Raw genomic sequence first — 54207 nt, 5'->3', positions numbered from 1 at the left:
GCCGACCAGGCCAGCCCCCAGCCGGCCGACTCGAGCGGCACCGGATAGATCAGGCGTTCCACGCCGGCCCAGATGATCGCCACCGCAGCGCCGAGAATCAGGATGCCCTCGAAGCCGCTCGAAAAGTACTCCGCCTTGCCGTGCCCGAAGGGATGCCGCCGGTCCGGCGGATCCCGTGTGACGAGGATCATCCACAGCGCGAACGTGGCACCCGCCAGATTGACGAAGGATTCCAGCGCATCGGACAGCAGGCCGACCGAGCCGGTCAGCCACCAGGCCAGCGTCTTCAGGCCGATCGTCGCCACCGCCGCGGCGATCGACAGCCACGCGAAGTGATGCCGCTCGAAGCGGCTGCCGTCGATCACCCCTCAGCCACGCTCCACGTCGGTGACACCTTTGACCTCCCGGATCAGGGTGACGGCCCGCTGGATCTGGTGCACGCCCTGCACCTCCAGCGTGAAGCGCATGCGCGCTGCACCCTTGCGGCTGAGGGTATTCACGGCGATCACATTGAGTTTTTCCCGCGACAGGACTTCGGAGATGTCGCGCAGCAGCCCCTGCCGGTCCATCGCATGGACCAGCACGTCCACCGGGAAGACCGCCACTTCCTTGGAAACATTGGCCGCCTCACCCCACTGGGCGCTGATCAGGCGCTCCGGATGCTGGCGCACCAACTCCTGGAAGTCCCGGCACTCGACGCGGTGGATGGACACACCACGCCCGCGGGTCACGTAGCCCTGGATCGCATCCGGCGGCGCGGGCTTGCAGCACCGCCCGAGGGACGTCATCAGCTTGCCGACGCCGACGATCAGGATGGTGTCGCTGGCATCGCCGGAATGGCTCTGGCCGATGATCACCTCCGGTGTCTCCGGCGACGCCTCCAGGGAATCCGCACCACGCAGCGCCACCTGGATGGCCCGCGGCCCGACCTCCCCGCGCCCGGCTGCGATGAACAAGGCTTCCGGATTCTTGAAGCCGAGGCGCGTCGCCAGCACCTCGAGATTGACCTGTCCGTGCCCTTCCCGCTGGATTTCCTTGGTCAGCACGCTGCGGCCACGGACCAGCAGCTCCTCCTCTTCGAGGGCGCTGAAGTACTGCTTGATCTTCTGGCGCGCCCGCGACGTCGCCACGTAGTTCTGCTGCGCATTGAGCCAGTCACGGGACGGCCCACCCTCCTTGGTGGACATGATCTCCACCGTTTGGCCGTTTTCCAGCGGCGTGTTGAGGGTGACCAGCTGGCCATTGACCTTGGCACCACGGCAGCGGTGGCCAAGGTCGGTATGTACACGGTAGGCGAAGTCGATCGGCGTCGCCCCGCGCGGCAGGTCGATGACCCGCCCCTGCGGCGTCAGCGCGTAGATCGTGTCGTCCAGCGAAGCCCGCTTGAACTGCTCCAGCCAGTCCGCCGAATCCGTCACCTCATCGCGCCACGACAGCAGGCTGCGCAGCAGCGCGATCTTCTCGTCGTACTCGCCGGTCGACGCGCCGGAACCTTCCTTGTAGCGCCAGTGGGCGGCCACGCCGAGCTCGGCATGGTTGTGCATCGCGTGGGTACGGATCTGCACCTCCAGCGCGCGCCCGTCGCCGGCGTACACGGCGGTATGCAGGGACTGGTAGTTGTTGCCCTTGGGCATCGAGATGTAGTCGTCGAACTCCTTGGGGATCGGCGTCCAGATCTGGTGCACGATGCCCAGCACCGCGTAGCAGTCCTTCACCTCGTCCACCAGCACGCGCAGCGCGCGCACGTCGTAGATCTGCGAGAAGTCCAGGCGCTTGGCGCGCATCTTGTTGTAGATGCTGTAGATGTGCTTGGGCCGGCCATACACCTCGGCCTTGACGCCGATGGCCTCCACCTCGCTCTTCAGGCGGGCGACCGCATCGACGATGAACTGCTCGCGCTCCACGCGCCGCTCATCGAGCATGCGCGCGATACGCTTGTAGGTTTCGGGCTCCAGAAAGCGGAAGGACAAATCCTCCAGTTCCCACTTGAGCTGCCAGATGCCCAGCCGGTTGGCCAGCGGCGCGTAGATGTCGAGACTCTCGCGGGCGATGGATTCGCGGATCTTGCCCGGGTGGTCGGTGAAGTAGCGCAGCGTCTGCGTGCGCGACGACACCCGCAACAGCACCACGCGGATGTCCTCCACCATGGCCAGCAGCATCTTGCGCAGCACCTCGCTCTGGGCGCGGATCTCGGGGGCGCTGGCGGTGGACGTCATGCGCGTGATGACACGCAGCCCGTTGAGCCTGCGCAGGCCATCCACCAGCCTCGCGACGCTGTCGCCGAAGCGGGCGGCAATCTGCTCGCCCGAATGGTCCAGCACGTCGCCGAGCGCAAAACACAGTGCCGCCGTGCGCGTATCCGCGTCGAGACGCAGGGACGCGACGATCAGCGCGGAGCCGAGGGCGTGCTGCCAGATGGGTTCGTTGGTGCCGAGGGTACGCTCCCCATAGAGCGGCTGGACCCACTCGAGGGCGGCACCCACGCGGGCGGCATCATCCGGGCCGAGCCCCTCGCACAATAATTCGACCGCGGAAAACGCGGACACGGATTGGGAAATCGAATGTGTAACGGCAACCATGCCGACATTATCCTATAGGCTGATGACGCAAAGCTTGATCTTCATCGTATTCGAGTGACCGACGACACGCCGGTACGGCCTTGCCACGATACCGGCCCCCTTCGACAGACATCGACCCGCCATGTTCTCCGCCTTCCGCCGCTGGCGCCGCCAGCGCGCTGCCGACCGCATGCAGGTGGCTCCCGCACAATGGGAGCGCATCGAGCAGAGCCTGCCCTTCCTCGGTTTCCTGCCTGCGCCAGACCGCCCGCGCCTGCGCAGGCTGGCCCTCGAATTCCTGGCCGACAAGCAGATCCACGGCGCCGAGGGCGTGAACGTCACCGACGACATGTTGCTGTCCATCGCACTGCAGGCCTGCCTGCCGATCCTCCATATCGGCCTCGATGCCTACGCTGACTGGGTCGGCATCGTGGTCTATCCCGGCGATTTCATCATCCCGCGCACTGTCATCGACGAGGACGGCATCGTCCATGAATACGATGACGAGGTGCTCGGCGAAGCCTGGGAAGGCGGGCCGGTGCTGCTCTCGTGGTTCGACGGCGAAGCGCAGCCCGAAGGCATCAACGTGGTGATCCACGAATTTGCCCACAAACTGGACATGGGCAACGGCGAAGTGGACGGCTACCCGGCCCTGCCCACCGACATGTCCGCCACCGACTGGGCGGCTGCTTTCCAGCCCGCTTTCGATGATTTCTGCCGGCGCGTGGATGGCGGTGAGGACACCCTGCTGGACCCCTACGGCGCCGAGCATCCGGCCGAGTTTTTCGCGGTCATGAGTGAGGCCTTCTTCGAGACGCCGGGGCTCCTGAAATCCGAATACACCGCTGTTTACAGGCAGCTTTCCCTGTTCTACCGGCAGGATCCGGTGGCCCGCGAAACGCCTTCGCAATAAAACCGACAGCATTCCTGAAACAAAACTTTGAAGTCCCCGACTCCGCTGTCTACAGTGGGTAAGCCGCCTCGGCATTCCTTACCAAGTGTGGAGAGCAATTCATGGCTATTACCTGGATTCTGGTCGCCAATGCGAGTCTTGCCCGCCTGTATGCCAACCTTGGACCCAAGCAGGGCCTGCAGCTCGTGAAGGAAATCGCACACCCCGCCAGCCGCATGAAGAATTCCGACCTGTCATCCGACCGTGCCGGGCAGATGCAGGCCTCCATCAGCGGACATGGCGCCCGGGAACAGCAGACGCCACCAAAAGAGAACGCCGCCCGCAGTTTTGCCCAGAAGCTCGCCAAGGAACTCTATCTCGGGCGCAGCCGCAACCTGTTCGGCCGCGCCATCGTCATCGCACCACCGTCATTCATGGGCATGCTCAATTCCGTTCTCGACCGACCAACCGCGCAGCTGATCACCGACCGCTTCGAGAAGGACTACACCAAGACGCCGGAACCGGCACTCCGCGATCATCTGGAAGGATGCCTGTTCGTCTGAACCACGATTCGAGTTGTACCGCTCCTCTGACCTCCCGGCGCGCCCATTCGGGTTAGCGCACTTTCAGGCGGCCGCGATGCCCATCGTTGCCGCCTGATTTTTGTCCAGCCGAAGCAAGCCCCTCAGTCCAGTGCCCACGCGGCCACCCGCTGATAGTCTGCGCCATGCGGTGCCAGGCAAGACTCCATCAGCGCCCACTCTGCAACGTCCCACTCCAGCGGCTCGAAAACCGCCGGCACATAAGGCGTGCGCGCCTTGCGCAACAAGGTCATATGCGGCACGAAGGCCGGCCCACTGACGGGCAGGCCGATCGCCGCCACTTCCCGGCGGATGTCGGCCGCCAGCTGCAGCAAGGCCGGCGGCACCTCCGTACACCCTGCCCACAGGATATGGTTGTGGGCCCAGTGGCCGACGGTATCCAGCCGAATATGGAAACGCGGCACGCGGACCCGGCCCAGCACCATCAGGAGCTCGGGCAAGCGGTCCTCCACCACCGCGCCGATGAAGGCCAGCGTGAGATGCAGGGTCTCCTGCTGCATGATCCGCCCACCGCAGTCCCGGTGAGCCTGGCCCGCCAGTTGGTGCAGGCGCTCGGCCAGTGCCGGCTCCGGCCACAGGGCCAGGAAGAGCCGGCGGCTTTGTTCAGCCATCCACGCGGGCCAACAGCGCCACCGCCTGGGCGGCGATACCCTCGCCACGGCCGGTGAAGCCGAGCTTCTCGGTGGTCTTGCCCTTGACGTTGATGACGGCCGGCTCCACGCCCAGGTCTGCCGCGATGTTGGCGATCATCGCCGGCACGTGGGGCAGGATCTTCGGCGCGCGGGCGATCACGGTCGCATCCACGTTGATGGTCTGCCAACCGGCGGCTCGCGCGGCGGCGGCAGCCTCACGCAGCAGCACGCGGGAATCCGCTCCCTCGAAACGGGGATCGGTGTCGGGAAAATGGCGGCCGATGTCGCCCAGGCCGGCCGCGCCGAGGATGGCATCGGTGATCGTGTGCAGCAGCACGTCGGCATCCGAATGGCCGAGCAGGCCACGGGCGAAGGGAATCGTCACGCCGCCGATGATCAGCGGACGGCCGGGAACCAGGGCGTGGACGTCGAAGCCCTGGCCAATGCGGAACGGAACATTCATCTCTATGACTCCCGGTGTTGCAGGATCCATTCGGCCAGGTGCAGGTCGAGCGGGAAGGTCACCTTCAGATTGGTCGGATCGCCGCGCACCAGGCGCGGCTTGAGGCCCATCGCCTCGATGGCGCTGGCCTCGTCGGTGACGTGGCGGGCATTTTCCAGCGCACGCTTGAGCATCACGTAACGGAACATCTGCGGCGTCTGGGCCTGCCACAGGCCATCCCGCGGCACGGTGGCGGCGATGCGGTGCAGGCTGTCCTCGCGCTTCAGGGTGTCTGCCACCGGCACCGCCAGGATGCCACCCACCTCGTCGTGGATCAGCTCACGCACCAGGTTCTCGATATGCCAGGGCGCCAGGCACGGCCGCGCCGCGTCATGGACGAGAACCCAGTCGGATTCGGACGTATCATCGGCAATGGCGCGCAAGCCATTGAGCACGCTGTCCGCCCGGGACGCCCCGCCGCAGAACAGGGGCACCAAGCGGTCGCCGAAGGGGCTCCAGTCATGACGGTCCCATTCCTGATCACCCACCGAAAGGACTACATAGACCCGATCGATCACCGGCGATGCGCACAGCACCGCCAGGGTGTGTCGGATCAGAGGCTCGCCGAGCAGGGAAAGATATTGTTTGGGCTGTTCGCCGCCCATCCGGCTGCCGCTTCCGGCCGCCGGCACCATCGCATAACAACGGGTCGTAGGATTTCGCATCGCGCGATTCTACTCAATGTCACCCACGATCCTGCCGCTGATTAAGCCGTACGACTTTTCGGAGAACCCTCATGCTGTTCTCACAAGCCTTCGACCCCCGCGAACTGGAAGCCCTGGCCCTCGCTACCGCGATCGGCCTGCTGATGGGCCTCGAGCGGGAACGTCGCCCGTCCGCCCTTGCCGGCGTACGCACCTTCGGCCTTACCGGTCTGCTAGGCGCGCTGGCCGGGCTCCTCACCGAACAACTCGCCGAGCCCGCGCTGCTGGTCGGCGGCTTCGTGCTGGTCGCTGCCACGATCATCGCCGCCAACTACCGCCAGCCCGAACCCAACGACCCGGGCACCACCTCCGTCGTAGCCCTGCTGGTGTGTTACTGCCTCGGCGCGATGGTCTGGCTGGGGCACGGGCGGCTGGCCGTCATGGCGGCGGTCGGCTCGACGATGCTGCTCTATTTCAAGTCCGAACTGCGCGGCGTCGCCGCCCGCCTGACCAGCCAGGACTGGCGCTCGATCCTGCAGTTCTCGGTGCTGTCGCTGATCGTGCTGCCCATCCTGCCGGACCGGGGCTTCGGGCCCTACGAGGCGATCAACCCCCATCAGGTATGGCTGATGATCGTGCTGATCTCAGGCGTCAGCCTCACCGGCTATGCCGCACTGCGCCTGGTGGGCGCCCGTTATGGCGCACCACTGCTCGGCCTGCTCGGCGGCCTCGTCTCCAGCACCGCCACGACGATGGTGTTCTCCCGCCATGCCCGCGAGAACCCGGCCATGGCACCGACGGCCAAGCTGGTCATCCTGCTCGCCAACCTGATCATGGTCGTGCGGGTGCTGGCGATCGCCGGGGCGCTGTCGCCGGACATCACCCCACTGCTGCTGACCGGCTGCGTACTGGCGGTGCTCGTCGGCAGTGTGGTCATCGCCTTCGACTGGCACAAGCTGGCCAGCAAGGACACACTCCCTGTGCCTGAAACACGCAACCCGACCGAGCTGCGCGCGGCCATGGGCTTCGGCCTGCTGTACGCCATCGTGCTGCTGTGCGCCGCCTGGCTGTCGGACATCGCCGGCCAGGGCGGTCTCTACCTGCTGGCCTTCGCCTCGGGCCTGACCGATGTGGACGCCATCACCCTGTCGACGCTGCGTCTATTGAATCTGGGCAAACTCGAATTGATGCCATCTGCGATCGCCATCCTGCTGGCGATGCTCGCCAACCTGACGTTCAAGTCGGGGCTGGCCTTCGCCCTCGGCGGCCGGGACCTCGGCCGGCGCGTCGTCGGTGGCATGCTGGTCGTCGGCGCCGGGCTGGGCGCCGGTATCGGCTGGTTGCTGCACACCTCCCTATAATGGAATCAGGCAAGCCTGTCGGATTGAAGGAAATCATGGCTCACGCATCCCACCGTCTGCCGGCTGTCGCCGGCATGTTCTACCCTGCGGATCCCCACAGCCTGCATGCGCAGGTCGCGGGTTTCCTGTCGTCGGCGATCCCCGCCGAAGTCGTCGAAGCCCCGAAGGCGCTGGTCGTCCCCCACGCCGGCTACATCTATTCAGGCGCGGTGGCTGCGAGTGCCTACAGCGAGCTCGTCCAGCGCCGCGACGTGATCCGCCGCGTACTGATCCTCTGCCCAACGCACCGCGTGGCAGTACGCGGCATGGCCATTCCGGCGGCCCAGACCTTCCTCACGCCCCTCGGCGCCGTATCGGTGGACCGGGAAGCCTGGCTGCAGGCCCGGGAGCTGCCCGGCGTGGTCGTGGATGACCGCCCCCACGCGGATGAGCACGCGATCGAAGTCCAGCTGCCCTTTCTGCAGAGCACGCTGGATCATTTCGAGATCCTGCCCATCGCCGTCGGCGACATCGAACCGCAGCGGGTGGCGAGCCTGCTGGAAACCCTGTGGGGTGGCCCGGAAACCCTGATCGTCATCAGCTCCGACCTGTCCCACTACCACCCCTATCGCCAAGCACAGCTGCGCGACAAGGCCACCATCGCCCAGATCCGCCAACTCGATGCCCGCCTGGAAGGCGAACAGGCCTGCGGTGCCGACGCCATCAACGGCCTGCTCCTTGCCGCCATCCGCCACCACCTGACGCCCCACGTGCTCGACTTGCGCAACTCGGGCGACACCGCCGGCGACCGCGACCACGTGGTCGGCTACGCATCGATCGCCTTCTCCGAGGACCGCCAGCATGCCCACCACTGACACCCTCGGCCCAGTGCTGCTGGCCCAGGCCCGCAAGGCTATTGCCAACGCGCTCGGCCAATCCGCCCCGCAGCCGCCCGATCATCCGCAACTGAAGGAACGCGGCGCCAGCTTCGTCACTCTGACTATTGATGGAGAGTTGCGCGGCTGCATCGGCAGCCTCAACGCCCACCGCGCCCTTGGCGAGGACGTACGTGAGAATGCAGTGGCCGCCGCGCTGCGTGATCCACGTTTTCCGCCGCTGTCAGCAGCGGAATTCGCGCGGGTCAGCATCGAGGTCTCCCTGCTCAGCGAACCGGACTTCATGGAGTTCCGTGACGAGGCCGACGCTCTCGCCCAGTTGGTACCCGGCCGTGATGGGGTGATCTTTTTCAACGGCTGCCAGAAAGCCACTTTCCTGCCCCAGGTGTGGGATCAACTGCCCGATCCCCGCGATTTCATGGCGGCGCTCAAGCGTAAAGCCCGCCTGCCCGCCGACTTCTGGGGCCCCAACGTAATGCTGGCCCGTTACGAGGTCCGCAAATGGCACGAGGGCAGCGAACTGGAGTAGATCATGTCCGACCATCCCGCCCGTTACTGGCATTCCATCGACGGCGGCCGCATCCAGTGCGACCTGTGCCCGAGGGACTGCCGCCTGCACGAAGGCCAGCGTGGAGCCTGCTTCGTGCGCCAGATGGTGGACGGCAAGATGGTCCTGACCACCTACGGACGCAGTTCGGGCTTCTGTATCGACCCCATCGAGAAGAAGCCACTGAACCACTTCTACCCAGGTTCCAGCGTGTTCTCCTTTGGCACCGCGGGGTGCAACCTGGCCTGCAAGTTCTGCCAGAACTGGGATATCTCCAAGAGCCGCGACATGGACCGGCTGATGGATGCCGCTTCACCGGATGACATCGCCGTCACCGCCGCCAGCCACGGCTGCCGCAGCGTGGCCTTCACCTACAACGACCCGGTGATCTTCGCCGAATATGCGATGGACACCGCCGAGGCCTGCCACGCCCGCGGCCTGGCCACCGTCGCAGTGACGGCCGGCTACATCAGCCCTGACGCCCGCCGCGACTTCTATGCGGTGATGGACGCGGCCAACGTGGACCTGAAGGGCTTCACCGAAGACTTCTATGTGCATCAGACCGGCGCCCATCTGGCCCCCGTGCTCGACACCCTGCTCTACCTGCACCACGAGACGCAGGTTTGGGTGGAGATCACGACGCTGCTGATCCCCGGTCTCAACGACAGCGACGCGGAAATCACCGCCCTGTCGAAATGGATCGCCACGGAACTCGGCCCAGATGTGCCGCTGCACTTCACCGCTTTCCACCCGGACTACAAACTGGACCAGCTTCCACCGACGCCGCCGACCACCCTCCGCCACGCGCGCCAGATAGCCCGGGATGCCGGCCTGCACTACGTCTACACCGGCAATGTGCACGATCCGGAAGGCGGAACCACCTACTGTCCGGGCTGCGGGCAGGCCGTCATCGAACGGGACTGGTATGCGATCCTCTCCTACCGGCTCGACGCCCAGGGGGCCTGCACGGCCTGCGGACACCGACTGGCCGGTCGTTTTGGCGAATTCCGCGGTGCTTTCGGCCCGCGCCGTGTCCCAGTGCACATTCACGCTCAATAGGGCATGCCGCGCCCTTGCCCGGCACCCACCGGCGTGCCATCGTTGAGCGAAAAACCCGCGCTGCGCCGCCATGATGAAACTGCGTCAAACCCCGCTGAGCATCGCTGCCGGCCCGATCTGGCTCGAAGCCCTGCTCGCCCATTCCCCCGACGCCGAGGGGCTGATCCTCATCGCCCAGAACTCGGTCGGCAATCACCGCGAGTCCCGTGAAGCCCACTTCGCCAAACGCCTGCAAGAGGCCGGATTCGCCACGCTGATCTTCGACCTGCTGACCCATTACGAGGAAACCCGCGACCCGGACACCCGCTACAACTCGCCGCTCCTCGGACAACGCATCAACCAGATATTCGAATGGCTACGCCACCAGCCGCCGCTCGCCATGCTTCCGGTCGGCCTGGTCGCCAGCGGTACGGGCAGCGCCGCCGCGGTACGCGCGGTCTCCAAGGAACCCATGGTCGTCGATGCGCTGGTGCTGCGCGGTGGCCGCCCTGGGCTGGCGGGGATATCCCCACTGCGCCAGATCGTTTGCCCGACGCGTTTCGTGGTTGGCGAAAAAGACACAGGCCTGTCGGCCTTGCGTCAGGCTTTCGACCTGCTCACTTGCACCAAGGACTGGCGGGCTCTGGCAGGCACCGATGAGGATTTCCGCCAACCCGGTGCGCTGGATGACGCGGCGACGACGGCCGCGGACTGGTTCCACCATCACCTCATCCAGCCGCCCGCCGCAGCGGACGCCCCCAAGCCAGACGCTGGTTAGCGCTGGCGCAACATGGCCTGGTGCGGCAGGCCCGCCTCCTCGTAAACCTCGCCTTCGGGCACGAAACCGAAACGGGCGTAGAAGCCCCGCGCATGGGTCTGCGCGCTGAGCACCAGCCGGCGCATGCCACGCCGTTCGGCCTCATCGATCAAGGCCTGCAACAGGGCCGCGCCCACACCGTGCCCGCGCCAGTCGGCCAGCACTGCCATGCGCCCGATGTGACCGTCAGGCAACAGCCGACCTGTGCCCGCCGGCTCATCGCCGGCCAAAGCCAGCGCATGGCAGGACACGGCATCGAACTCGTCGAGCTCCATGTCCGCCGGCACCTGCTGCTCGTCCACGAAAACCCGGAAGCGGATCGGTGTCGCCTGGGCGGCGAGTTCAGACCACTCGCCGAGCCGGACGGTGATGACGGGACGGGTATTCATTCGCGGATGTCCACCTGCGTGCCAGCCGGAACCAGATCGAACAGCTCCGCCACATCGCGGTTACGCATGCGGACGCAGCCGATGGACAGCGGCACGCCCATCGGTTCGGTATCCGGCGTGCCGTGGATGTAGATGTAGCGCTGCATCGAATCCACGGTGCCGAGGCGGTTCCGCCCCGGCTCCAGGCCAGACAGCCACAGGATCCGGGTGAGGATCCAGTCCCGCTCCGGCGACGCCTCCGCCAGCGCCGGTGACCACACTTCGCCGGTCGGGCGGCGCCCGCGAAAGGCCGCACCCAGCGGCGCACCGGCGCCGATGCGCGCGCGGATCACATGGCGCCCCCTCGGCGTGCGGTAGCTGCCCTTCTCCTCACCGGCGCCGTTCTTCGCGGTGGATACCGAATAGCGGCGGATGCACGCCCCGTCGTCACCGAACAGAGATAGGGTCTGGCTGGAAATATCGACACGAATCCGCATGGGCTCACCCTGCCACGGCACGCTTGCGCCGGGCCGCAAAGAAACTCGACAACAGGCCACCGCACTCCTCCGCCAGCACGCCACCCTCGATCGCAGCGTGATGGTTTAGGCGTGTCTCCGCAAACAGATCGATTACGCTACCGGCAACCCCGGTCTTCGGATCCCGTGCGCCGAAAACCACCCGGCCGATGCGCGCATGCATGATCGCACCAGCGCACATGGCGCAAGGCTCCAGCGTGACGTACAACGTACAGCCCGGCAGACGGTAGTTGCCGAGACGCGCGGCGGCGTCCCGCAGGGCCATCACCTCGGCGTGGGACGTGGGGTCGTGGCGGAGGATGGGCTGATTGAAGCCGCGTCCGACCACCTGCCCGTCCGGGCCGACGATCAACGCGCCAACCGGGACTTCGCCGCAACGGCCGGCATCCTCGGCCAGTTCGATCGCCATGCGCATGAAAGCGCTGTCCTGCTCGGAAAGGATGAGAGGCATGTTCAAGAAACCAGAGACTCGATCGGACCTAAAGCCGGGATTTTAAAACAGCATCGTGGAAAGCCTCAGCGAAACCGCACATCGCCCCCGTTCTGGAGGTCCGCCATGAGGACGGCCACCAGGGCGCCGCCCTCCTCGCGCGCTTCCATGCCTTGCTGGGCGGCCTGGTGGTTTTCGGCAACCCGTCCGGGACGCTGCAGCCCTGGGCCATTGGAGTACTTCTCCCGCGGTCTCATCGACAGCCTGCCGCCCCCTTCTTCCTGTTCAACGAAACCGGCCGCCTCGTCCTGTGGAACAGCTTCGTCTGCGACCTGACCGGTCTGGACGTGAGCCAGCTGATTCATCGGGAAGCTCGGCGACTTGCGCACCCCGCTGCGGGCGATCGAGGGCTACAGCACCATCATCGGCACCGATTATCCCGACAGACTCGACGACGGGACCCGAGAACTGCTGCGCCGTGTCCGTGCTGCGGCCCACCGCATGAGCCAGTTGATCGATGACCTGCTGACTCTCTCGCAGGTCAGTCGCAAGCCGCTGGAACGACGTCAGGTTGACCTGTCCCGGCTGGCCCGGGCCATCTGTCAATGAAATTCGCCCTTCGGTCGAGCTCCCATCAACATGGCCACGATCCTGTTCGGCAAGCTTCCTATTTCTGCGTTATATGCCTTGACCGCTTCTACGTACCGAAGCTCAGCGGTGTCGATCCGCCCACCGGCCTCTTCCATCTGCGCTTGAAGGTCTCGGAAATTAGCATCGGCCTTGAGAGCGGGGTAGTTTTCGGACACGACCAACAATCTGTCGACGGCCCGCGACAACTCCAGATTTCCCCTGGCGAAGTCAATCAGCACATCCTGGTCCCCCAGGGATTCAGGTGTCGCAGGCATATGCTCAGCCGTTGAGTCACGCGCTTGCGACACACGGCTCAACGTCTCCCGCTCGCTGGGGGCGTGGGTCTGTACCACCTGAATCAGATTCGGCACCTGATCCAGGCGTCGCCTGCTGAGTTCGATGAACTCGGAGGCCGTCACCAGCACCTGCTCATCTTCGGCCTGAATCTGGTGATATCCGCAACCGCTTACCAGACTTGCTGCCAGCAGCAGAAATACAGCCCGTCGGGTCTGCATCAAGAACACCTTCTGAAAATGCTGCGAGTGGCGCCATTATGCCTACCCTCGCACACAGCCCACGGACACCGATTGTTAAATCGGTCGCGCTACTCCGTCGGCCGCCTTCAAACCGATCATGGTCCGCCGTGCAAAGCACAGATCCTCCCAGGCCTTTGCCTTGTCGGCGAGATTCCTCAGCAGATAGGCCGGGTGATAAGTCACGATCACCGGTATGGAGCCATAGGAGAACAGTTTGCCGCGCGCCGCGCCGATCTTGATTTCCTGATTGAGCAGCGCCTGCGCCGCTGGACGGCCGAGGGCCACGATCAGGCGCGGGCGAATCAGTTCGATCTGGCGTTGCAGATATGGGAAACACGCCGACAGCTCGGCGGTGTCCGGCGTCCGGTTATGGGGCGGCCGGCATTTCACCGCATTGCCGATGTAGACGTCCTCCCCCCGCTTTAGATCGATCGAAGCGAGCATGTTGTCGAGCAGGCGCCCAGCCTGGCCAACGAAAGGCTCGCCGCGCTCATCCTCTTCGGCTCCCGGCCCTTCACCGACGAACAACCAGTCCGCCTTCCGATCACCGACGCCAGGCACAGCCTGCTTGCGTTAACGGCACAAGCCGCAGGCATCGCAACTGCGGATGCGTGCCTCCAGTTCGTCCCAGTCCAGATCGCCGACACGCACGGGTGCTGCTGGCGCATCGGCTGGCGGCCTGCGCTCCTGCTCTGGCGCCTTCATTGCGGCAGACAGCATGCTGCGGATGGGCTGGGGCTGGGGCTGGGGCTGGGGCTGGGGCTGGGCCTGGGCCTGGGCCTGGGCCGGCATCATGGCAGGCAGACTCTCCAGCACGGCAGGCTGCAACACCGGCGCCGTGCCGGCTTCCTCGTGCTCATCGGACGCGCTGCGGAGCCGCCACAGGGGAGCCAACCCCATCTCCCGCAGGATGCCGTTTCTACGCAAGTTCATCGCGGCGCGCTCACAGGCGGGACCTCATCACCAACGCATCCTCGCGCCCGGACGCAGCCGGGTAATAACCCTTGCGGCGACCGATGGTTTCGAAGCCGGCACGTTGATAAAGGGCCAGCGCCGCAGTATTGGATGGACGCACCTCGAGGAACATCTGACGGGCGCCGTCCTGGCGGGCCACGTCGCCGAGATGCTCCAGCAAGCGGCGCCCCAGGCCCTGGCCCTGGCGTTCGGCCTGGACACTGATATTGAGGATGTGGGCTTCGTCGAGCACCATCATCAGCACCGCATAACCCACGCGTTCCAGACCGTCGCGCATGGTCCAGCAACTGTAACCGGAACGCATGGAGTCGGAAAAATTACCGACCGTCCACGGATAGGGATACAGGCGCACATCCTGCATCGCGACCCATTCCAGGTCGGAATCCTGCATCGGTGCAAAATTCAGTCCAACCAGCGTCACGCCCGCCCTCCGCTGGCGAGACGCTCGGCGGTGGTCATGGCCACCTTGTCGCGCACGTACAAGGGAACTGCCAAGGCAGGATCGATCGCCTCCCCTTTGGCAAAGCGCACCGCAGCCAGGCGCGCCACGCTGGCCGCCCTGGGGATCGGCGACGGGTCGAAGCCGGCGAGGCGCTCACCGAGGGCCGGGATCAGCGCCGCTCCATATGCGCCGAAAGCGGAGCCGAAACCGAACCAGTCGCCCTCCGCCGGCAACGCCACCGCGGCGGGAACCGCGCAGGCCGGCGCGGTCTGTTCGACTAGCACACCATCGATACGCCGATAGGCGGCGAAGTAGACCTCGGACATCCGCGCATCCGCGGCAACGAAAATGGCCGTTTGATCACACTGATCCGCCAAGACCTCCAGGGTACACACCGGCACTACCGGCTTTCCGGCTCCGAGTGCCAGCCCCTGCGCCACACCACAAGCGAGGCGCAAACCCGTGAAAGCGCCGGGCCCCGCGCCGAAGGCGATCGCATCGAGATCCGCCAAGCCGACGGCGGCTTCCTTCAGGAGCTCCCGCACTTCGGGAAGAATGGTCTCCGAATGACCGGGACGGCCGGCCACGGGGCGTTCGATGAGGCGTTCTCCGTCGAGCAGTGCGACAGAGCCATATTCGGTGGAGGTTTCGAGGGCGAGGATCTTCATAGGAGGCGCATTCTACCGCCCTCCGCCTCCGGAAGCGGTGTTGAAGACGCGGGCCGTCGCTCGCAGTCAGTCCGGACGACGATGCCGGTCGCCGTAGACATCCCGGCCCGCATCGTGAACATCGCGGCGCAACTGGCGTCGCTCCTCGGGAGACCAGCGGCGGGGATTACGATTCTCGTCGACGTCCTGACGCCGCACGGGCTCCGCAGAAAAGGCCGGCATTTCCCTCCCCTGACGGTCTTGCGGAGCCGCATACTGGCGCAGGAAAGGTCCCAGACGCTCGTTACCCTGGGCTGCGGCGGCCCCCGTGGCCAGCAGTCCCACCAGCAACAACCCCAGCGTCAAGCGCGGGCCGCGACCAGACTTGTTCTGCAAAGTGGTTTCATTGCACATGGCGCTTATCCTAACCCGGCCGCAATCATTCAGGCATCTCCGGGAAGCGGGCCGATTTGATTCTGGCAGGCCAGGCCACCCGAGGTGCGACGCTTTGTAAGGGAATGTTAGGCCTGTCACTCCACTTACGTTTCTTTACCCACGTCTTTCACTGTCCCGCTAGCCGACCTGCACACGAGCGGCTAGCATTCGACCCATGGAAAAAGAGAGCTTTCGCATCCTCGTCGTCGACGACGACCTTCGCCTGCGCGACCTGCTGAAACGTTACCTTGGCGAACAGGGCTTCAACGTCAAGACAGTGGCCGACGCAGCGCAGATGGATCGCGCGCTGCTGCGCGAACACTTCGATCTGATGGTGCTCGACCTCATGCTGCCGGGAGAGGACGGCCTGTCCATCTGTCGGCGCCTGCGCGGCACCAACAACGGCATTCCGATCGTGATGCTCACCGCCAAGGGCGATGACGTGGACCGCATCGTCGGCCTGGAAATGGGTGCCGACGACTATCTGCCCAAGCCCTTCAACCCGCGCGAACTGGTGGCCCGCATCAACGCTGTGCTGCGCCGCCAGCCGCAGACGCCCCCCGGCGCACCAGCAGCCGACGATGAGGACGTGCGTTTCGGCCAGATCGTCGTTCAGCTCGGCACCCGCATGCTGATCCGCAACGGCGAGGAAACCCTGCTCACCACCGGTGAATTCGCACTGCTCAAGGTGCTGCTGCAACATCCCCGCCAGCCGCTCTCGCGGGATCGCTTGATGGAACTGGCCCGCGGCCGCGAATACGATGTGTTCGACCGCTCCATCGACGTGCAGATCTCCCGCCTGCGCAAGCTTATCGAGGAAGACCCCGGCAAGCCCCGCTACATCCAGACCGTGTGGGGTTTCGGCTACGTCTTCGTACCGGACGGCAACAAGCATTCCCAGTGACGCAAGGAGCGCACGCTCCTGCCCGTCCGTCGCACCATGGCACCCGCCCGCTACCGCACCCTGCTCCACGCCGCGCCCCGCACCTTGCTGTGGCGCATCTTTCTGGTGGTGGCGGCGCTGATGCTGGCCTCCGTGGCGGTGTGGTCGGCGATCTTCAGCCACTTCGACCAGGCCAGCCGAGCACGTCAAACCGCCCAGACGGTCATCAGCATCATCAACCTGACCCGTACCGCCCTCCTCAACGCCGACCCGGCACGGCGCAAAGACCTGCTGCTCGACCTCGCCACCCTGGAAGGCATCCGCATCTACCCCGCAGAAGCCCAGGACAAGGTACAGCCGCTGGAAGACACGGCGATCATGCGGATGGTCATCACCGACGTCCGCAAACAACTCGGTGTGGAAACCCGCTTCGCGTCTGCCTGGGAAGGTCTGACGGGATTCTGGGTCAGCTTCAAACTGGACGACGACCCTCCATCCGAAAGCATGGAGTTCTGGGTCATGCTGCCCAGCGAACGGATCATCCGCCCCCACGCACTGGAGTGGATGTGGTGGGGCGCCGCAGCCCTATGCCTCGCCACGCTGGGGGCCTACGTAATTGTCTCGCGCCTAAGCCTGCCTCTCAAAGCCATGGCGGCCGCGGCACGTACCGTCGGCCGTGGCGAGGTTCCACCGCAACTCAGCGAAAGCGGCCCTACCGAGTTGTCGGATCTGGCCCACGCCTTCAACCAGATGTCCCATGACCTGCAACAGCTCGATGCAGACCGGGCCCTCATCCTGGCCGGCGTGTCCCACGACCTGCGTACGCCACTGGCCCGCCTGCGCCTGGGCATCGAAATGTGCGGTGCCGACCCGGCTGATATCGATGCAATGGTCTCCGATATCGAGGATATGGACCGCATCATCGGCCAGTTCCTGGAGTTCTCGAAACTGGACGGCGGTGAAGCGCTAACCATGCTCGATCTTTCCGAACTGGCTGCCGAACTAGTCACCCTGTATGCCCGCCGCGGTTACACGCTGGAACTCCGCAGCATCGGGCACGTCACCGCGGCGGCGCGGCCGCAGGCCCTGCGGCGGGCAATAACGAACCTGATCGAGAACGCACTGCGCTACGCCGGCTCTCCCCCCGAATTGGAAATCGGTTCGGACCAGGGTCGGCCGACGATCCGCGTGCTCGATCGCGGCCCGGGCATTCCGGAAGCCGATATCGAACGCGTCAAACGCCCATTCACACGCCTCGAATCCGCCCGTAGCAACACCAAGGGATCGGGACTCGGCCTGGCCATCGTCGACCGCATCGTCCGTGGCCAGAACGGTGAATTCCGCCTTGCGCCTCGACAGGGCGGCGGGCTGACGGCCAGCATTCACCTGCGAGCCACAACAAAAGCCTGAGTTGAAGCTAGAATCGATGCTATCCCGTTTTGTCGGCGCCACACCCATGATCCTGTTCCGCCAGTTCTTCGATCCGAGCAGTTGCACGCTCAGCTATCTCCTGGCCGACCCAGTGACCGGCGATGCGGTCATCATCGACTCGGTCAAGGAGCACGTCGGGGCCTACATCAGTTTTCTGCAGGAGCAGGAACTCCGGCTGGTCTGGGTCATGGAAACCCATGTGCATGCCGACCACATCACCGGTTCGGCCGGCCTGCGGGAAGTAACCGGCGCCCGCAGCGTCATCAGCACCGGCGGCGGCGTTGGCTGTGCCGATCGCACTGTGGGCGACGGCGACACCATCGTCTTCGGCAACGAAGTCATCCGAGTCATTCCCACACCGGGGCACACGCCGGGCTGTGTCACCTACCACTGGCGCGACCGCCTTTTCACGGGTGATGCCTTGATGATCGGCGGCTGCGGCCGCACCGACTTTCAGGGCGGTGACGCGGGCCAGCTGTACGACAGCATCACCGAACGCCTGTTCACCTTCCCGGAAGAAACCCTGGTTTATCCCGGCCACGATTACCGCGGCGCACGGGTCTCCAGCATCAGCCAAGAAAAGGGCAGCAATCCGCGCCTGGCCGGGCGCAATCGACAAGAATTCATCGATCTGATGGCCAGTCTTGGCCTGCCCCCGCCACGCATGATGGATGAAGCCTTACCTGCCAATCTGCGTTGCGGTCGTCCTGGAGAGTTGGATGTCCATGGAGCTTGAACCTCTGACCCCCTACACCGAACTCGGCGGCGAAGAAACCATCCGCCGCCTCGTCCATCGTTTCTACGAACTCATGGACACCCTGCCTGAAGCATGGGATGTCCGCCAGATGCACCCCGAGGATCTGTCCGGTTCGGAAGAAAAGCTGTTCAAGTACCTCACCGGCTGGCTCGGCGGACCGCCGCTCTACGAGCGGGAATTCGGCCATCCCCGCCTGCGTGCGCGCCACCTTCCGTTTGCAATCGCGAGCCGGGAACGTGATCAGTGGCTGATGTGCATGGAAACCGCCTTCGACGAATGCCTCCCCCAAGGTCCGTTGAGAGACAAACTGTGGGCAGCCATCCTCGGCCTCGCCGATCACATGCGCAACCGCGTCGACCTCGGCTGACGAACAAGCCAACGAAAGCCTTTCCCGCCTTGCTTCCCTGATTTCTGCGCTGATGAAATTTCTTTTCGACCTGTTTCCGATCATCCTCTTCTTCATTGCCTACAAGTTTGCCGGCATCTTTGCTGCAACGGCAGTCGCCATCGCCGCCACCGTGGCGCAGATCGGATGGGTCTGGTTCCGCCACCGTAAGGTAGACACCATGCTGTGGGTCAGCCTCGTGATCGTCACCCTCTTCGGGGGCGCCACGCTGTTCTTCCAGAACCCGACCTTCATCAAGTGGAAACCTACCGTGCTGTACTGGTTCTTTGCCGGCTCCCTGCTGTTCTCCGCACAATTTCTTGGCAAGAACCTGATTCGCAGCCTGCTCGAGGCCCAGATGAAACTGCCCGACCGGCTGTGGGGCCGGCTCAACCTGGCCTGGGCCGCATTTTTTGGCGTGATGGGTGTCATCAATCTGTTCGTCGCCTACAACTATTCCGAAGACACCTGGGTCAACTTCAAGCTTTTCGGCGGCATGGGCCTGATGCTCGTGTTCGTGCTGGCCCAGGGAATGCTGCTGTCCCGTTACATCGAAGAGGAACCCAAATAATGCTGTATGCCCTGATCGGCGAAGACGCCCCCAACTCCCTCGACAAGCGCATGGCCGTGCGCGCCGAGCATCTGGCACGCCTTCAGGCCCTGCAGGCGGAAGGCCGCCTCGTACTGGCCGGCCCCTGTCCGGCAGTTGACTCTCCCGACCCCGGCCCGGCCGGCTTCACCGGCAGCGTCATCGTTGCCGAATTCCCCTCGCTGGCCGACGCCGAAGCCTGGGCCGCCGCCGACCCCTACGCCACCACCGGCGTCTTCGTGCGGTGCACCGTCAAGCCCTTCAAGAAGGTCCTGCCGTGAGCGTCATGGACGACATCCGCCAGCGGCTTGCCGTGCTGGCACCGTCCGCCATCGAACTGATCGATGACAGCCACCTGCACGCAGGTCATGCTGGCGCCCGTTCCGGTGGCGGCCATTACCGGCTCACCATCGTATCTGCAGCGTTCAGCGGCAAGAATACGGTCGCCCGCCACCGCTTGGTATACGACACCCTCGGCGACCTCATGCGCCGGGAGATCCATGCCCTGGCCATTCAGGCCAGGACACCCGACGAGAGTTGAATTTCAACCCGCTCCACCAGCAAGGAAAACTGATGAAGATCATCCCGAGCCGCCTGGCTCTGTCCCTCCTCGCAGCCACCATCGCGATTCCCGCCTTTGCCCAGAACGTGGCAACGGTCAACGGCACGGCCATTCCCCAGGCCCGCGCTGACGTGATGATCTCCGAGCAGAAGTCCCAGGGCGCTCCCGACTCCGAGCAGCTTCGCAACGCCGTGAAGGAAGAACTCGTGCGTCGCGAAGTGCTCGCCCAGGAAGCCCGCAAGAAGGGTTTCGAAAAATCCGCCGCCGTTCAGGCCCAAGTCGAGCTAGCCCGTCAGGCCGTGCTGATCCGCGCCTACCTGCAAGACTTCGTGAAGAGCCATCCGGTCACCGACGCCGAAGTGAAGGCCGAATACGACAAGATCAAGTCCCAGCTGGGTGACAAGGAATACAAGGCACGCCACATCCTCGTCGAGAAGGAAGACGAAGCCAAGGCCATCATCGCCAAGCTCGAAAAGGGTGAGAAGTTCGAAGAGCTCGCCAAGCAGTCCAAGGACCCCGGCTCCAAGGACAAGGGCGGCGATCTCGGCTGGGCCAATCCGGCAGGCTTCGTCAAGCCCTTCGCCGACGCGCTGACCAAGCTCGAAAAGGGCAAGATCACCACCACCCCGGTGAAGACCGATTTCGGCTATCACGTCATCAAGCTCGAGGACAGCCGGGCCCTGAAGGCACCGAGCTTCGACGAGGTGAAGGGGCAGATCAAGCAACGCCTCGAGCAGCAGCGCGTGGAACGTCACATCGCCGAGCTGCGCAGCAAGGCGGCGATCAAGTAACAAACGCTGCCACGCAGATGACAAAAAGCCGACGGAAACCGTCGGCTTTTTGTTTGCCTTTCGTCCTGCGGCCCCGGCTCAACAAAGGCAATTGGCCCGGATGACACCGTCCACCAGAGACGACACCATCCGGGCCAAGCCGGAAGCCGGAAACGTCGATCAGGCGCCGAAGGGGTGGCGCTTCAGGATCGTCTCGTCACGCTCGGGACCGGTGGAGATCACGTCGATGGAGATTTCGCAGATCTCCTCGATGCGGTGCAGATAGGCGCGCGCTTCGGGCGGCAGCGCATCCCAGGTGCGCGCACCAAAGGTCGTGCCGCTCCAACCGGGCAGCGTTTCGAGGATGGGTTCGCAACGAACCACCTCCTCAGCCCCCATCGGCAGCAGATCCACGCGCTTGCCGTCGAGCATGTAGCCGGTGCACAGCTTGAGTTCCGTCAGGCCGTCCAGCACGTCCAGCTTGGTGATGCACAGGCCGGAAACGCCGTTGATGATGATGGAACGCTTCAGCGCAGCCAGATCCAGCCAGCCGCACCGACGCTTGCGCCCAGTCACGGTACCGAATTCGCGGCCCACGGTGGACATCTGGTAACCCGGCGTGCCGGCGGTTTCGAAGTCCAGCTCAGTCGGGAACGGACCGCCCCCCACACGCGTACAGTAGGCCTTGGTAATGCCCAGCACGTAATGCAGACGGCCAGGGCCAACGCCGCTGCCCGCCGCCGCCTGACCGGCCACGCAGTTGCTGGAGGTCACGAAGGGATAGGTGCCGTGGTCAATGTCCAGCAGCGTGCCCTGCGCGCCTTCGAACAACAGGTTGCCACCGGATTTGTTGATCGCGTAGAGATCGGCGGACACGTCGGTGACCATCGGACGGATCTCTTCCGCGTCGGCCAGGGCTTGATCGTAGACGGTCTGGAAATCCACCGGGTCGGCACCCAGATACTGGGTCAGCACGAAGTTGTGATAATCCAGGTTCTCCTTCAGCTTCTCGGCGAAGCGCTCCGGATGGAACAGGTCGTACACGCGCAGCGCGCGGCGGGCGACCTTGTCTTCATAGGTCGGGCCGATGCCCTTGCCGGTGGTACCGATCTTGTCGCCAGCGCTCTTCTTCGCTTCGCGGGCGCGATCCAGCGCCGAGTGGTAGCCGAGGATAATTGGGCAGCCCGGGCTGATCTTCAGACGCTCGCGCACCTTGATGCCGCCGGCCTCAAGGCCACGCACCTCGGCCAGCAGATGGTGGATGTCAAGGACCACACCATTGCCGATGAAGCACTGCACGCCTTCACGCACGATGCCGGACGGCACGAGATTCAGCTTGTACTCGGTGGTGCCGACGACCAGCGTGTGACCGGCATTGTGGCCGCCCTGAAAACGGACAACCCCTTGGGCCTGATCGGTCAGCCAGTCGACGATCTTGCCCTTGCCTTCGTCACCCCACTGGGTGCCAACAACCACAACGTTCTTTGCCATCTATTTACTCTCCCTGAAGCGGTTCAACCTGCCAGGCACCGCCCCGCAGAACCAGACGCCGGTCACAGCCGGCCTCGCGCCACGTGCCGACATGGCCGGGCAATTCAATCACTACGCTTTCGCCGTTGTCGCGCAAGGCGGCGATGGCCGCCTGGAGCTGCGGATCCCGCCCGCCCGGAGCCAGGACGGCACCCGGCAATACGGGGTCGGCAACCTGCGCCGCAAGCTCGCGCAAATCCAGGCTGAAACCGGTAGCCGGACGACCGCGGCCAAAAGCCCGGCCTACACTGTCGTAACGCCCGCCGAGGGCGAGCGCGACAGGCGACTTGCCGCCGTAAGCCGCGAAGACTACCCCGCTGTGGTAATGATAGCCACGCAGATCAGCCAGATCGAAACTGATGGGCAGACCTTCCAGCTCATCGGCCAGCCACTGGAGATCACTCAGCGCAGCCGCGATTTCAGTGTCGGCCGGCAGGATTTCGCGGGCACGCGCGAGCACCTCGGCGCCCCCATACAGGGTCGGCAGGGCCAGCAGGGCTTCGCGGACATCGTCGGCGACACCGCTCAGCAGATCGCGTAAACCCGGCAGATCCTTGGCCTGCAGGCAATCGAACAGCGGCTCCTCTCGCTCCGCGCCGATACCGGCCTTGGCCACCAACGCTTTGAAAAGGCCCACGTGGCCGAGATCGATGCGCGACGTACCCACATCGGCGGCCTGCAGCGCTTCGGCGAGCAGACGGATCACTTCCGCGTCGGCCTCCCGGCCGGCGTGGCCGTAGATCTCGGCCCCCAGCTGGAGCGGCTCGCGGGTTGCCGTCAGCGACGACGGCACTGCGTGCGCAACGCTGCCGCAATAAGACAGGCGGGCAACGCCCTTCCGGTTGAGCAGGTGCGCATCGATGCGCGCGACCTGAGGCGTGATGTCGGCCCGCACCCCCATCGTACGACCGGAAAGCTGGTCGACGAGCTTGAGAGTTTTCAGCTGGAGATCCTGACCGGCACCAGTAAGCAGGGACTCCAGGTATTCGAGCAGGGGCGGCGCGACGAGCTGATAACCGTTGAGACGAAAGGCGTCGAGCAGACGACGGCGCAGATCTTCCAGCTTGGCCGCTTCGGCGGGCAAAGCGTCCTGGATATATTCGGGTAGAACCCAACGCAACATGGGGTAGCGCCTTACGAAAAAACGAATAGAACAACGAGGCCCAGCAGCATAGAGCCGAGGCCGACAAAACGGATCTGCCCGTCCGCCATGCGGATCAGACGGGCGAAAGTCTCCCTCCACAGGGCGGGCGCGACAAAGGGCACAGCGCCTTCAAGCACCAGCATCAGTGCGAAGGCGAGAATGAGCGAACGCCCCATTATTATTACTTCTTGCTCTTCCCGGACTCGCTACTGGCAGCAGCAGCCCGCCCGCCCGCACTCTTGAGATACTTGAAGAACTCGGAGTTGGGCTCCACGACCATCACATCCGACTTGCTCTTGAAGCTGCTCCGGTAAGCCTCAAGGCTGCGGTAGAAGGCAAAGAACTCGGGGTTCTGGCCGAAGGCCTGCGCATAGATCGCGGAAGCCTTGGCATCACCTTCACCCTTGACCTTCTGCGCATCACGGTAGGCTTCGGCGATGATCACTTCCCGTTGCTTGTCCGCGTCGGCCTTGATCTTTTCCGCCTCGGCACCACCCTGGGAGCGCAATTCATTGGCCACCCGCTTCCGCTCCGCCTCCATGCGACGATAAACGGACTCGGAAACCTCCACTGGCAAGTCAACGCGCTTGAGGCGGACATCGACGATCTGCACGCCGATCTTGCGGGCATCGAGGTCGGCCTTCACACGCATCTCGTCCATGATCTTCTCCCTCTCACCGGAAACGACCTCATGCACCGTGCGCTTGCCGAATTCTTCGCGCAGACCGGCGTTGACCGTCTGTTCGAGGCGCGTGCGGGCACGCGTCTCATCGCCCCCTACCGAGACATAGTAGAGCTTAGGGTCGACGATGCGCCACTTCACGAAGAGGTCAACAAGGACGTTCTTCTTTTCCGACGTGATGAAACGCTCCGGCTCGGAGGTATCCATCGTCAGGATGCGCTTGTCGAAATAGCGGACGTTCTGGATCAGGGGAATCTTGAAATGCAGGCCCGGCTCGCTGATCTGCCCCTTCACCTCGCCAAGTTGGAAGACCAACGCATGCTGGCGCTGATCGACCGTGAACAAGGACATGGACAACACAGCCACACCGAACAGGGCGGCACCGAAAATCAATGGCAGTCGTTCACGCATCAGCGCTCTCCCCGCTCACGGTTACGAGTGGCCTCACGGGTGCGGGACTCTCCCAGCAAAGCATCGGCACGCGGCGGAGCAATATTGCTCTCAGTCGTCGGCGAGGACACTGGACGACTGGTCTGCACCGGCTCGGCCGCCGGCGTAGCAGCCGGCACTGTCGTCTGCTGAATCAGCTTGTCCAGCGGCAGGTACAGCAGATTCCCACTGCTGCGGGCATCCACCATGACCTTGGAGGTGTTGGAGAAGATCTGCTGCATGGTATCGATGTACATGCGCTGACGCGTCACTTCCGGCGCCTTGGCATATTCGGTGTAAACCTGCTTGAAGCGCGACGCGTCACCTTCGGCCTGGGCGACGACCCGCCCCTTGTAGGCGTCCGCCTCCTCGATGAGACGGGAGGCAGCACCACGGGCACGCGGAATCACGTCATTGGCATAGGCCTGACCTTCGTTCTTCTGGCGCTCGCGATCCTGGCCGGCCTTCACCGCATCGTCGAAGGCCGCTTGGACCTGCTCTGGCGGCTGGGCATTCTGCATCGTCACCTTGCTGACCTGGATACCGGTCGAATAGCGATCGAGGATGTCCTGGGTCAGCTTCTGGGCGCTGGCGGCAACCTGCTCGCGGCCTTCGTAGAGCACGAAATCCATCTTGCTCTTGCCAACGATCTCGCGCACCGCCGTTTCCGCGGCCTGGATCACCGAATCATCGGAGTTGCGGTTATTGAACAGATATTGCTGAGGATCCTTCAGGATGTATTGCACCGCGAACTGGATGTTCACGATGTTCTCATCGTCCGTCAGCATCAGGGCTTCCTTGAGCACCTTGTTGCGCTCCGAGCCGCGATAGCCGATCTCGACCGTGCGCACTCCGGTCAGGTTAACCAACTCATGGGTCTGAATCGGATAAGGCAGGCGCCAACGCAATCCTGGCTCAGTGGCCTCCTGGAAGCGGCCGAACTGCAGCACGATGCCGCGCTGGCTCGCGTCGACGATGTAGAAGCCGCTGGCCAGCCACACGACCACCGCAAAAGCGGCAATCAGGCCGATGCCGCCACCAAACTGGCGCATGTTGAAATCGGGACTGCGATTGCCACCGTCTCCGCCCGATCCATTACCACGGCCGGAGTCACGCCCGAACATGCCGGACAGACGCCGGTTGAAGTCACGCCAGAGCTCCTCCAGATCGGGAGGTCCCTGATTTCCATCGCCGCCGCCGCGGTTGTCACCGCCGCGGTTACCCCATTTGGGATCGTTGAGAGACATGAGAATGCCTGTGATCACAGTAAAAATCCGCTCCGGGAAGGTGATGGGAAGGATTCGTCACACTGAATCCTGAGTTTCCGACGTGGCAGCCAATGGCGCCTTGTGAGCAAGTGCGATATCGGACAGCACTTGCCGCAGCAAACCGAGCCCCTCACCCGTCCTGGCGCTAAGCAAAACGCGCGAGATATTACCACACGCATCCCGCTGGACCTCCGGACTGGCCAGAGTCGCGTCGATCTTGTTCCAGATCTGGATCTGGGGGAGGCTGCCGGCACCGATTTCCTCGAGTACCGCATTGACCGCCGCAATCTGCCCTTCCCTGTCCTCACTCGATGAATCGACGACATGCAGCAGCACGTCCGCTGCCACCGTCTCCTCGAGCGTGGCGTGGAAAGCCGCGACGAGGGAATGGGGAAGGTCACGAATGAATCCGACCGTATCCGAGAGCACTATGTTCCCGGCATCCCCGAGAAAAAGTCGTCGTGACGTGGTGTCCAGGGTGGCGAACAGCTGATCGGCCGCGTAAGCGCCGGCCTTGGTCAGCGCATTGAACAGTGTCGATTTGCCCGCGTTGGTATAGCCCACCAGAGACACGGTGAGCACGTCGCGGCGCTCCCGGGCGCGGCGACGCACGCCACGCTGGCGCTCGAGCTGGGTCAGACGGGACTTCAGCAGCTTGACGCGCTCACCGAGCAGGCGGCGGTCGGTTTCAAGCTGCTTCTCGCCGGGGCCGCGCAGGCCGATACCGCCCTTCTGGCGCTCCAGGTGAGTCCAGCCCCTGACAAGACGCGTGGAAAGGTGCTGCAACTGGGCCAGTTCGACCTGCAGCTTGCCCTCGTGGCTCTTGGCACGCAGCGCGAAGATGTCGAGGATCAGCGCGGAACGATCGATGACTCGGCGCTCCAGCACGCGCTCCAGATTGCGCTGCTGTGCCGCCGAAATGTCATGATTGAAGATGACAATATCGGCCTCGTTGAGCTGCGCGGCCATCCGGATCTCATCGGCCTTGCCCTTGCCGATGTAGAGCGCCGGATCGGGCGCCTGCCTGCGGCACTGGACGACACCGACGACGCTGGCACCAGCACTGCTGGCCAGCAGGCCGATTTCGGACAAGCGCTCTTCAATGCTGCCCTGACCAAAATCGACCTGAATCAGAAGCGCGCGGGTTCCTGTGGAAGGCCGGTCAAACACACGCGAACCCGGATCGGAATAGGCCGCACTGCGGCCGGACGGTCACGGAACTCAGCTCGCAGCCTCGTTCTGTTCCTGCTGAATATTGACGGGACGGGCCGGCACGACGGTGGAAATGGCGTGCTTGTAGACCATCTGGGTCACCGTGTTCTTCAGCAGAACGACGTACTGGTCGAAAGACTCGACCTGCCCCTGCAGCTTGATGCCGTTCACGAGATAGATCGAAACGGGGACGTGTTCACGACGCAGGGCGTTGAGAAATGGATCTTGCAGGAGTTGCCCCTTATTGCTCATGTCATAACCTCTATGGTTTTAGTTTGGAATAATTATAGAGCCTTTTGCTGCACCGCCGCATCAGGCAGGCATCGGCTCGCAGGTGTGGAGAACAGGTTACTTAGTCTTTGTTCGCGTAGGGGTTGTGCGAAGATTTGAATTGTATCCGCAATGGCGTCCCCTGCAATTTGAACGCTTCCTGGAAAGTCCGCTCAAGGTAGCGGACGTAAGACGCGGACACGTCATCCAGGGCGCTGCCGTGAATCACGATCACCGGGGGATTCATGCCGCCCTGGTGCGCATAGCGCATCTTCGGACGGAACCCACCGTGCCTCGGCGGCTGTTGGCGCAACACGGCGTCGAGCAGCAGGCGCGTCAGCTTGGGCGTGGACAGCTTGGTCATCGCCGCCTCGTAGGCGCCATCGACACACTTGAGCATCGGCACGATGCCCTGCCCCTTCAAGGCCGAGACATACAGGAAACGCGCGAACCCCAGGAAGGGCAACTTGCGGGCAATGTCTTCCTTGACCCGCTGGCGACGATAGTCGTCGATGGCATCCCATTTGTTGACGGCAACCACCAGCGCTCGGCCGGCTTCGACGACAAAACCGCCGATATGAGCGTCCTGCTCGGAGATTTCCTGGCTGGCGTCGAGCACCAGCACCACCACATTGGACTGCTCAACCGCCTGCAAGGTCTTGATGACCGAGAATTTCTCCACTGCCTCGAAGACCTTGCCGCGTTTGCGCAGGCCAGCCGTGTCGATGAGGGTGTAATTCCGGCCATTGCGCTCGAACGGCACCTCGATCGCATCCCGCGTGGTGCCGGGCATGTCGAAGGCAATAACGCGTTCTTCGCCGATCAGCGTATTGACGAGCGTGGATTTGCCCACGTTGGGACGGCCGACGATAGCCACACGTGGCCCCTTGCCAGCCTCCTCGTCGTCCTCCGGATCCAGCGGGAAGTTCTCGAGGATCAACTCCATCAGCGCATTGACGTTGTCGCCATGGGCCGACGAAATACACAGGGGATCACCGAGGCCCAGCGCATGGAATTCGGCCGAGACCATCGAGCGGTTCATGCCCTCCGCCTTGTTGACGACGAGGAAGGTCGGGCGGCCAGCACGGCGCAGCCGGGTGGCAATCTGTTCGTCGTGAGGCGTCAGGCCGGCGCGGGCATCCACCATGAACAGCAGCGCATCGGCTTCGGCGATGGCCTGTTCAGCCTGTTTGGCCATTTCATGGACGATGCCTTCCTTCGCCACCGGGTCGAAACCAGCAGTGTCCACAACGAGGAACTCGCGCTCAGCCGCACGGCCGAGGCCGTAGCGGCGGTCACGGGTCAGACCCGGAAAATCAGCCACCAGGGCATCGCGGGTCTTGGTGAGGCGGTTGAACAAGGTCGACTTGCCCACATTAGGGCGTCCAACCAGGACAAGAGTGGGTTTCACGCGTCAGCGACTCCGTTATTGCACGCCGAGGGCGTAGATTGTGCCATTCTGGGTTTGCACCACGACATCGCCACCTGCACGCTGCAGATCGGCTGCAATGGCACTGGACACGACCCGGACACGACCGATCAGTGTGCCGTCATCACGACGCAGCACGTGGATGTCTCCGAAGCCATCACCGATGATCACATGATCACCCATGACGCGGGGACGACCGGGCGAACGGCCGGCAAGTTGATCCTGCTTCCAGGCACTCGCACCATTGGCGATGTCGAGGGCGTGCACCGCCCCTTTTTCGTCGGTCACGTAGACATGGCGCTCATCCAGATCGAGACCGCGGGAACTGGACAGGTCCCGCGTCCACAGTGTGGAGCCATTGGACATGTCGAAGCAGGCAACCCGCCCCTGGTAAGCCACGGCGCAGGTCGCGCGGGCATTCATTACGGGCAGGCTGGTGATATCGGCCACCCGCTCGAGTTCGGTGGCCCCGCGCGGGATGGCGACGGTGCCTTCCCACATCAGGGAACCATTGGCAGGGTTGACCGCTGCCAGCTTGCCACCGGGAAAGCCCGCCAGGATCAGCTTGTCATCCAGTACCACACCGGCCGAACTACGCAAGGCCAGCGCCGGAGTTGCCCGCTGATACACCCAGCGCTGCTTGCCGGTGCTCGGCTCAAGGCCGAACAAGCGGCTGTCGGCACTCCGCACGACGACGATACTGTCCGAAACCGCTGGCGCTGCAAGCACCTCCGCATTGACCTTCGCTTTCCAGCGAACTTGGCCGGTGGCACCGTCCAATGCGATCACGTCGCCCTTTGGCGAAGCAACCAGAACGAGCTGCCCATCGCTGCCAACCCCGCCGGATACGGTGACACCCACATCGGTTCTCCAGACGGTCTTCCCGCCCTGGAGCTTCACCACCTTACCATCACGCCCAGCGGCAAACACTGCATCTCCGGACAATGCGGGCTGCAGCACAAAAGGCCCTGAATCGCCGACACTCGCCCGCCACACCTCGGCGATACGAACCGGGTTGCTCAGGGGCTTGAGCGCCGGCAGCTTGCCGTCACCCGACGCAAAGGGGTTCCATGTGGAGCATGCAGCCAGACTCAGGGACGCCAGAACCGCGACAAAACCCGGACGAAGCTTGTTCATTGAGCACCCCCGAGCGCATCCAGCTTGGCCTGGGCAATCTCGCGCAGGGTTGCAGCCTCAACCTTGGATGCGGTGCCAAGCGCGTCCACTGCCGCCTTGTAGGCGATGCGAGCCTCTGCAGGCTTCCCTTGGGCGACCAGGATGTCTCCCTTCAGATCGGCATAGCGGGCAGCCAGGTTTTCGTCGGGCACGGAATTCAGCTGAGCCAAGGCTTCGTCGTATGCCTTGTCATCCACCAAAACGGTGGCCAGGCGCAGCTTCGCCAAGCCCCGCAGCGCAGGGTCGTTGGCCTTTTCGGCTGCCCAGGACAGCGGTACACGAGCGTTCTTCAGATCGCCCGACTCCACCTGGGCCTTGGCGGACAGCAAAGCCGCAAGGTCGGCGTAGGCCGTACCACTGTACTTGTCGATCAGCGTGCCAGCGGCCTCGCGGGCTTTCTGGGGATTATGCTCGGCAGCCGCTTGTTGGACGGCCTCATACAGCGTGGCGGCCTCCGCACTCTGCTTGCGGACGTACCAGTTCCAACCCTGCCAAACCACCGACGCCAGCGCGGCGATGATCGCCACCGCCGTCACGAGCTTGCCATATTGCTCCCACCAGCCCTTGATCTGGGAAAGCTGTTCTTGTTCTTCGAGGTCAAATGCTGCCATCGTCTTCTTCCGATTCGATTAGGCGATCCGCCAGAGTTTCGGGGAGCACTTCCATGGGAACACGAAGCTGTTCACCACCGTCGCGCAAGGGCTTGAGACTGACTTCACCGACGGCGGCCTCGTCATCGCCGATCACCACGGCAAACGGCGCACCGGACGCATCGGCCCGTTTCATCTGAGACTTGAAGCTGCCGCCACCGCAATGCTGGGTCACCGAAAAACCGGTGCCGCGCAACATCTCGGAAACCCGGAAAGCAGCGCGCTGGGCCGCCTCGCCAGCGTGAACCAGATAGACGTCGGGCACGACGCGCTCGGCTTGGCCGCCGCTCTCCTGCCACAGGGCGAGCAGGCGCTCGACGCCCATCGCGAAGCCCGCTGCCGGCGCCGGTTTGCCGCCCAATTGGGCGACGAGACCATCGTAACGGCCGCCGGCACAGATGGTGCCCTGAGCGCCGAGCCGGGTCGTGACCCACTCGAAAACGGTGCGGTTGTAGTAGTCCAGCCCACGCACCAGCCTGTGGTTGATGCGATAAGGCAGGCCGGCATCCTTCAGCACAGCCTGGACGCCCTCGAAGTGCTTGATCGACTCCTCGCCGAGGAAATCGGCCAGCTTGGGCGCGGCTTCCACGATGTCCTGCAGATCCGGATTCTTGGTGTCGAGGATGCGCAGCGGATTCGTATACAAACGACGCTTGCCGTCCTCGTCCAGCCGGGCCTGATGCTGTTCCAGATAGGCGATCAGGGCCGCCCGGTGGGCCGCCCGCTCCTCGCTGCTACCGAGCGAGTTGATCTCCAGCTTGACATCGTCGAGGCCGAGGTCGTCCCACAGGCGCGCGCACATAAGGATGTGCTCCGCGTCGATATCCGGCCCTTCGAAGCCCAGCGCCTCGACACCGACCTGGTGGAACTGGCGGTAACGCCCCTTCTGGGGACGCTCGTGGCGGAACATCGGGCCGTGGTAATACAGCCGGCGCGGCTGGCTGAACAGCAGATTGTGCTGGATCGCCGCCCGCACGCAGGACGCCGTGCCTTCCGGACGCAGGGTCAGATGCTCGCCATTTAGGGCGTCTTCGAAGGAGTACATTTCCTTCTCGACGATGTCCGTCACTTCACCGATGGCTCGCTTGAACAGCGGGGTCGGCTCGACCAGCGGCATGCGGATCGGGCGATAGCCGTAGCTATGCAACCAGTTGCGGACGATCTCTTCGAATTGTTCCCAGATTTCTGCTTCGTCGGGCAGGATGTCGTTCATCCCGCGCACGGCCTGGAGGGTCTTGCTCATAATTCCTTTTGTTTTTCTGTAACGCGCGGATCAAGCCGCGGCGCCCTTGCGGGGATAGGTGCGGGCCACGTAGTTCTCGATGATGGCCTTGAATTCATTGGCGATGTTGTCACCCCGGAGAGTCAGGGTCTTCACCCCGTCTTCGAACACAGGAGCCGCCGGCGACTCGCCGGTGCCCGGCAGGGAAATGCCGATATTCGCATGCTTGCTTTCGCCGGGGCCATTCACGATGCAGCCCATCACCGCCAGGCTCATGTTCTCGACGCCATCGTACTGATCGCGCCAGACCGGCATGTTGTCACGCACGAAGGACTGCACGTCGGATGCCAGCTCCTGGAACAGCGTGCTGGTAGTGCGGCCACAGCCCGGGCAGGCCGTGACCATCGGGGTAAACGCGCGCAAGCCCATCGTCTGCAGGATCTCCTGCGCAACGATGACTTCCTGGGTCCGGCTGCCATTGGGCTCGGGCGTGAGGGACACGCGGATCGTGTCGCCGATGCCTTCCTGCAGCAGCACGGCGAGGGCCGCCGTCGACGCCACGATGCCCTTCGAGCCCATGCCGGCTTCCGTCAAGCCCAGATGCAGCGGGTAATCGCACTTAGCCGCCATGTCGCGGTAAACAGCGATCAGGTCCTGCACGCTGCTGACCTTGGCGGACAGGATGATCTTGTTACCGGCCAGACCGTACTCCTCGGCCTTCGCCGCGGACTCCAACGCCGAGGTGACCAGCGCTTCGCGCATCACCGCGCCGGCGTCGCGCGGCACGGCCCGTTTGGCATTCTCGTCCATGATTCGCGCCAGCACCGACTGGTCGAGGCTGCCCCAGTTGACGCCGATCCGTACCGGCTTGTCGTACTTGCAAGCCATCTCGACGATGGACGCAAACTGGGTATCGCGCTTGGCTCCCTGCCCCACATTGCCCGGATTGATGCGCAACTTGTCGAGGGCTTCGGCGCAGGCCGGATTGTCGGCCAGCAGCTTGTGCCCGTTGTAGTGGAAATCGCCGACCAGCGGAACATCAAGGTTCATCGCCAGCAGCTTCTCACGGATCTTCGGCACGGCCTTGGCCGCTTCGTCGTTATTGACGGTGATCCGGACGAGCTCGGAGCCGGCACGCGCCAGCTGGGCCACCTGCATCGTGGTCGCGAAATCATCAGCGGTGTCGGTATTTGTCATCGACTGCACGACGACGGGGGCACCGGAACCGATCGACACATGGCCGACGCGAACCTGACGGGTCTGACGGCGGGCGCAAGCGCGCCCCGAAAGTAGTAGATCCATAAATGAATGCGCCTGGTTATTCGAGCTTGAGACGGGCCACCGTCACCTTGGTGTCGTGGGTCAGCTCCACCGGCACGCCATTGCGCTGCAACTTGACATAACGGGCATTGCCTACCACCAGGGAGAATGGGGCATTGCCGCTGACTTCACGACGTACGCCGGCCTTACCCAATTGGGACAACAGGATCTTGCCATTTCGATCCTTCACCTCGACCCACGCGTCCTGAGAAAACTCGAAAACGAGCTGATCGGCTCCGCTCGCCCCGGCCGGCTTGGCCGGCGTGGCTTCTACGGCTTTCTCAACCGGGGGCTGCGGCAGGGTGGTCGGGATCGGGGCCACGGCTGCGGGGGCCGGCGCGGCAGGTGTTACAACGGGCGCCGCACCTTCGCGGGGCTCTGCACCAGGAGGCGGCATGACCTGAGACGTGGCAGTTTCGGAGGGCTGGACAGGCGCGGGAGCCGCCACGGCGGGTGGCACGTTCTGGGCCTGAGGTGCCGGGGCACCCTGCGCCCCCTCAGTGGTCACGGACGGCGCCTGCACCGTCACATTCTCGACCACCTTCTTTTGTGTATCGAAATACCACCCTGCCACAACCACACCAAACAGACCCGCTGCGGCCAGGACCCCGGGCAGAATGGATTTTCGGAAGCGGCCACGCCCCGCCTGCGGGATGTCTCCGTGGGCGTTCGAAGCAGGCGTAAGCTCCATTGCCGCCGCATCGCCAGGTCGATCTACATGAGCCAGCAGTGGGGCCACATCCAGCTTCAACAGGCGCGCGTAATTGCGCAGGAAGCCTCGAGTGAAGGCCAGACCGGGCAGATCGTCAAAACGCCCCGCCTCCAACGCTTCAACTTGCCGAACGTTCAGTTTCAGCGCATTCGCCACTTCCGCGAGGCTGAAACCTTGCGCTTCGCGAGCCCGACGCAGGGTTTCCCCCGCGGAGATGTCAGTCACAACCGGTACTGCCGAGGACGGAAGTGCTTGAGAATCTGTCACTGGTACTGCCCTTGCAAGAAAGCCTGATACTCCGGCGACTCCGGGAAACGGCGCCGTAACTGCTGGACGAAGCCGGCCTCGGCAGCCCTGTTCCCCAGCCGGCGTTCGATGCGGATCGCCAGCCACAGACTCTCCGCAGTCGGCTCCCCCCCCTGATTCAACACGGCAAGGTAACGCTTCGATGCCTCGTAAGCCCCTCGCCGGTAAGTGATTTCGGCCAGATGAAACAAGGCCTGCATATTGCCGTTATCCGCCTCCAGCGCTCGCTGAAACTGCTGCTCGGCGGCGGCATCGTTCTTCAGCCGCAGCTGACACAGGCCAGCGTTGGCGTACGCCCGGGTCGGCGTCTGGTAATACGGATTACGTGCTGCCTTGGTGAGCAATTCCAGCCCTGAAGTCTCGTTGCCCGTGGAGCACAGGAACCAGCCATAGCTGTTCATGATCTCCGGGTCACCGGGGGCCAGCCGCATCGCGTACTCGAAATTGCTCGCCGCGATCTGGTTCTCCTGCAGGAACATGTGCACCATGCCCATCAACTGGAAGGCCGGCGCATAACCCGAGTCGTAGTTGGTTGCGGCACGCGCTTCGTCAAGCGCGACACCATACCGGCCAACCTGAAAATAAGCCTGCCCCAGCTCGACGTGGATCTTGGCCTTGCGCCGGGCATCCGTAGTCGCCGGCTGATCAACCATCGGGCGCTCGAGCTTGTCCGTTTCACCAGAGGGCAAGGGTGCGACGCACCCGCCGAGCAAGAGCGCCAACAATCCCAACGCACACCAGCGACGCATCAGGAGCGCACCTCCACGACTGGTACAACTCGGGTGGCCGTCCGGCGCGTCTTGTCCTTGACCTGCCCGGCCAACTGGCCGCAAGCCGCATCCACGTCATCACCACGGGTCTTGCGGGTGGTCGTCACGATGCCCGCATCGATGAGGATCTCGGCAAACTGCTTGATCCGCAGCGCGGGGGAACGATCAAAGCCCGAATTCGGGAACGGATTGAAGGGAATCAGATTGAACTTGCAAGGCACATCGCGGGTCAGCGCAATCAGTTCCCGGGCATGGGCGTCGGAATCATTCACGCCATCGAGCATGACGTACTCGAAGGTGATGAAGTCGCGCGGAGCCTTCTCAAGATAGCGCCGACAGGCGGCCATCAGTTCACGTAGCGGATACTTCTGATTGATCGGCACCAGTCGGTCGCGCAGCGCATCGTTGGATGCATGCAGCGACACCGCCAGCGCCGTCGGGCAGGCGTCGCGCAGTCGGTCCATGGCCGGCACAATGCCGGAGGTGGACACGGTCACGCGCCGCCGGGAAAGTCCGTAGGCATTGTCGTCGAGCATCAGCTTGAGCGCCGAGACGACATTGTCGAAATTGGCAAGGGGCTCGCCCATACCCATCATCACGACGTTGCTGATGACCCGCTCACCGTCGCCATTGGCGCCCAGCATGCGGTTGGCCAGCCACAACTGGCCGATGATCTCGGCAGCCGTGAGATTGCGGTTGAAGCCCTGCTTGCCGGTCGAGCAGAACGCACAGTCGAGGGCGCAGCCGGCTTGCGACGAGATGCACAGCGTGCCGCGGTTGGTCTCGGGAATGAACACCGTTTCCACCGCATTGCTGTTGCCCACGTCGAGCAGCCACTTGCGCGTGCCATCCGTTGAAACGCTGTCGCGTACCGGTACGGGGGGCATGACGCAGGCCGTCGCTGCGAGCTTGGCCCGCAGCGACTTGGCGACGTCGGTCATCTGCTCGAAGTCGGTTTCGCCGAAACGATGGACCCAACGGAGCACCTGCTTGGCGCGAAACGGCTTCTCACCCTGCTGGACGAACCATTCGGTGAGGGCTTCGGCATCGAAATCGAGAAGATTGACCACGTGTATTTCCATCCAGACCAGCGGGACGGAGGAGTTCCGCCCCGCTGGTAGAGATCATCAACGGCTGTAAACGTTCATGCCCGGGAAGAAGAAGGCGACTTCCACGGCAGCGGTTTCAGGCGCGTCGGAGCCGTGCACGGCGTTGGCGTCGATGGACTCGGCGAAGTCGGCGCGGATGGTGCCGGGAGCAGCCTTCTTCGGGTCGGTGGCGCCCATCAGTTCGCGGTTCTTGGCAATCGCGTCCTCGCCTTCCAGGGCCTGGATCATCACGGGGCCGGAGGTCATGAAGGAGACCAGATCCTTGAAGAAGGGGCGCTCTTTGTGAACAGCGTAGAACTCGCCGGCTTCACGCTCGGACAGGTAGGCCAGCTTGGCGGCAACGACCTTGAGGCCAGCGGCTTCGAAACGGGCGTAGATCTGGCCGATCACGTTCTTGGCGACGGCATCGGGCTTGATGATGGAGAGGGTGCGTTCAATAGCCATGTTGCTAGCTCCAGTGAGACAAAGGATGGTCGAAAAACCGAAAGCTTGGAATTTTAGCAGGTTGATGCGTCAATTCGGCTTTTTTCGGCTCACATGGCAGAACGGAAGCGAAAGGGAAGGCGGCACGAAGCGGCCGGCAGACCAAGGGGCGAAAAAAAAGGGTGCGCATCGCGCACCCCCAACCCCAACAGAGAGACTTTAGCCTGGACCATGATCCAGGAGGCGCCAAGTATTGCTTGTTGTTTGCGCCTTGAACTTGGGACGAAGTATGAAAGAACTCCGCGAAGGCAGTCTTGACCTGCGTCAAAAACCCTTCACATGGAGGGGTGACTGGAACCGCAGAATCATGCCTCCTCCTTGTTCTTATCCGCAGGTCCGCGCGACGCCGGCTGCGGCGTATCGTCGTCACTGACAACCCGGTAGCCCGGCCCCTCGAGATCGTCGAACTGTCCGCTGCGAACGGACCACCAGAAGATCACCCCGATCAGGAAGACGAGCAGCACGGACATCGGAATCAGCAGGTACAGGCTTTCCATGGCACAAGGGCTTTCAGTTGGCCTTTCGCCGTTGAAGGCGAAGGGCATTCAAGACGACGAACAGGGAACTGGCAGACATGCCGATGCCAGCCATCCAGGGCGTCACAAGGCCGGACATGGCCAGTGGCACCGCAGTGAAATTGTAGGCGAAGGACCACCACAGGTTCTGCCGGATGATATGCAGCGCCCGCCGTGAGAGCCCGACGCCGTCCGCCAGCGCCCCCAGGCGCGCGCCGAGCAGCACGATGTCCGCCTGGTTGCGGGCCAGGTCCGTGCCGCCACCCATGGCGATCGACACCTGAGCCTGGGCCAGCACCGGCGCGTCGTTCACGCCGTCGCCAACCATCGCCACCACCGTACCGCCGTGCTGCAGCCGGGTCAGTTCGGCATGCTTGTCCTCCGGCGTCATGCCGCCCACCGCGCGGGAAACCCCCAGGCGCGTACCGAGTTCGGCAACGGTAGCCGGCGTGTCCCCGCTGAAGATCGACAGGTCGATCCCCTTGCCGCGCAAGGCCTCGAAAGTGGCAGGGCAATCCTCACGCAGCCCATCGCTGAGTGCAAAACCCGCAATCCAGCCGGCCGACGAGCCCAGGGCCACGACGGTTCGGCCCGAACGCTCGTCCTCAAGCAAGGCCGCCGGAATCGGCGTGCCCGTCAGTTCGGCCACGAAACCCGGACGACCGATCCGATGGACCACGCCGGCAAGCTCGCCGGCCACGCCCTGCCCGGTCGTGGCCTTGATGGCTCCCACAGGAGCACCCGGAGCGGTCGCAGCCGCCAGCCTGATGGCCGTCGCGATGGCATGCTCCGCCCCCTGCTCCAGCCCCGACGCCACAGCCAGGGCTTCTTCTTCGGATAGCCCGCCGAGCAGACGGACCTGCTCGATCCGCATAGCCCCGTAAGTCAGGGTGCCCGTCTTGTCGAAGACGAAATGCTGAGCCTTGGCCAGCGCCTCGACCGCGTGCCCACGCGTCACCAGCACCCCCATACGCGCCAGCGCGTCGGTCGCCACGGTGAGCGCCACCGGCGTCGCCAAGGACAGCGCACACGGACAGCTGACGACCAGCACCGACACGAAGATCCACAATGCCCGGTCCGGATCGAACCACCACCAGCCCGCCGCGGTAAGCGTTGCCAGGACCAGCAGCACGATGATGAACCAGGCTGCCACCTGGTCGGCCTGCTGCACCACCCGCGGCTTCTCAGCCGACGCCCGTTCCATCAGCTGACGGATCGCCGCCAGGCGGGTGTGTTCGCCGGTACGGGTGACGCGCACGCACAGCGGACTGGTGACATTGATGCTGCCTCCGGTCACCTCGGTGCCCGGCGCCTTGGGCACCGGCCGGCTCTCGCCGGTCAGCAGCGCTTCATTGGCCTCGCTCTGCCCTTCGACGACGACGCCGTCCGCCGGCACGGCCTCGCCCGGCTTGACGCGGATCACATCGCCCGTCAGCAGCTGGGACACCGGGACCTTCTCCCCATCCAGAGCCGGATAGGCCGGCAGACGCTCGGCGAAAGCCGGCAAGGCCTTGCCCATCTCTTCTACGCCGCGCACGGCCTTCTGGCGCGCCAGCATCTCCACGTAGCGGCCGCACAGCAGGAAGAAGACGAACATCGTCACCGAATCGAAATACACCTCCCCCTTACCAGCCAGCGTCGCCCAGCAACTGGCCAGGAAGGCCGCCCCTACCCCCAGCGCAACGGGTACGTCCATACCCAGCCGGCGCAGGCGTATGTCGCGGATCGCGTGACTGAAGAACGGCGCGGCGGAATACAGCACGACGGGTGCGGTCAGGATCAGGCTCGCCCAGCGCATCAGCTGCTCGATGTCGGCGGTCATGTCACCCGCCTCGGCGATGTACACCGGGAAGGCATACATCATGACCTGCATCATGCCGAAGCCGGCCACGAACAGGCGCCACAGGGCGGACCGCCGCTCCCGCTGGGAAATCTGCTCGGAGCGGGCTGCATCGTAGGGATAGGCGCGGTAGCCGATGGCGTGGATGGCCGCCAGGATGTCCGACAGCTTGATGCGCCGCTCATCCCAGCGCACGCGCGCACGCCGCGTCGCGTAGTTGATGTCCACCGCCGTCACGCCGGGCTGGTGGGCCACGTGCTGCTCGTTCAACCAGATGCACGCGGCGCAGGTGATGCCCTCGAGGATCAGCGCCGCCTCGCGCTCGTGTTCGCCGATGGGCTTGACGAAGCCCTGCTGGAAATCCGGATGGTCGAACAGCCCGAGGTCCTTCAGCTCGTCGGGCATCGCCTCGCGGGCCTGCTCGGGCATCGCATCGCGGCGCTTGTAGTAATCGACGAGGCCGCTGCTGACGATGGACTCGGCCACCGCCTGGCAACCGGTACAGCACATGTGGTGCTGGACGCCCTCGATATCGACGGGGAGATCTACATCTGCGGGAATGGGGAGCCCGCAGTGGTAGCAATCATGCTCGGGCAGAACAGGGGAAGGGGACGACAACGAAGGCCTCGCACAGGACTCGCCGGCGACCGGACGGTGGCCACCGGGAAAACACGCCTTTTAACACAAAGCAGCCCCCCGCGGCGAACCGCCCCTCCCGGACGGCAGCCGGGCGGGCTACAGCCGCGACGGATCGAAACCGGTTTCCCGGTAGATCGAGCGGATCAGGTCGCTGCCAATGCGGGCCTCCATCTTCTGATGGACCGGCAGCATGGCTTTCTTGAAGGCCAGGCGCTCTTCCTTGTTGGGCACATACACCTGCACCTTACCGCTCTTCTTGATCGCTTCCAGCGCCTTGTCGTTCTCTTCCTTGGCAATACGGTTGGCGTAGACCGTCGCTTCCCGCATCGCCTGCTCGAGCTGGCCGCGCACATCGGCGGGCAGACCATCCCAGAACCGCTTGTTGGCGATGACCGCGTAACCGAGATAGCCGTGATTGGTCACCGTCAGGTACTTCTGCACCTCGTGCATCTTCTGGGTGTAGGTGTTCGAATGCGGATTTTCGGTACCGTTGACGACGCCGGTCTTCAGCCCCTGATACACCTCCGAGAAAGCCATCACCTGCGGCAGGCCACCAACGGCGCGGATCTCCTCCTCCAGCACCTTCGACGACTGGATCCGCAGCTTCTTGCCACGCAGGTCGGCCGGCGTACGGATCGGCGTGTTCGCGGAGAAAGACTTGAAGCCGTTGTCCCAGTAAGCCAGGCCGACGATACCCTTCGATTCGAGCTTCTTCAGGATACTGGCCCCTACCGGCCCCTGCGTCACCCGATGCAGATCGGCGTAGTCGTCGAAGATGTAGGGCAGGTCAAAGACCTCGAACTCCTTCACGCCCAGCGGGCCGAACTTGGCCAGGGACGGCGCCAGCATCTGCACGACGCCCAGCTGCAGGGCTTCGAGTTCTTCCTTGTCCTTGTACAACGTGCTGTTCGGATAGACCTCCACCTTGACCTTGCCGCGGGTCAGCTCCTCCGCGCGCTTTTTGAAATACTCGGAGGCCTTGCCCTTTGGGGTGTCCGCTGCAACCACGTGGCTGAACTTGATCACAATGGGTGCCTGAGCGGCGGCCATCGCGCACATCCCCATGGCGAACAGGCCGAACAGCAAGCTACGCAAACGCATTCCAATCTCCATCATCGGCAGTCGAGGCGGCATGGTACATGAGCCGCAATTCCGGCAGACTGCAACGCCACACTGTGGAAGACGGCACCAACAGACTCAATTGTGGTCATCCGCAGTGTGGAAACATCGAATGGCTCAAAAATGCCAGTCCGGCGATAAACAGGAATCCTCCCATTCGTGATTCTCAACCCGTTGCCCCCATCGAATTCAGCCTCTCCACCACCGAGCTGGTACTGGAGCCTGCCCTACGCCGCCGTGGCCCTGTTCATCGCCACGATGGCGACGCTGCTGTGGCTGACCCACCGCCAGGACGCCGAAGAACAGCGCGCCACGCTGATCAACGACGTGCTGTGGATGGAGCAGAACCTGTCCTTCCAGTTCGAGCGCAATGACGCGCAGCTGACCCAGCTCGGCCCTGCCCTGCTGGCCAGCGGCCGCCTGAACTCCACGGCTGAAGCGCGCATCCGGCAGGCCCTTGACCCGGAAAGCGGCCTGATCCGGGTACTGTGGCTCGACGCCGGCGGGCGCGTCAAAGGTTCCGAGCCCCCCTACACCGACAGCCACCTGGTTGGTGAGGCATCGGGCACCTTTCCGTCGTCGTCCGCCTATCGCCTGGCCCGCTCCCTCGGTCGGCCGGTGTACAGCGAGGCCTACGCCGTTCTCGACAATCAGACCCAGTTCGAGGTCCACGTACCGATCTTCGACGGCGGCCGCTACCTGGGCTCGGTGGTCGGCGTTTATTCACTAAACAACATGCTGGCCCACCAGATTCCGTGGTGGTTTTCCGAGCGCTACCGGGTATCCGTCAGCAACAACCTCGGCACCGAAATCGCCGCCAAATCCAAGGTTTCCCCGCTGTCCAGCCTCAACTACGAGATCCCCTTCGAGCCCCCCGGCCACGGTCTAACGGTCAACGTCACCGCCTACAAGAGCGAGGTGCGCTGGATTCCGCTGCTGCTGATGGGCTCCCTCGGCGTCCTTGGGGCCGCCATCGTATGGAGCCTGTGGCAACTGCGCCGCCACATGAAGCGCCGCCAGCAGGCGGAACTGGCCCTCAGCGCCGAACACGCCTTCCGCAAGGCGATGGAAGACTCCCTCAACACCGGCATGCGCGCCCGCGACCTGAGCGGCAAGATCACCTACGTGAATCCGGCCTTCTGCCGCATGGTCGGCTGGAACGCCGATGAGCTTGTCGGCCTGATGCCGCCGATGCCCTACTGGGCGCCGGAAGCGCTGGAGCGCACCCGCGCCGTGCACGAACTGGTGCTGGGGGGCAATGCGCCGCCCCAGGGCATGGAGATCCGCCTGATGCGCCGCAACGGCGAACGCTTCGACGCCCTGCTCATCGAAGCGCCGCTGATCGACTCCAACGGCAAGCACATCGGCTGGATGGGCTCGGTGGTGGATGTCACCGAACAGAAGCGCGCCCAGGAACTCGCCCGCCAGCAGCAGGAGCGCCTGCAGGCCACCGCCCGCCTCGTCACCATGGGCGAGATGGCTTCGACCCTCGCCCACGAACTCAACCAACCGCTGGCTGCGATCTCCAGCTACAACACGGGTTGCCTGAACATGCTCGGCAACGGCGACCTGCCGAAGAAAGAGCTGACGACCATCCTCGAAAAGATCGGCAAGCAGGCCCAGCGGGCCGGGCAGATCATCCGGCGGGTGCATACCTTCGTGCGACGCAGCGAGCCCAAGTTCGAACCGGTGGACGTGAACACCATCCTGCGGGAAGCCGTCGGACTGGTGGAGCCGGACGCCGACCGGCGCGGCGTTCTCATCGAGCTGGAACTGGAAGACAACCTGCCCTGCGTCGAAGCGGACCCGGTGATGATCGAACAGGTCGCCGTCAACCTGATCCGCAACGGCATGGACGCAATGGAGGACAACCCACGCGAAACCCGCCGCCTGCTGATCCGGACCCAGCGTCAGAACGGTACGCTGCTCTGCGACGTGGCCGACCGCGGCGCGGGCATCCCGCCCGAGGTCGCCGAAAAGCTGTTCGCGCCGTTCTTCACAACCAAGGCCGAAGGCATGGGTATCGGGCTCAACATCTGCCGTTCGATCGCCGAACTCCACCGGGGCCGCCTGAACTTCGAGAACAACCCGGGCGGTGGTACGATTTTCCACTTCTCCCTGCCGATCCCGTCATGAGCACGCCCCTCGCCCATATTGTCGACGACGACGAAGCCATCCGCGACGCCCTCACCTGGCTGTTCCGGACCCGTGAAGTGGCCAGCGCCGAATGGAGCTCCGCCGAGGAATTCCTGGCTGCCTGGCAGCCGGAGTGGCGCGGCTGTATCGTGCTCGACATCCGCATGCGGGAAATGAGCGGCCTGGAATGCTTCGACGTGCTGCAGGAGCAAGGTAACACCCTCCCCGTCATCTTCCTCACTGGCCATGGCGACGTGCCGATGGCGGTCAGCGCGCTGAAGAAAGGCGCCTTCGACTTCCTCGAAAAGCCGTTCGAGGACAACGCACTGGTGGACGTGGTCATCCGCGCGCTGGCCAAGGACGCCAAGCGCCAGGCCAGCCAGGCCAGCCAAGCATCGGTCGCCAATCATCTGGCCCTGCTCACACCGCGGGAGCAGGAAGTCATGAATCTCGTACTGGCCGGCAAATTCAACAAGGTCATCGCCGACGAGCTGAGCATCTCGATGCGTACCGTGGAAGTTCACCGGGCGCGGGTCTTCGAAAAGATGGGCGTCCGCTCTGCTGTCGAGCTGGCCCAACTGCTCGCACCGAGCCGTGACAAAGGGTCCGGTAGCGACTCAGGGGAACACTGACCAGCGCGGCAGGATACCCTCTGCCCCCGGCAGACAGGCGAATTCGGCAGCCACGCCGACCCCGGCGATCCACGCCAGGCGCTCATCCACCCATAGCATCGGAACCGTATCCCGCAGCCAAGGGGGAATGCCCGCTTCCTGCCACAGGTTTTTCAGACTGCGGGAAGGCCTGCCCGCGTTCAGACGCATGCGCGCGCTCGTCCTCCTGCGCCCGACCCGGCATGACCCCGCCGCGAGCAGATCAGCCGCCAGCCCCCGCCCGGACACGGCGCTGAAATCCAGCACACCGCCAGCCCATGGCAAGGCGGCTTCACCACGCCACGGGCGGAAGTCGACCACTTCTACGGGCACGGTCGCCGCCTCCAGCCACCAGCGCTCCCGATAGATGCACAGCGCGACATCGCCCAACAGGATTCTCGAACCGGACGCGACGGAATCCTCCCGGAACTGCCGCTCAGCCTCCCGCAACCGCGCCTCATCTGGCATCGCCGCCCCCACCTGCGCCAGCAGGCGCCGCAGCAGATTGCGCAAACGGGCTGAGGACAAATCAAGCGCAGGGGCATGCAGCATCTGCATGCATCCCGGGATGCGCAGCTTCTCGACGTCGCTGTCTGCCAGTTCTTCCAGCAGCCCTTCCGCCTCACCGGCCAGCCGCCCCAGGCGGGCCAGATTGGCCGACGCACCGGTAAAACGTCCATCCAGCTGCGGCAGGATTTTGTTGCGCAGGAAATTGCGGGAGAACGCCGTATCGGCGTTGCTGGGGTCATCCACCCAGTGCAGGCCATGCCGCTCAGCATACGCATGCAGCACGGAACGTGGAACGTCCAGCAGCGGGCGCCAGATCCGGCCACCCGCGCCAACATGGACAAAATCGCGCATGCCGGCCAGGCCCTTGACGCCGCTACCGCGCAGCGCGCGGAAAAGAATGGTCTCGGCCTGATCGTCCCGATGGTGGGCCAGGGCCAGCACGCCGCCCCCCAGACCATCCAGAAGCGCGGCCCGACGCACTTCCCGCGCAGCCGCTTCCAGCCCGCCCGAATGCGCCCGATCCACCTGGACTTCACGAACCGCCAGCGGCACGGCGAGTGCCGCACACAGCTCGACGCAGGTGTCGCTCCAAACTTCGGAGCCCGCCACCAGGCCGTGGCGGACATGCATGACGCTCACCTCGATCCTGAGCTCGCCCTGCAAACCGGCCAACACATGCGTCAACACGGAAGAATCGAGGCCGCCGCTCAACCCAACCCGGACCGGGCCGGGTGCGAGGGAAAGTTGCCGCCAGCTCGCGGCAACCCGGGCAGCAAGCTCAGTCGACGGCAATTTCCTTGAACTTGCCGTAACTCATCAGGCGCTCGAAACGGCGCTCGAGCAGCTCCGACGGCGACAGCTCGGACACCTGGCGCAGCGCGTCCTGCAGCGCCCGCTTGAGGTTCTGCGCCATTGCCCGATGGTCGCGATGGGCGCCGCCCACCGGCTCGTTCACCACCTTGTCGATGAGCCCCAAGGACTTGAGACGCGACGCGGTGATACCCATCGTCTCGGCCGCATCCGGCGCGCGATCAGCGCTTTTCCACAGGATGGACGCGCAGCCTTCCGGCGAGATAACTGAATAGGTGGAGTACTGCAGCATCAGCAGCTGATCGCCAACCGCAATGGCCAGCGCGCCGCCCGAGCCACCTTCGCCGATGATCGTGCAGATCAGCGGCACCTTGAGTTCCGCCATCACCAGCAGGTTGTGGCCGATGGCCTCCGACTGGCCGCGCTCTTCCGCATCGATACCCGGATAGGCGCCCGGCGTATCAACAAACGTAAACACCGGCAAGCCGAACTTCTCGGCCAGCTTCATCAAGCGCATCGCCTTGCGATAGCCCTCCGGGCGCGGCATACCGAAGTTGCGGAACAGCTTTTCCTTGGTATCGCGGCCCTTCTGATGGCCGATCACCATGCAGGACTGGCCGTTGAAACGGGCCAGGCCGCCAACGATCGCCTTGTCGTCGGCAAAGCTGCGATCACCGTGCAGTTCTTCAAAATCGGTAAAGATGTGCTGCACGTAGTCAAACGTATACGGACGCTGGGGATGACGCGCTACCAGCGCGCTCTGCCAAGGCGTCAGCTTGGCGTAGATATCCTTGGTCAGGCCGTGGTTTTTCTGCTCCAGCCGGGCGATCTCCTCGGAGATATCCACCGCCGAATCGTCCTGCACAAAGCGTAGTTCTTCGATCTTCGCCTCAAGCTCCGCAATAGGCTGCTCAAAATCTAGGAACGTTGTTTTCATCCGGTCGAACTCATAGAAATTTTTGCCATTTTACCCTATCGACTCCCGCGACGGGCGTCGCACCCTGGTCAGCCCTGTTTTTACTGCAAAAATCGCATTGCTGCACAGCGCAATAAGCCGCTAACATCGCCCCTCTTTTTGGCTCGCCCCATCATTCCAAATGGCTTCGATGAACCTTCTCCGCGCCCTCGCCACGGTCAGCGGAATGACCCTGTTGTCGCGGATCCTGGGTTTCGTGCGCGATTTCGTGCAGGCCCGCGCCTTTGGCGCCGGCATCGAGATGGATGCCTTCGTCGTCGCCTTTCGCCTGCCCAACCTGCTGCGCCGCATGTTCGCGGAGGGCGCCTTCTCCCAAGCCTTCGTGCCCATCCTGGCGGAATACAAGAACAAGCGCGGCCCTGACGAAACCCACCGCCTGATCAACCACGTGGCCAGCGCGCTGGGCCTCGTCGTGCTGATCGTCTCGATCCTCGGCGCGCTGGCCTCGCCGGCCATCATTTACGCCACCGCCCCCGGCTTCTCCGACAACGTGGAGAAGTTCGAGCTGACCGTCCAGCTCACCCGCATCACCTTCCCCTATATCTTCTTCATGTCACTGGTGGCCCTAGCCGGCGGCGTACTGAACACCTGGAGCCGCTTCGCGATCCCGGCCTTCACGCCGGTGCTGCTGAACCTGTCCTTCATCTTCATGGCGCTGTTTGCCGCCCCCTACTTCCACCCGCCGATCCTGGTGCTCGGCTGGGCCGTCTTCATCGGTGGGCTCGCCCAGGTCGTATTGCAACTGCGCCCGCTGGCCAAGATCGGCATGCTGCCGCGCTTCTCGCTGGATTTTTCCGACCCCGGCGTGCGGCGCATCCTCAAGCTGATGGCACCGGCAATCCTTGGCGTGTCGGTCAGCCAGATCTCGCTGCTGATCAACACGGTCTTCGCCTCCTTCCTGCCGAGCGGCAGCGTGTCCTGGCTGTACTACGCGGACCGCCTGATGGAATTCCCTTCCGGCATGCTCGGCGTGGCGCTGGGCACCATCCTGCTGCCCAGCCTGTCGAAAATGCACGCCGACGAAAAGCCAGCCGAGTTCTCCGCGCTGCTGGACTGGGGCCTGCGCCTGACCCTGCTGCTGACGCTCCCGGCCTCGGTCGGCCTCGCACTGCTGGCCATACCGCTGATCAGCACCCTGTTCCACCACGGAGCCTTCGGCGCCAACGACGTCCTGCAGACGCGGACCGCACTGGTCGCCTACAGCCTCGGGCTGACCGGGCTGATCCTCGTCAAGGTGCTCGCCCCGGCCTTCTATTCCCGTCAGGACGTCCGCACGCCGGTGCGCATCGGCATCATGTCGCTGATCATCACCCAGTTGATGAACCTGATCTTCATCGGCCCGTTCCAGCACGCCGGCCTGGCCCTGTCCATCGGTCTGGCCTCGTGCTTCAATGCCACCCTGCTCTACCGCGGGCTGCGCGCCCGGGGCGTCTACAACCCCCAACCGGGCTGGGGTGCCTTCGGCAGCAAGCTGGCCGTCGCACTGCTGGCCCTCGCCAGCGGTCTCTATTTCACTGCCGGTCCGGACAGCCTGTGGCTTCACGCCAGCAGCCTGGAACGGGTCATCCGCCTGTCGGCACTGATCTGCGGCGGCATCGCCGTGTATTTCGCCGTCCTGTTCGCGCTCGGCTTCCGGCTCACCGATTTCCGTCGGCGCGGTACGACCTGACGGCGATCCTGGCTACAATCGCGCAAACCATCCTGGGAGACGAACGAAGATGAAATTGCACAGTGACAGCTTTGCCGACGGCAGCGTGATTCCCGGCCAGTTCGCCTTCTGCGTGCCTGCTGCGGAAGGACATGTGAACCTCAGCTCCAACCGCAATCCGCAACTGGCCTGGAGCGATACGCCTGCCGGCACGCGCTCCTTCGTGCTGATCTGCCACGATCCGGACGTACCGAGCCGCGGCGACGACGTGAATCAGGAAGGGCGCTTCGTGCCAGCCGACCTGCCCCGCGTGGACTTCTTCCACTGGACGCTGATCGACCTGCCGGCTTCCGTCACCCACATTGCCGAGGGCGCACACTCCAGCGCGGTCACGCCCAACGGCAAACCCGGCCCGGACCTGCCTGACGGCAGCCGCCACGGCGTGAACGATTACACCGGCTGGTTCGCCGGCGACGAGCAGATGAAGGGCAATTACTTCGGCTACGACGGCCCCTGTCCGCCGTGGAACGACTCCATCCGCCACCACTACGTCTTCACTGTGTACGCACTGGACATTCCGCGCCTGCCGATCGAAGGCATCTTCAGCGGACAGCAGGTGCGTGACGCCATCGCCGGGCACATCCTCGCCCAGGCCAGCCTGACCGGCACCTACAGCCTCAACCCGGCCGTCCCGGCCTGACGCGGCGCGTCCGGCCTCCCGCGAGGAGGTCGCCACACCGAGCCGGATCAAACCTCGTAAGAAGGCAGGCGTGTCGCCATCAGCGGCAGATTCAGGTGCAAATGCAGGTAATCGGGCAAGCCGTTCCTGAACGGCGGCCAGTCCTCGCCGGCAATCAGGGGGCGGCACCAGGTTTTAAATGCCTCGGTCACACCGAAAGCATCCGCGGCGATGAACTCCGGCGGTAGCGTACGCTCCAGATTGGCCACCCGCTCGAAGGGCTGCAGGTTGGTCCGCCAGCGATAGGGCTGGTCCGACACCCGCTCGATGCCGACGACACCCCGCTCGCCGGCCAGCACCCGCCGCACCGCCGCCTTGCCGACGGCAAAAGCCTGGGCCGTATCCGTGCGCGATGCCAAGTGCCGGGCCGAACGCTGCAGATAATCGGCCAGCGCATAGTGCACCTTGTAACCAAGGCAGGCGTGGATGCGCTCGGCCACCACCTCCCCCGCCCCGCCCAGTTGGACATAGCCCTTCTGGTTGCGGTCGTGCATGGCCAGGATCTGCCCATCCGGCCCGCGGATGCCTTCCGCCACGACGATCGCGCAGGCGCCGATGCGCTCGACGATCTCCTTCACACGGGCCAGGAAGGCAGCCTCATCGAAAGGCACTTCGGGCAGCAGGATCAGATGCGGTGCGGCGTCCTCCTCCTCCGCCGCCAGCGCGCAGGCCGCGGCCAGCCAGCCGGCGTTGCGCCCCATGACCTCCAGCACGAAGGCGCGCCCGCCGCCAGTCGTCATCGCCGCCAGATCTAGGCCGACCTCCCGGATCGAAGTCGCCAGGTACTTGGCCGCCGAGCCGTAACCCGGGCAGCAGTCCGTCAGGACGATGTCGTTATCGACGGTCTTCGGTACTCCAACCACGGTCAGGGGATAGCCCCGCAGGTCTGCCGCAGCCTGGATCTGCCGGCAGGTCTCCATCGAACCGTTGCCGCCGTTGTAGAGAAAGCCGGCGACATCATGGGCCGCCAGCACATCGAACAGGCGGTCGTACTGGGCCGGATTACGCTCCAGCACATCCAGGTCGAAGCGACATGACCCGAAGGCGCCGCCAGGCGTCGCACGCAGACGGGCCAGGTCGGCATCCGACAAGGCCGCGGTATCCAGCAAGGTTTCCCGCAACACCCCCAGGATGCCGTTGCGGGCGGCCAATATACGCCCGACTGCATCGCCGGCCTGGCGCGCAGTGGCAATCACGCCAGCAGCCGACGCATTGATGACCGCAGTCACGCCGCCCGACTGCGCATAAAGCAGATTCTTCGCCATCCGGATCCTCTTGCCGCAGACTGCACCACTGAAAAAACAAAGGCCGGCTTGAAGCCGGCCCTTTGCGAGTGCGAACTGGGCGCTTACTTCAGCGCTTCGAAGGCACGTTCACGGATTTCCTCGACCTTGCCGAGGCCGCCGATCTTGCGGTACTGGGGCGCATTCGCGTCACCCTTGGCCGCCCAATCGGAATAATAGGCGACCAGCGGCTTGGTCTGGGCGTGGTACACGTCGAGACGCTTCTTGACGGTTTCTTCCTTGTCGTCATCGCGCTGGATCAGCGGCTCACCGGTCTCGTCGTCCTTGCCTTCCACCTTGGGCGGGTTGAACTTGACGTGATAGGTGCGGCCAGAAGCCACGTGCACGCGGCGACCGGACATGCGGCCGATGATCTCTTCATCGGGCACGTCGATCTCGAGCACGAAATCGATGGGCACGCCGGCAGCCTTCATGGCTTCGGCCTGCGGAATGGTGCGGGGGAAGCCGTCGAACATGTAGCCGGACTGGCAATCGGCTTCCTTCAGACGGTCCTTCACCAGACCGATGATGATGTCGTCGGACACGAGGCCGCCGGCATCCATGACCTTCTTGGCCTCGATGCCCAACGGGGTGCCGGCCTTGACGGCCGCACGCAGCATGTCGCCGGTGGAAATCTGGGGAATGCCGAACTTTTCCTTGATGTAATTGGCTTGGGTGCCCTTGCCGGCGCCCGGCGGTCCCAACAGAATCAAACGCATGTCTTTCCCTCCTCTGGTTATTGTCGATACGACATGGGATTGCGAAACTATCGCGAAACTTCCGCAAGGTCAAACGCCTGGCGGACACGTTCAAGATCTTCGGCGGTATCCACTCCGGCGGGCGGAGCCTGGTCCAGCACCATGACCCGGATGGGGAAACCGTGGGCCATTGCCCGCAGCTGTTCGAGGGCTTCCCATTGCTCCAGCGGAGATGGCGCCAGCGTGGAATAACGCTTCAAGAAGCCGGCCCGATAGGCATACAGACCGATGTGGCGATAAGCCGGCAGACCGACGGGCAGCACGCTGCGCTCGGCCGCAAAGGCGTCCCGCGCCCAGGGGATCGGTGCCCGCGAGAAATAGAGTGCTCGGCTCCGGGCATCGAGCACGACCTTCACCACGTTCGGATTGAAGAATTCTTCCGCCGACCCCAGCGGATGGCAGGCGGTGGCGATGGAGGCCTCGGCGTCGCCGGCCAGGCACTCGGCCGCGCGGCCGATCAACCCCGCCGGGATCAGCGGCTCGTCACCCTGCACATTGACGACGATGTCGTCGTCGCCCCAGCCCAGTTGCGTAGCCACTTCGGCCAGGCGATCGGTGCCCGACGGATGCCCGGCATCGGTGATGACGACCTTGCCGCCGGCCTGCTCGACCACCGCGGCGATGCCTTCATGATCGGTAGCCACCCACACCTCGTCGGCGCCGGCTTCCAGCGCGCGATCGAGGACACGCAGGACCATCGGCTTGCCGGCGATGTCGAGCAGCGGCTTGCCAGGCAGCCGACTACTCGCGTAGCGGGCCGGAATGACAATACGGAAACCCATGTCAGCGGGACTGGGCGATTTCTTCGTCGGTCAGCGACCGGGCTTCTTCCTCCAGCATCACCGGGATGCCGTCGCGAATCGGGTAAGCCAGGCGGGCGCTGACGCTCCACAGCTCCTGCTTGTCCTTGTGGAAGTCGAGCGGGCCCTTGGTAATCGGGCACACCAGGATTTCAAGCAGTCGGGGGTCCATCGAGCTTCTCCACAATCAGTTCCGCCGCCCCAGGCGCAACCTGCGCACGGACCGGCCACACCCAGCTGTCGGCCGGGGCGAAAGGCGCGCATTTTACCGCATCCTTCTCGGTCATCAGAAGCACATCGCCATCGGAAATTTCCAGATCGGTCGCAGTGAACGCGTGATGATCGGGAAATGGGCGCCGCAGGATGCTCAAACCCAACCCTTCGAGCTGGCTGAAGAAGCGCTCCGGCCGTCCGATGCCGGCCATCGCATGGATCCGGCGGCCACGGAAAGCCACCACATCGCAACGCTCTTCGCGCCGCTCGAGCCGCTCGAACAGCGAACCGGCCAGCCCGAACTGGAACACCGGCACCGGACGAATCTTTGCGGACAGGCGCTCCGACAGAGCACCGTGGGCCAGCACCAGCCCTGCTTCGCGGACGCGGCCCAGCCCTTCCCGCAGCGGCCCCGCCGGCAGGCGCAGGCAGTTGCCGAGGGTCGCTTCGTCCACCACCACCACTTCCAGATCGCGTGCCAGCCGGTAATGCTGCAGACCATCGTCGGCGATCAGCACATCCACGTCCGGATGAGCTTCCAGCAAGGCCAGCCCCGCCGCCGGACGGTCGCGCCCGACAAAGACCGGGCACCCCGAGCGGGACGCCATCATCACCGGCTCATCACCGAAACGGGCCGGATCGCCATCGATAGGCACCGCGGCCACGCCTTCGACCGCCCCGCCGTAACCACGGCTGACGATGCCCGGCGTGAAACCCCGGCTGCGCAAGAGCTCAACCAACCACAGCACGACGGGCGTCTTGCCACTCCCCCCCACCGCGACATTGCCGACGACGACAACCCGCACCGGCAAACAGACGGGCTTCAGGACACCCAACGCAAAGAGCCGGCGACGCAGGCCGGCCAGCAATGCAAACAACAGGGAAAGAGGAAAGAGGCTCCAGGCGAGCGCCCCTCGGCTCTGCCAGAATCCGGGGGCGCTACGAGGCATGGATTACTGCAGACTCAGCGCTGGGTAGCCTGAGTGGCGAAGGAAATGTGAATCAGCCCGGCCTGCTGCGCCGCCTGCATCACATCGATGACGCGTTGGTGAACCGCCTTCGCATCCGCGTTGATGATGACCACCGGATCCTTGGCGTTGACCGGCGCGACTGCACGCAGTGCGGCGGCAATGGCCGCCACATCGGTGCCGCTGACCGGGCGCTTGTTGATGACCACCTCGCCACCGGCAGTGACGGCCACGTTGATCTCGACCGGCTTGTCATCGCTGACCTGGGCGTCCGCAGTGGGCAGGTTGATCTCCAGCCCGGCGAAGCGCGAATAGGTCGTGGTGAGCATCAGGAAGATGATGATCACCAGCAGTACGTCGATCATCGGAATCAGATTGATTTCCGGCTCCTCGCGGGAGCGGCCACGACTGAAGTTCATGGCCGGTGCCTCAGCGGCGTTCGCCGTGGATCAGTTCGACGAGACGGATCGCCTGCTGCTCCATCTCGATCACCAGGCCATCGACAGTGGCGCGGAAATGGCGCCAGAAAATCATGCTGGGGATGGCGATTACCAGGCCGAAGCCGGTGTTGTAGAGGGCGATGGAGATACCGTGGGCCAGCTGCTGGGGGTTGGAACCACCAGGAGCCTGGGAACCGAAGATCTCGATCATGCCGACGACTGTGCCAAACAGGCCCATCAGCGGACTGATCGATGCGATGGTGCCGAGGGTGGTCAGGAAACGCTCCAGGTCGTGGGTTACCGCGCGACCGGTTTCCTCAATGGACTCCTTCATCACATCACGCGGGCTGCGCACGTTGCGCAGACCTGCGGCCAGAACACGCCCCAGGGGAGAGCTGAGCGCCACGCGGTTCAGCATCTCCGGCGTCACGCCGCTCTGGCGCATCTCGGCGACCACTTTGTCTACCAAACCGTCGGGCAGGATCTTGCTGCGACGCAGCGTGATGAGCCGCTCGATGATCAAGGCCACGGCCACGATCGAAGCAAACAACAAGGGCCAGATCGGCCAGCCGGCAGCTTGAAGAATGGCGAACACGCGAACGCTCCTGAGAATCGGACGAAGCCCATGACTCTAACCTGCCCAAGGTTGCAGAGCAACACATGGAGCGTGTCAGACAATCCACAAAATCTGTGGATAACTTTGTGGATTGATGCCAAGGGCGGGCGCTAAACCCGTAGTTTGTAAGGACTTTTAGTGGTCGGGTCAAAAATGAGGCGACATACACATATATTATAAATCAATCACTTACAAGTTTATCGGCAAGTCAAGGGTCTGAACTGGATTTTTTTACCCTGCCATGGGCGGGATGTGGATTCCGTTAGAATTCGCCCCCATGAACACCCCGCAAAGCAGCACCAAAGTCAACTCCGGCGAAGTCGTTTCCGTATCCTGGCTCAACCGCGCGGCCCGCGAAGCGCTGGAAGGCAGCTTCCCCTTGCTGTGGGTCGCCGGTGAGGTTTCGACCCTCACCCGCGCCGCCTCCGGGCATGTGTACTTCACGCTCAAGGACGACCAGGCGCAGGTGCGTTGCACCATGTGGCGCAACCGCGCCCAGCTGCTCGGCTTCCGCCTGGAACACGGCATGCGCGTCGAAGTGCGCGCGCTGGTAACGCTGTTCGAAGCCCGCGGGGATTACCAGCTGAATATCGAATCCATTCGCCAAGCCGGCGTGGGGAATCTCTACGAGGCCTTCCTGCGTCTGAAGGCGCGCCTCGAGGCGGAAGGCCTGTTCGATCCGGCCTGCAAGCGATCGCTACCACGCTTTCCGCGGGGCATCGCCGTCGTCACCTCCCCCCAGGCCGCCGCCTGGCGCGACGTCACGGCCGCGTTGGCACGGCGGGCACCGCATGTTCCGCTGAGTCTGTATCCGAGCCTGGTCCAGGGCGCCGACGCACCTGCGCAGATCGCCGCCGCGATCCGCCAGGCGGGCCTCCGCGCCCAGCAGGACGGCAACGACGTGCTGCTGCTGGTGCGTGGCGGCGGCAGCCTGGAAGACCTCGCCGCCTTCAACGACGAGAGCGTCGCCCGCGCCATTCGCGCCTGCCCG

Annotated in this window: 62 protein-coding genes and 1 pseudogene (2 of these 63 only partly in view); 21 read left to right on the top strand and 42 right to left on the bottom strand. The window is 64.1% G+C overall.

The window, feature by feature from the left end:
- Both AC1PQG_RS09125 and AC1PQG_RS09120 read right to left on the bottom strand, forming a co-directional pair.
- Nucleotides 1–365, bottom strand: the beginning of a protein-coding gene (locus AC1PQG_RS09125) for a cation diffusion facilitator family transporter (RefSeq protein WP_481122258.1). It extends 508 nt beyond the left edge of the window; only the first 365 of its 873 coding nucleotides appear in the window; it begins with the start codon at nucleotides 363–365; its stop codon lies off the left edge, out of view.
- Nucleotides 366–368: 3 nt separating this feature from the next.
- Entirely contained in the window at nucleotides 369–2579 is a 2211-nt protein-coding gene (locus AC1PQG_RS09120; protein WP_481122257.1) for a RelA/SpoT family protein, read from the bottom strand.
- 121 nt (nucleotides 2580–2700) lie between these two features.
- Here AC1PQG_RS09120 and AC1PQG_RS09115 point away from each other — a divergent pair, with 121 nt between their 5' ends.
- Together AC1PQG_RS09115 and AC1PQG_RS09110 are read left to right on the top strand one after the other, a co-directional pair.
- On the top strand, nucleotides 2701–3471 hold the full coding sequence (locus AC1PQG_RS09115) for a M90 family metallopeptidase (protein WP_481122256.1): 771 nt from the start codon (nucleotides 2701–2703) through the stop codon (nucleotides 3469–3471).
- 101 nt (nucleotides 3472–3572) lie between these two features.
- Nucleotides 3573–4013, top strand: coding sequence for a host attachment protein (locus tag AC1PQG_RS09110; protein ID WP_481122255.1), 441 nt, complete (start codon nucleotides 3573–3575; stop codon nucleotides 4011–4013).
- 122 nt (nucleotides 4014–4135) lie between these two features.
- On the opposite strand, the gene thpR is transcribed toward AC1PQG_RS09110, so the two are convergent.
- Genes thpR through ispD form a run of 3 tightly spaced genes read right to left on the bottom strand, consistent with a single transcriptional unit; the run spans nucleotide 4136 to nucleotide 5851 of the window.
- The gene (gene thpR, locus AC1PQG_RS09105; protein ID WP_481122254.1) at nucleotides 4136–4663 is read right to left on the bottom strand and encodes an RNA 2',3'-cyclic phosphodiesterase; all 528 of its coding nucleotides are present in this window, start codon (nucleotides 4661–4663) and stop codon (nucleotides 4136–4138) included.
- Nucleotides 4656–5147: a 2-C-methyl-D-erythritol 2,4-cyclodiphosphate synthase gene (gene ispF / locus AC1PQG_RS09100; RefSeq protein ID WP_079434963.1), complete on the bottom strand. Its 492-nt coding sequence runs from the start codon at nucleotides 5145–5147 to the stop codon at nucleotides 4656–4658. Before ispF ends, thpR begins: the two co-directional genes overlap by 8 nt.
- A gap of 2 nt (nucleotides 5148–5149) precedes the next feature.
- A complete protein-coding gene (gene ispD, locus AC1PQG_RS09095) occupies nucleotides 5150–5851 on the bottom strand; it encodes a 2-C-methyl-D-erythritol 4-phosphate cytidylyltransferase (protein WP_481122253.1) in 702 nt (233 codons plus the stop codon).
- Nucleotides 5852–5922: 71 nt separating this feature from the next.
- Between ispD and AC1PQG_RS09090 the strand changes: the two genes are divergently transcribed.
- From AC1PQG_RS09090 to AC1PQG_RS09070, 5 genes are all read left to right on the top strand, one after another.
- The gene (locus AC1PQG_RS09090) at nucleotides 5923–7191 is read left to right on the top strand and encodes an MgtC/SapB family protein (protein WP_481122252.1); all 1269 of its coding nucleotides are present in this window, start codon (nucleotides 5923–5925) and stop codon (nucleotides 7189–7191) included.
- A gap of 35 nt (nucleotides 7192–7226) precedes the next feature.
- Nucleotides 7227–8045 carry an AmmeMemoRadiSam system protein B gene (gene amrB / locus AC1PQG_RS09085; protein ID WP_481122251.1) on the top strand — a complete coding sequence of 273 codons (819 nt, stop codon included), beginning with the start codon at nucleotides 7227–7229 and terminating at the stop codon, nucleotides 8043–8045.
- Nucleotides 8032–8595, top strand: coding sequence for an AmmeMemoRadiSam system protein A (amrA, locus tag AC1PQG_RS09080; protein WP_481122250.1), 564 nt, complete (start codon nucleotides 8032–8034; stop codon nucleotides 8593–8595). Before amrB ends, amrA begins: the two co-directional genes overlap by 14 nt.
- 3 nt (nucleotides 8596–8598) lie before the next feature.
- Entirely contained in the window at nucleotides 8599–9672 is a 1074-nt protein-coding gene (gene amrS, locus AC1PQG_RS09075; RefSeq protein WP_481122249.1) for an AmmeMemoRadiSam system radical SAM enzyme, read from the top strand.
- 70 nt (nucleotides 9673–9742) lie between these two features.
- Nucleotides 9743–10429 (top strand): dienelactone hydrolase family protein, encoded by a 687-nt coding sequence (locus tag AC1PQG_RS09070; RefSeq protein ID WP_481122248.1) that lies wholly within the window; start codon nucleotides 9743–9745, stop codon nucleotides 10427–10429.
- On the opposite strand, the gene AC1PQG_RS09065 is transcribed toward AC1PQG_RS09070, so the two are convergent.
- The 4 genes from AC1PQG_RS09065 to AC1PQG_RS09050 all read right to left on the bottom strand — a co-directional run bounded on the left by AC1PQG_RS09065 (nucleotide 10426) and on the right by AC1PQG_RS09050 (nucleotide 12167).
- Nucleotides 10426–10857 (bottom strand): GNAT family N-acetyltransferase, encoded by a 432-nt coding sequence (locus AC1PQG_RS09065; RefSeq protein ID WP_481122247.1) that lies wholly within the window; start codon nucleotides 10855–10857, stop codon nucleotides 10426–10428. The genes AC1PQG_RS09070 and AC1PQG_RS09065 overlap by 4 nt on opposite strands.
- The gene (locus AC1PQG_RS09060; RefSeq protein ID WP_481122246.1) at nucleotides 10854–11333 is read right to left on the bottom strand and encodes a L,D-transpeptidase family protein; all 480 of its coding nucleotides are present in this window, start codon (nucleotides 11331–11333) and stop codon (nucleotides 10854–10856) included. The genes AC1PQG_RS09065 and AC1PQG_RS09060 overlap by 4 nt, the downstream gene beginning before the upstream one ends.
- Nucleotides 11334–11337: 4 nt before the next feature.
- Nucleotides 11338–11823, bottom strand: a complete 486-nt coding sequence (gene tadA, locus AC1PQG_RS09055; RefSeq protein ID WP_481122245.1) for a tRNA adenosine(34) deaminase TadA — start codon at nucleotides 11821–11823, stop codon at nucleotides 11338–11340.
- Nucleotides 11824–11888: 65 nt separating this feature from the next.
- Complete coding sequence (locus AC1PQG_RS09050; RefSeq protein ID WP_481122244.1) at nucleotides 11889–12167, bottom strand: hypothetical protein; 279 nt, start codon at nucleotides 12165–12167, stop codon at nucleotides 11889–11891.
- A 16-nt stretch (nucleotides 12168–12183) separates the two neighbouring features.
- Between AC1PQG_RS09050 and AC1PQG_RS09045 the strand changes: the two genes are divergently transcribed.
- A complete protein-coding gene (locus AC1PQG_RS09045) occupies nucleotides 12184–12411 on the top strand; it encodes a histidine kinase dimerization/phospho-acceptor domain-containing protein (RefSeq protein ID WP_481122243.1) in 228 nt (75 codons plus the stop codon).
- Here the strand turns inward: AC1PQG_RS09045 and AC1PQG_RS09040 are convergent.
- From AC1PQG_RS09040 to AC1PQG_RS09020, 5 genes and pseudogenes are all read right to left on the bottom strand, one after another.
- Complete coding sequence (locus AC1PQG_RS09040) at nucleotides 12405–12947, bottom strand: LemA family protein (RefSeq protein WP_481122242.1); 543 nt, start codon at nucleotides 12945–12947, stop codon at nucleotides 12405–12407. The genes AC1PQG_RS09045 and AC1PQG_RS09040 overlap by 7 nt on opposite strands.
- A 75-nt stretch (nucleotides 12948–13022) precedes the next feature.
- Nucleotides 13023–13901: pseudogene (locus tag AC1PQG_RS09035) on the bottom strand (uracil-DNA glycosylase).
- A gap of 10 nt (nucleotides 13902–13911) precedes the next feature.
- Nucleotides 13912–14364, bottom strand: a complete 453-nt coding sequence (gene rimI / locus AC1PQG_RS09030; RefSeq protein WP_481122241.1) for a ribosomal protein S18-alanine N-acetyltransferase — start codon at nucleotides 14362–14364, stop codon at nucleotides 13912–13914.
- Nucleotides 14361–15053, bottom strand: a complete 693-nt coding sequence (tsaB, locus tag AC1PQG_RS09025; RefSeq protein WP_481122240.1) for a tRNA (adenosine(37)-N6)-threonylcarbamoyltransferase complex dimerization subunit type 1 TsaB — start codon at nucleotides 15051–15053, stop codon at nucleotides 14361–14363. Before tsaB ends, rimI begins: the two co-directional genes overlap by 4 nt.
- A 66-nt stretch (nucleotides 15054–15119) precedes the next feature.
- On the bottom strand, nucleotides 15120–15446 hold the full coding sequence (locus AC1PQG_RS09020; RefSeq protein ID WP_481122239.1) for a hypothetical protein: 327 nt from the start codon (nucleotides 15444–15446) through the stop codon (nucleotides 15120–15122).
- Nucleotides 15447–15642: 196 nt separating this feature from the next.
- Here AC1PQG_RS09020 and ompR point away from each other — a divergent pair, with 196 nt between their 5' ends.
- The 8 genes from ompR to AC1PQG_RS08980 are packed head-to-tail and all read left to right on the top strand — an operon-like array spanning nucleotide 15643 to nucleotide 20865.
- Nucleotides 15643–16371, top strand: a complete 729-nt coding sequence (gene ompR, locus AC1PQG_RS09015; protein WP_481114687.1) for an osmolarity response regulator transcription factor OmpR — start codon at nucleotides 15643–15645, stop codon at nucleotides 16369–16371.
- A gap of 36 nt (nucleotides 16372–16407) precedes the next feature.
- Complete coding sequence (locus AC1PQG_RS09010; protein WP_481122238.1) at nucleotides 16408–17760, top strand: sensor histidine kinase; 1353 nt, start codon at nucleotides 16408–16410, stop codon at nucleotides 17758–17760.
- 16 nt (nucleotides 17761–17776) lie between these two features.
- Nucleotides 17777–18517, top strand: coding sequence for an MBL fold metallo-hydrolase (locus AC1PQG_RS09005; protein ID WP_481122237.1), 741 nt, complete (start codon nucleotides 17777–17779; stop codon nucleotides 18515–18517).
- The gene (locus AC1PQG_RS09000) at nucleotides 18501–18905 is read left to right on the top strand and encodes a group II truncated hemoglobin (protein ID WP_481122236.1); all 405 of its coding nucleotides are present in this window, start codon (nucleotides 18501–18503) and stop codon (nucleotides 18903–18905) included. Before AC1PQG_RS09005 ends, AC1PQG_RS09000 begins: the two co-directional genes overlap by 17 nt.
- Nucleotides 18906–18957: 52 nt before the next feature.
- Complete coding sequence (locus AC1PQG_RS08995) at nucleotides 18958–19494, top strand: septation protein A (protein ID WP_481122235.1); 537 nt, start codon at nucleotides 18958–18960, stop codon at nucleotides 19492–19494.
- Nucleotides 19494–19793: a YciI family protein gene (locus AC1PQG_RS08990; RefSeq protein ID WP_481122234.1), complete on the top strand. Its 300-nt coding sequence runs from the start codon at nucleotides 19494–19496 to the stop codon at nucleotides 19791–19793. Before AC1PQG_RS08995 ends, AC1PQG_RS08990 begins: the two co-directional genes overlap by 1 nt.
- Before the next feature lie 5 nt (nucleotides 19794–19798).
- A complete protein-coding gene (locus AC1PQG_RS08985) occupies nucleotides 19799–20053 on the top strand; it encodes a BolA family protein (RefSeq protein WP_481122990.1) in 255 nt (84 codons plus the stop codon).
- A 32-nt stretch (nucleotides 20054–20085) separates the two neighbouring features.
- Nucleotides 20086–20865 carry a peptidylprolyl isomerase gene (locus tag AC1PQG_RS08980; protein ID WP_481122233.1) on the top strand — a complete coding sequence of 260 codons (780 nt, stop codon included), beginning with the start codon at nucleotides 20086–20088 and terminating at the stop codon, nucleotides 20863–20865.
- A gap of 159 nt (nucleotides 20866–21024) precedes the next feature.
- Here the strand turns inward: AC1PQG_RS08980 and AC1PQG_RS08975 are convergent, their stop codons facing one another.
- The 19 genes from AC1PQG_RS08975 to AC1PQG_RS08885 all read right to left on the bottom strand — a co-directional run bounded on the left by AC1PQG_RS08975 (nucleotide 21025) and on the right by AC1PQG_RS08885 (nucleotide 40651).
- Nucleotides 21025–22335: an adenylosuccinate synthase gene (locus AC1PQG_RS08975; RefSeq protein WP_481122232.1), complete on the bottom strand. Its 1311-nt coding sequence runs from the start codon at nucleotides 22333–22335 to the stop codon at nucleotides 21025–21027.
- Between the two features lie 4 nt (nucleotides 22336–22339).
- Nucleotides 22340–23494 carry an ATP phosphoribosyltransferase regulatory subunit gene (locus AC1PQG_RS08970; protein WP_481122989.1) on the bottom strand — a complete coding sequence of 385 codons (1155 nt, stop codon included), beginning with the start codon at nucleotides 23492–23494 and terminating at the stop codon, nucleotides 22340–22342.
- A 14-nt stretch (nucleotides 23495–23508) separates the two neighbouring features.
- Nucleotides 23509–23694: a DUF2065 domain-containing protein gene (locus tag AC1PQG_RS08965; RefSeq protein WP_481122231.1), complete on the bottom strand. Its 186-nt coding sequence runs from the start codon at nucleotides 23692–23694 to the stop codon at nucleotides 23509–23511.
- 5 nt (nucleotides 23695–23699) lie between these two features.
- Complete coding sequence (hflC, locus tag AC1PQG_RS08960) at nucleotides 23700–24611, bottom strand: protease modulator HflC (RefSeq protein WP_481122230.1); 912 nt, start codon at nucleotides 24609–24611, stop codon at nucleotides 23700–23702.
- Nucleotides 24611–25876, bottom strand: coding sequence for an FtsH protease activity modulator HflK (hflK, locus tag AC1PQG_RS08955; protein WP_481122229.1), 1266 nt, complete (start codon nucleotides 25874–25876; stop codon nucleotides 24611–24613). Before hflK ends, hflC begins: the two co-directional genes overlap by 1 nt.
- A 57-nt stretch (nucleotides 25877–25933) precedes the next feature.
- On the bottom strand, nucleotides 25934–27067 hold the full coding sequence (gene hflX, locus AC1PQG_RS08950; protein ID WP_481122228.1) for a GTPase HflX: 1134 nt from the start codon (nucleotides 27065–27067) through the stop codon (nucleotides 25934–25936).
- A 51-nt stretch (nucleotides 27068–27118) separates the two neighbouring features.
- Nucleotides 27119–27361 carry an RNA chaperone Hfq gene (gene hfq / locus AC1PQG_RS08945; protein WP_079434940.1) on the bottom strand — a complete coding sequence of 81 codons (243 nt, stop codon included), beginning with the start codon at nucleotides 27359–27361 and terminating at the stop codon, nucleotides 27119–27121.
- A 100-nt stretch (nucleotides 27362–27461) separates the two neighbouring features.
- Nucleotides 27462–28790, bottom strand: a complete 1329-nt coding sequence (der, locus tag AC1PQG_RS08940) for a ribosome biogenesis GTPase Der (protein ID WP_481122227.1) — start codon at nucleotides 28788–28790, stop codon at nucleotides 27462–27464.
- 15 nt (nucleotides 28791–28805) lie between these two features.
- Nucleotides 28806–29945, bottom strand: a complete 1140-nt coding sequence (bamB, locus tag AC1PQG_RS08935; protein WP_481122226.1) for an outer membrane protein assembly factor BamB — start codon at nucleotides 29943–29945, stop codon at nucleotides 28806–28808.
- Nucleotides 29942–30595 (bottom strand): YfgM family protein, encoded by a 654-nt coding sequence (locus tag AC1PQG_RS08930; protein WP_481122225.1) that lies wholly within the window; start codon nucleotides 30593–30595, stop codon nucleotides 29942–29944. Before AC1PQG_RS08930 ends, bamB begins: the two co-directional genes overlap by 4 nt.
- The gene (hisS, locus tag AC1PQG_RS08925) at nucleotides 30582–31877 is read right to left on the bottom strand and encodes a histidine--tRNA ligase (protein WP_481122224.1); all 1296 of its coding nucleotides are present in this window, start codon (nucleotides 31875–31877) and stop codon (nucleotides 30582–30584) included. The genes AC1PQG_RS08930 and hisS overlap by 14 nt, the downstream gene beginning before the upstream one ends.
- Before the next feature lie 30 nt (nucleotides 31878–31907).
- Nucleotides 31908–33158, bottom strand: a complete 1251-nt coding sequence (ispG, locus tag AC1PQG_RS08920) for a flavodoxin-dependent (E)-4-hydroxy-3-methylbut-2-enyl-diphosphate synthase (protein ID WP_481122223.1) — start codon at nucleotides 33156–33158, stop codon at nucleotides 31908–31910.
- 16 nt (nucleotides 33159–33174) lie between these two features.
- The gene (locus AC1PQG_RS08915; RefSeq protein WP_481122222.1) at nucleotides 33175–34113 is read right to left on the bottom strand and encodes a RodZ domain-containing protein; all 939 of its coding nucleotides are present in this window, start codon (nucleotides 34111–34113) and stop codon (nucleotides 33175–33177) included.
- Between the two features lie 38 nt (nucleotides 34114–34151).
- Nucleotides 34152–34943 (bottom strand): type IV pilus biogenesis/stability protein PilW, encoded by a 792-nt coding sequence (gene pilW / locus AC1PQG_RS08910; RefSeq protein WP_481122221.1) that lies wholly within the window; start codon nucleotides 34941–34943, stop codon nucleotides 34152–34154.
- A complete protein-coding gene (rlmN, locus tag AC1PQG_RS08905; protein ID WP_481122220.1) occupies nucleotides 34943–36046 on the bottom strand; it encodes a dual-specificity RNA methyltransferase RlmN in 1104 nt (367 codons plus the stop codon). Before rlmN ends, pilW begins: the two co-directional genes overlap by 1 nt.
- 45 nt (nucleotides 36047–36091) lie before the next feature.
- A complete protein-coding gene (gene ndk, locus AC1PQG_RS08900; protein ID WP_481122219.1) occupies nucleotides 36092–36517 on the bottom strand; it encodes a nucleoside-diphosphate kinase in 426 nt (141 codons plus the stop codon).
- Between the two features lie 344 nt (nucleotides 36518–36861).
- Nucleotides 36862–37053 carry a cbb3-type cytochrome oxidase assembly protein CcoS gene (gene ccoS / locus AC1PQG_RS08895; protein WP_481122218.1) on the bottom strand — a complete coding sequence of 64 codons (192 nt, stop codon included), beginning with the start codon at nucleotides 37051–37053 and terminating at the stop codon, nucleotides 36862–36864.
- A 13-nt stretch (nucleotides 37054–37066) separates the two neighbouring features.
- Entirely contained in the window at nucleotides 37067–39508 is a 2442-nt protein-coding gene (locus tag AC1PQG_RS08890; RefSeq protein ID WP_481122988.1) for a heavy metal translocating P-type ATPase, read from the bottom strand.
- 138 nt (nucleotides 39509–39646) lie between these two features.
- On the bottom strand, nucleotides 39647–40651 hold the full coding sequence (locus AC1PQG_RS08885; protein WP_481122217.1) for a TRAP transporter substrate-binding protein: 1005 nt from the start codon (nucleotides 40649–40651) through the stop codon (nucleotides 39647–39649).
- A gap of 177 nt (nucleotides 40652–40828) precedes the next feature.
- Here AC1PQG_RS08885 and AC1PQG_RS08880 point away from each other — a divergent pair, with 177 nt between their 5' ends.
- Both AC1PQG_RS08880 and AC1PQG_RS08875 read left to right on the top strand, forming a co-directional pair.
- Nucleotides 40829–42805 carry a sensor histidine kinase gene (locus tag AC1PQG_RS08880; RefSeq protein ID WP_481122216.1) on the top strand — a complete coding sequence of 659 codons (1977 nt, stop codon included), beginning with the start codon at nucleotides 40829–40831 and terminating at the stop codon, nucleotides 42803–42805.
- Nucleotides 42802–43437 carry a response regulator transcription factor gene (locus tag AC1PQG_RS08875; protein WP_481122215.1) on the top strand — a complete coding sequence of 212 codons (636 nt, stop codon included), beginning with the start codon at nucleotides 42802–42804 and terminating at the stop codon, nucleotides 43435–43437. The genes AC1PQG_RS08880 and AC1PQG_RS08875 overlap by 4 nt, the downstream gene beginning before the upstream one ends.
- Here the strand turns inward: AC1PQG_RS08875 and tilS are convergent.
- Both tilS and AC1PQG_RS08865 read right to left on the bottom strand, forming a co-directional pair.
- On the bottom strand, nucleotides 43423–44676 hold the full coding sequence (gene tilS / locus AC1PQG_RS08870) for a tRNA lysidine(34) synthetase TilS (RefSeq protein ID WP_481122214.1): 1254 nt from the start codon (nucleotides 44674–44676) through the stop codon (nucleotides 43423–43425). The two genes, AC1PQG_RS08875 and tilS, sit on opposite strands and share 15 nt — an antisense overlap.
- Nucleotides 44677–44743: 67 nt before the next feature.
- On the bottom strand, nucleotides 44744–45712 hold the full coding sequence (locus AC1PQG_RS08865) for an acetyl-CoA carboxylase carboxyltransferase subunit alpha (RefSeq protein WP_481114713.1): 969 nt from the start codon (nucleotides 45710–45712) through the stop codon (nucleotides 44744–44746).
- A 169-nt stretch (nucleotides 45713–45881) separates the two neighbouring features.
- On the opposite strand from AC1PQG_RS08865, the gene murJ reads away from it, so the two are divergent.
- Together murJ and AC1PQG_RS08855 are read left to right on the top strand one after the other, a co-directional pair.
- Nucleotides 45882–47420 (top strand): murein biosynthesis integral membrane protein MurJ, encoded by a 1539-nt coding sequence (gene murJ / locus AC1PQG_RS08860; protein WP_481122213.1) that lies wholly within the window; start codon nucleotides 45882–45884, stop codon nucleotides 47418–47420.
- 49 nt (nucleotides 47421–47469) lie between these two features.
- Nucleotides 47470–48099, top strand: coding sequence for a YbhB/YbcL family Raf kinase inhibitor-like protein (locus AC1PQG_RS08855; RefSeq protein ID WP_481122212.1), 630 nt, complete (start codon nucleotides 47470–47472; stop codon nucleotides 48097–48099).
- A gap of 47 nt (nucleotides 48100–48146) precedes the next feature.
- Here the strand turns inward: AC1PQG_RS08855 and AC1PQG_RS08850 are convergent, their stop codons facing one another.
- The 7 genes from AC1PQG_RS08850 to AC1PQG_RS08820 form a co-directional block, all read right to left on the bottom strand.
- Nucleotides 48147–49403, bottom strand: coding sequence for a 6-phosphofructokinase (locus AC1PQG_RS08850; protein WP_481122211.1), 1257 nt, complete (start codon nucleotides 49401–49403; stop codon nucleotides 48147–48149).
- An 83-nt stretch (nucleotides 49404–49486) separates the two neighbouring features.
- Nucleotides 49487–50140, bottom strand: coding sequence for an adenylate kinase (gene adk / locus AC1PQG_RS08845; protein ID WP_374483284.1), 654 nt, complete (start codon nucleotides 50138–50140; stop codon nucleotides 49487–49489).
- A 47-nt stretch (nucleotides 50141–50187) separates the two neighbouring features.
- On the bottom strand, nucleotides 50188–50961 hold the full coding sequence (gene kdsB / locus AC1PQG_RS08840) for a 3-deoxy-manno-octulosonate cytidylyltransferase (RefSeq protein ID WP_481122210.1): 774 nt from the start codon (nucleotides 50959–50961) through the stop codon (nucleotides 50188–50190).
- Between the two features lies 1 nt (nucleotide 50962).
- Nucleotides 50963–51151, bottom strand: a complete 189-nt coding sequence (locus tag AC1PQG_RS08835; RefSeq protein WP_079434920.1) for a Trm112 family protein — start codon at nucleotides 51149–51151, stop codon at nucleotides 50963–50965.
- Nucleotides 51132–52142, bottom strand: a complete 1011-nt coding sequence (lpxK, locus tag AC1PQG_RS08830) for a tetraacyldisaccharide 4'-kinase (RefSeq protein WP_481122209.1) — start codon at nucleotides 52140–52142, stop codon at nucleotides 51132–51134. Before lpxK ends, AC1PQG_RS08835 begins: the two co-directional genes overlap by 20 nt.
- A gap of 14 nt (nucleotides 52143–52156) precedes the next feature.
- Complete coding sequence (locus AC1PQG_RS08825) at nucleotides 52157–52579, bottom strand: ExbD/TolR family protein (RefSeq protein WP_481122208.1); 423 nt, start codon at nucleotides 52577–52579, stop codon at nucleotides 52157–52159.
- A gap of 10 nt (nucleotides 52580–52589) precedes the next feature.
- A complete protein-coding gene (locus AC1PQG_RS08820; RefSeq protein ID WP_481114721.1) occupies nucleotides 52590–53195 on the bottom strand; it encodes a MotA/TolQ/ExbB proton channel family protein in 606 nt (201 codons plus the stop codon).
- Nucleotides 53196–53493: 298 nt separating this feature from the next.
- Between AC1PQG_RS08820 and xseA the strand changes: the two genes are divergently transcribed.
- Nucleotides 53494–54207, top strand: the 5' portion of a protein-coding gene (gene xseA, locus AC1PQG_RS08815) for an exodeoxyribonuclease VII large subunit (protein ID WP_481122207.1). 645 nt of this gene lie beyond the right edge of the window; 714 of the gene's 1359 nt are visible here — the first part of the coding sequence; its start codon is at nucleotides 53494–53496; its stop codon lies beyond the right edge, outside the window.

The sequence above is a fragment of the Zoogloea sp. GDB6 genome, from assembly GCF_056724105.1.
Note: the sequence above shows the minus strand (reverse complement) of the source record. Positions and strands in the feature narration are given on the sequence as shown.

What these genes read in the sequence shown, in the direction of transcription:
- rlmN (WP_481122220.1), bottom strand. Translation starts at nt 36,046, where the DNA reads ATGGAAATACACGTGGTCAATCTTCTCGATTTCGATGCCGAAGCCCTC.
- amrA (WP_481122250.1), top strand. Translation starts at nt 8,032, where the DNA reads ATGCCCACCACTGACACCCTCGGCCCAGTGCTGCTGGCCCAGGCCCGC.
- ispF (WP_079434963.1), bottom strand. Translation starts at nt 5,147, where the DNA reads ATGAATGTTCCGTTCCGCATTGGCCAGGGCTTCGACGTCCACGCCCTG.
- AC1PQG_RS09065 (WP_481122247.1), bottom strand. Translation starts at nt 10,857, where the DNA reads ATGAATACCCGTCCCGTCATCACCGTCCGGCTCGGCGAGTGGTCTGAA.
- ispD (WP_481122253.1), bottom strand. Translation starts at nt 5,851, where the DNA reads ATGCGAAATCCTACGACCCGTTGTTATGCGATGGTGCCGGCGGCCGGA.
- AC1PQG_RS09005 (WP_481122237.1), top strand. Translation starts at nt 17,777, where the DNA reads ATGCTATCCCGTTTTGTCGGCGCCACACCCATGATCCTGTTCCGCCAG.
- AC1PQG_RS08990 (WP_481122234.1), top strand. Translation starts at nt 19,494, where the DNA reads ATGCTGTATGCCCTGATCGGCGAAGACGCCCCCAACTCCCTCGACAAG.
- ompR (WP_481114687.1), top strand. Translation starts at nt 15,643, where the DNA reads ATGGAAAAAGAGAGCTTTCGCATCCTCGTCGTCGACGACGACCTTCGC.
- hflK (WP_481122229.1), bottom strand. Translation starts at nt 25,876, where the DNA reads ATGTCTCTCAACGATCCCAAATGGGGTAACCGCGGCGGTGACAACCGC.
- AC1PQG_RS08975 (WP_481122232.1), bottom strand. Translation starts at nt 22,335, where the DNA reads ATGGCAAAGAACGTTGTGGTTGTTGGCACCCAGTGGGGTGACGAAGGC.
- AC1PQG_RS08855 (WP_481122212.1), top strand. Translation starts at nt 47,470, where the DNA reads ATGAAATTGCACAGTGACAGCTTTGCCGACGGCAGCGTGATTCCCGGC.
- AC1PQG_RS09120 (WP_481122257.1), bottom strand. Translation starts at nt 2,579, where the DNA reads ATGGTTGCCGTTACACATTCGATTTCCCAATCCGTGTCCGCGTTTTCC.
- AC1PQG_RS08835 (WP_079434920.1), bottom strand. Translation starts at nt 51,151, where the DNA reads ATGGACCCCCGACTGCTTGAAATCCTGGTGTGCCCGATTACCAAGGGC.
- AC1PQG_RS08875 (WP_481122215.1), top strand. Translation starts at nt 42,802, where the DNA reads ATGAGCACGCCCCTCGCCCATATTGTCGACGACGACGAAGCCATCCGC.
- hflC (WP_481122230.1), bottom strand. Translation starts at nt 24,611, where the DNA reads ATGCGTGAACGACTGCCATTGATTTTCGGTGCCGCCCTGTTCGGTGTG.
- AC1PQG_RS08930 (WP_481122225.1), bottom strand. Translation starts at nt 30,595, where the DNA reads ATGGCAGCATTTGACCTCGAAGAACAAGAACAGCTTTCCCAGATCAAG.
- AC1PQG_RS08825 (WP_481122208.1), bottom strand. Translation starts at nt 52,579, where the DNA reads ATGAACTTCAGTCGTGGCCGCTCCCGCGAGGAGCCGGAAATCAATCTG.
- AC1PQG_RS08965 (WP_481122231.1), bottom strand. Translation starts at nt 23,694, where the DNA reads ATGGGGCGTTCGCTCATTCTCGCCTTCGCACTGATGCTGGTGCTTGAA.
- AC1PQG_RS08995 (WP_481122235.1), top strand. Translation starts at nt 18,958, where the DNA reads ATGAAATTTCTTTTCGACCTGTTTCCGATCATCCTCTTCTTCATTGCC.
- AC1PQG_RS09060 (WP_481122246.1), bottom strand. Translation starts at nt 11,333, where the DNA reads ATGCGGATTCGTGTCGATATTTCCAGCCAGACCCTATCTCTGTTCGGT.
- AC1PQG_RS08850 (WP_481122211.1), bottom strand. Translation starts at nt 49,403, where the DNA reads ATGGCGAAGAATCTGCTTTATGCGCAGTCGGGCGGCGTGACTGCGGTC.
- murJ (WP_481122213.1), top strand. Translation starts at nt 45,882, where the DNA reads ATGAACCTTCTCCGCGCCCTCGCCACGGTCAGCGGAATGACCCTGTTG.
- AC1PQG_RS09010 (WP_481122238.1), top strand. Translation starts at nt 16,408, where the DNA reads ATGGCACCCGCCCGCTACCGCACCCTGCTCCACGCCGCGCCCCGCACC.
- AC1PQG_RS09070 (WP_481122248.1), top strand. Translation starts at nt 9,743, where the DNA reads ATGATGAAACTGCGTCAAACCCCGCTGAGCATCGCTGCCGGCCCGATC.
- amrS (WP_481122249.1), top strand. Translation starts at nt 8,599, where the DNA reads ATGTCCGACCATCCCGCCCGTTACTGGCATTCCATCGACGGCGGCCGC.
- thpR (WP_481122254.1), bottom strand. Translation starts at nt 4,663, where the DNA reads ATGGCTGAACAAAGCCGCCGGCTCTTCCTGGCCCTGTGGCCGGAGCCG.
- ccoS (WP_481122218.1), bottom strand. Translation starts at nt 37,053, where the DNA reads ATGGAAAGCCTGTACCTGCTGATTCCGATGTCCGTGCTGCTCGTCTTC.
- AC1PQG_RS08985 (WP_481122990.1), top strand. Translation starts at nt 19,799, where the DNA reads ATGGACGACATCCGCCAGCGGCTTGCCGTGCTGGCACCGTCCGCCATC.
- tadA (WP_481122245.1), bottom strand. Translation starts at nt 11,823, where the DNA reads ATGCCTCTCATCCTTTCCGAGCAGGACAGCGCTTTCATGCGCATGGCG.
- tsaB (WP_481122240.1), bottom strand. Translation starts at nt 15,053, where the DNA reads ATGAAGATCCTCGCCCTCGAAACCTCCACCGAATATGGCTCTGTCGCA.
- amrB (WP_481122251.1), top strand. Translation starts at nt 7,227, where the DNA reads ATGGCTCACGCATCCCACCGTCTGCCGGCTGTCGCCGGCATGTTCTAC.
- pilW (WP_481122221.1), bottom strand. Translation starts at nt 34,943, where the DNA reads ATGCGTCGCTGGTGTGCGTTGGGATTGTTGGCGCTCTTGCTCGGCGGG.
- hisS (WP_481122224.1), bottom strand. Translation starts at nt 31,877, where the DNA reads ATGAGCAAGACCCTCCAGGCCGTGCGCGGGATGAACGACATCCTGCCC.
- AC1PQG_RS08980 (WP_481122233.1), top strand. Translation starts at nt 20,086, where the DNA reads ATGAAGATCATCCCGAGCCGCCTGGCTCTGTCCCTCCTCGCAGCCACC.
- AC1PQG_RS09000 (WP_481122236.1), top strand. Translation starts at nt 18,501, where the DNA reads ATGTCCATGGAGCTTGAACCTCTGACCCCCTACACCGAACTCGGCGGC.
- bamB (WP_481122226.1), bottom strand. Translation starts at nt 29,945, where the DNA reads ATGAACAAGCTTCGTCCGGGTTTTGTCGCGGTTCTGGCGTCCCTGAGT.
- AC1PQG_RS09110 (WP_481122255.1), top strand. Translation starts at nt 3,573, where the DNA reads ATGGCTATTACCTGGATTCTGGTCGCCAATGCGAGTCTTGCCCGCCTG.
- AC1PQG_RS08885 (WP_481122217.1), bottom strand. Translation starts at nt 40,651, where the DNA reads ATGCGTTTGCGTAGCTTGCTGTTCGGCCTGTTCGCCATGGGGATGTGC.
- AC1PQG_RS08865 (WP_481114713.1), bottom strand. Translation starts at nt 45,712, where the DNA reads ATGAAAACAACGTTCCTAGATTTTGAGCAGCCTATTGCGGAGCTTGAG.
- AC1PQG_RS09050 (WP_481122244.1), bottom strand. Translation starts at nt 12,167, where the DNA reads ATGAATCAGCTGGCTCACGTCCAGACCGGTCAGGTCGCAGACGAAGCT.
- kdsB (WP_481122210.1), bottom strand. Translation starts at nt 50,961, where the DNA reads ATGGGTTTCCGTATTGTCATTCCGGCCCGCTACGCGAGTAGTCGGCTG.
- AC1PQG_RS09020 (WP_481122239.1), bottom strand. Translation starts at nt 15,446, where the DNA reads ATGTGCAATGAAACCACTTTGCAGAACAAGTCTGGTCGCGGCCCGCGC.
- lpxK (WP_481122209.1), bottom strand. Translation starts at nt 52,142, where the DNA reads ATGCCTCGTAGCGCCCCCGGATTCTGGCAGAGCCGAGGGGCGCTCGCC.
- AC1PQG_RS09115 (WP_481122256.1), top strand. Translation starts at nt 2,701, where the DNA reads ATGTTCTCCGCCTTCCGCCGCTGGCGCCGCCAGCGCGCTGCCGACCGC.
- AC1PQG_RS09040 (WP_481122242.1), bottom strand. Translation starts at nt 12,947, where the DNA reads ATGCAGACCCGACGGGCTGTATTTCTGCTGCTGGCAGCAAGTCTGGTA.
- ndk (WP_481122219.1), bottom strand. Translation starts at nt 36,517, where the DNA reads ATGGCTATTGAACGCACCCTCTCCATCATCAAGCCCGATGCCGTCGCC.
- AC1PQG_RS09090 (WP_481122252.1), top strand. Translation starts at nt 5,923, where the DNA reads ATGCTGTTCTCACAAGCCTTCGACCCCCGCGAACTGGAAGCCCTGGCC.
- hfq (WP_079434940.1), bottom strand. Translation starts at nt 27,361, where the DNA reads ATGAGCAATAAGGGGCAACTCCTGCAAGATCCATTTCTCAACGCCCTG.
- ispG (WP_481122223.1), bottom strand. Translation starts at nt 33,158, where the DNA reads ATGGATCTACTACTTTCGGGGCGCGCTTGCGCCCGCCGTCAGACCCGT.
- adk (WP_374483284.1), bottom strand. Translation starts at nt 50,140, where the DNA reads ATGCGTTTGATTCTGTTGGGACCGCCGGGCGCCGGCAAGGGCACCCAA.